Annotated in this window: 53 protein-coding genes (2 of these 53 cut by a window edge); 34 read left to right on the top strand and 19 right to left on the bottom strand. The window is 71.3% G+C overall.

All coding sequences use genetic code 11. From position 1 onward, the window contains the following. The 3 genes in view from EW117_RS12595 to EW117_RS12585 are tightly spaced (at most 14 nt apart) and all read right to left on the bottom strand, a layout consistent with a single transcriptional unit that may run on beyond the window. Window positions 1-172 carry the 5' portion of an acyl-CoA carboxylase epsilon subunit gene (locus EW117_RS12595; RefSeq protein WP_129787053.1) on the bottom strand. The gene continues 68 nt to the left of window position 1, outside the view, so the window shows 172 of its 240 coding nt (coding positions 1-172); the start codon lies at window positions 170-172; its stop codon lies off the left edge, out of view. After that, entirely contained in the window at window positions 169-693 is a 525-nt protein-coding gene (locus EW117_RS12590; RefSeq protein ID WP_129787052.1) for a hypothetical protein, read from the bottom strand. Before EW117_RS12590 ends, EW117_RS12595 begins: the two co-directional genes overlap by 4 nt. A gap of 14 nt (window positions 694-707) precedes the next feature. Beyond that, window positions 708-2,306: an acyl-CoA carboxylase subunit beta gene (locus EW117_RS12585; protein WP_129787051.1), complete on the bottom strand. Its 1,599-nt coding sequence runs from the start codon at window positions 2,304-2,306 to the stop codon at window positions 708-710. A 119-nt stretch (window positions 2,307-2,425) separates the two neighbouring features. Between EW117_RS12585 and EW117_RS12580 the strand changes: the two genes are divergently transcribed. From EW117_RS12580 to EW117_RS12570, 3 genes are all read left to right on the top strand, one after another. Next, window positions 2,426-3,268 carry a biotin--[acetyl-CoA-carboxylase] ligase gene (locus EW117_RS12580; protein WP_129787050.1) on the top strand — a complete coding sequence of 281 codons (843 nt, stop codon included), beginning with the start codon at window positions 2,426-2,428 and terminating at the stop codon, window positions 3,266-3,268. A gap of 145 nt (window positions 3,269-3,413) precedes the next feature. Next, complete coding sequence (locus EW117_RS12575; RefSeq protein ID WP_129787049.1) at window positions 3,414-3,710, top strand: hypothetical protein; 297 nt, start codon at window positions 3,414-3,416, stop codon at window positions 3,708-3,710. A 24-nt stretch (window positions 3,711-3,734) separates the two neighbouring features. Then, window positions 3,735-4,802, top strand: coding sequence for an adenylate/guanylate cyclase domain-containing protein (locus tag EW117_RS12570; RefSeq protein ID WP_129787048.1), 1,068 nt, complete (start codon window positions 3,735-3,737; stop codon window positions 4,800-4,802). A gap of 76 nt (window positions 4,803-4,878) precedes the next feature. On the opposite strand, the gene EW117_RS12565 is transcribed toward EW117_RS12570, so the two are convergent. The 3 genes from EW117_RS12565 to EW117_RS12555 form a co-directional block, all read right to left on the bottom strand. Then, window positions 4,879-5,658: a crotonase/enoyl-CoA hydratase family protein gene (locus tag EW117_RS12565; protein ID WP_129787047.1), complete on the bottom strand. Its 780-nt coding sequence runs from the start codon at window positions 5,656-5,658 to the stop codon at window positions 4,879-4,881. Window positions 5,659-5,706: 48 nt separating this feature from the next. Then, entirely contained in the window at window positions 5,707-7,359 is a 1,653-nt protein-coding gene (locus EW117_RS12560) for a lysyl oxidase family protein (RefSeq protein ID WP_129787046.1), read from the bottom strand. Between the two features lie 181 nt (window positions 7,360-7,540). Beyond that, on the bottom strand, window positions 7,541-8,377 hold the full coding sequence (locus tag EW117_RS12555; protein ID WP_129787045.1) for a helix-turn-helix domain-containing protein: 837 nt from the start codon (window positions 8,375-8,377) through the stop codon (window positions 7,541-7,543). A 100-nt stretch (window positions 8,378-8,477) separates the two neighbouring features. Between EW117_RS12555 and EW117_RS12550 the strand changes: the two genes are divergently transcribed. Then, window positions 8,478-9,218, top strand: coding sequence for an SDR family NAD(P)-dependent oxidoreductase (locus tag EW117_RS12550; RefSeq protein ID WP_129787044.1), 741 nt, complete (start codon window positions 8,478-8,480; stop codon window positions 9,216-9,218). Window positions 9,219-9,288: 70 nt separating this feature from the next. Next, complete coding sequence (locus EW117_RS12545) at window positions 9,289-9,972, top strand: HAD family hydrolase (protein WP_129787043.1); 684 nt, start codon at window positions 9,289-9,291, stop codon at window positions 9,970-9,972. Window positions 9,973-10,387: 415 nt separating this feature from the next. On the opposite strand, the gene EW117_RS12540 is transcribed toward EW117_RS12545, so the two are convergent. Then, a complete protein-coding gene (locus EW117_RS12540) occupies window positions 10,388-11,152 on the bottom strand; it encodes an SOS response-associated peptidase (RefSeq protein ID WP_129787042.1) in 765 nt (254 codons plus the stop codon). Between the two features lie 117 nt (window positions 11,153-11,269). Here EW117_RS12540 and EW117_RS12535 point away from each other — a divergent pair, with 117 nt between their 5' ends. The 4 genes from EW117_RS12535 to EW117_RS12520 all read left to right on the top strand — a co-directional run bounded on the left by EW117_RS12535 (window position 11,270) and on the right by EW117_RS12520 (window position 17,602). Beyond that, window positions 11,270-12,529: a multidrug effflux MFS transporter gene (locus EW117_RS12535; protein ID WP_129787041.1), complete on the top strand. Its 1,260-nt coding sequence runs from the start codon at window positions 11,270-11,272 to the stop codon at window positions 12,527-12,529. A 63-nt stretch (window positions 12,530-12,592) separates the two neighbouring features. Beyond that, a complete protein-coding gene (locus EW117_RS12530; RefSeq protein WP_129787040.1) occupies window positions 12,593-14,839 on the top strand; it encodes an esterase-like activity of phytase family protein in 2,247 nt (748 codons plus the stop codon). A 67-nt stretch (window positions 14,840-14,906) separates the two neighbouring features. Next, window positions 14,907-16,121 (top strand): LCP family protein, encoded by a 1,215-nt coding sequence (locus EW117_RS12525; RefSeq protein ID WP_129787039.1) that lies wholly within the window; start codon window positions 14,907-14,909, stop codon window positions 16,119-16,121. 179 nt (window positions 16,122-16,300) lie between these two features. Then, on the top strand, window positions 16,301-17,602 hold the full coding sequence (locus EW117_RS12520) for an LCP family protein (protein WP_129787038.1): 1,302 nt from the start codon (window positions 16,301-16,303) through the stop codon (window positions 17,600-17,602). A 60-nt stretch (window positions 17,603-17,662) separates the two neighbouring features. On the opposite strand, the gene EW117_RS12515 is transcribed toward EW117_RS12520, so the two are convergent. Both EW117_RS12515 and EW117_RS12510 read right to left on the bottom strand, forming a co-directional pair. Further along, on the bottom strand, window positions 17,663-18,265 hold the full coding sequence (locus tag EW117_RS12515) for a LysE/ArgO family amino acid transporter (RefSeq protein WP_165362667.1): 603 nt from the start codon (window positions 18,263-18,265) through the stop codon (window positions 17,663-17,665). A gap of 97 nt (window positions 18,266-18,362) precedes the next feature. Then, window positions 18,363-19,286: a LysR family transcriptional regulator ArgP gene (locus EW117_RS12510; RefSeq protein ID WP_129787037.1), complete on the bottom strand. Its 924-nt coding sequence runs from the start codon at window positions 19,284-19,286 to the stop codon at window positions 18,363-18,365. A gap of 89 nt (window positions 19,287-19,375) precedes the next feature. On the opposite strand from EW117_RS12510, the gene EW117_RS12505 reads away from it, so the two are divergent. Next, window positions 19,376-19,993, top strand: coding sequence for a LysE/ArgO family amino acid transporter (locus EW117_RS12505; protein WP_129787036.1), 618 nt, complete (start codon window positions 19,376-19,378; stop codon window positions 19,991-19,993). 50 nt (window positions 19,994-20,043) lie between these two features. On the opposite strand, the gene EW117_RS12500 is transcribed toward EW117_RS12505, so the two are convergent. Genes EW117_RS12500 through EW117_RS12485 form a run of 4 tightly spaced genes read right to left on the bottom strand, consistent with a single transcriptional unit; the run spans window position 20,044 to window position 27,587 of the window. Then, a complete protein-coding gene (locus EW117_RS12500; protein WP_129787035.1) occupies window positions 20,044-21,474 on the bottom strand; it encodes a polysaccharide deacetylase family protein in 1,431 nt (476 codons plus the stop codon). Between the two features lie 55 nt (window positions 21,475-21,529). Further along, complete coding sequence (locus tag EW117_RS12495; protein WP_129787034.1) at window positions 21,530-25,321, bottom strand: nSTAND1 domain-containing NTPase; 3,792 nt, start codon at window positions 25,319-25,321, stop codon at window positions 21,530-21,532. A 40-nt stretch (window positions 25,322-25,361) separates the two neighbouring features. Further along, window positions 25,362-26,279 carry a peptidoglycan recognition protein family protein gene (locus EW117_RS12490; protein ID WP_129787033.1) on the bottom strand — a complete coding sequence of 306 codons (918 nt, stop codon included), beginning with the start codon at window positions 26,277-26,279 and terminating at the stop codon, window positions 25,362-25,364. Between the two features lie 57 nt (window positions 26,280-26,336). Beyond that, window positions 26,337-27,587: an aminotransferase class I/II-fold pyridoxal phosphate-dependent enzyme gene (locus EW117_RS12485; RefSeq protein WP_129787032.1), complete on the bottom strand. Its 1,251-nt coding sequence runs from the start codon at window positions 27,585-27,587 to the stop codon at window positions 26,337-26,339. A gap of 179 nt (window positions 27,588-27,766) precedes the next feature. Here EW117_RS12485 and EW117_RS12480 point away from each other — a divergent pair, with 179 nt between their 5' ends. Beyond that, entirely contained in the window at window positions 27,767-28,045 is a 279-nt protein-coding gene (locus tag EW117_RS12480; RefSeq protein WP_207211848.1) for a hypothetical protein, read from the top strand. Between the two features lie 257 nt (window positions 28,046-28,302). Here the strand turns inward: EW117_RS12480 and EW117_RS12475 are convergent, their stop codons facing one another. From EW117_RS12475 to otnK, 3 genes are read right to left on the bottom strand one after another with little or no spacing between them, the layout of a single operon-like run. Further along, window positions 28,303-29,091 carry a DeoR/GlpR family DNA-binding transcription regulator gene (locus EW117_RS12475; protein ID WP_129787031.1) on the bottom strand — a complete coding sequence of 263 codons (789 nt, stop codon included), beginning with the start codon at window positions 29,089-29,091 and terminating at the stop codon, window positions 28,303-28,305. 16 nt (window positions 29,092-29,107) lie between these two features. Further along, the gene (locus tag EW117_RS12470) at window positions 29,108-29,815 is read right to left on the bottom strand and encodes a class II aldolase/adducin family protein (RefSeq protein ID WP_129787030.1); all 708 of its coding nucleotides are present in this window, start codon (window positions 29,813-29,815) and stop codon (window positions 29,108-29,110) included. Beyond that, window positions 29,812-31,041: a 3-oxo-tetronate kinase gene (gene otnK, locus EW117_RS12465; RefSeq protein ID WP_129787029.1), complete on the bottom strand. Its 1,230-nt coding sequence runs from the start codon at window positions 31,039-31,041 to the stop codon at window positions 29,812-29,814. The genes EW117_RS12470 and otnK overlap by 4 nt, the downstream gene beginning before the upstream one ends. Window positions 31,042-31,161: 120 nt before the next feature. Between otnK and EW117_RS12460 the strand changes: the two genes are divergently transcribed. The 6 genes from EW117_RS12460 (at window position 31,162) to EW117_RS12435 (ending at window position 38,189) form a co-directional block, all read left to right on the top strand. Next, entirely contained in the window at window positions 31,162-32,589 is a 1,428-nt protein-coding gene (locus tag EW117_RS12460; RefSeq protein WP_207211847.1) for a homoserine dehydrogenase, read from the top strand. Window positions 32,590-32,653: 64 nt separating this feature from the next. Beyond that, complete coding sequence (locus EW117_RS12455) at window positions 32,654-34,033, top strand: SLC13 family permease (RefSeq protein ID WP_129787028.1); 1,380 nt, start codon at window positions 32,654-32,656, stop codon at window positions 34,031-34,033. A 455-nt stretch (window positions 34,034-34,488) separates the two neighbouring features. Further along, a complete protein-coding gene (locus EW117_RS12450) occupies window positions 34,489-36,228 on the top strand; it encodes a dihydroxyacetone kinase family protein (protein ID WP_129787027.1) in 1,740 nt (579 codons plus the stop codon). 5 nt (window positions 36,229-36,233) lie between these two features. Further along, window positions 36,234-36,689, top strand: a complete 456-nt coding sequence (locus EW117_RS12445; protein WP_129787026.1) for a ribose-5-phosphate isomerase — start codon at window positions 36,234-36,236, stop codon at window positions 36,687-36,689. Window positions 36,690-36,693: 4 nt separating this feature from the next. Further along, window positions 36,694-37,473 (top strand): triose-phosphate isomerase family protein, encoded by a 780-nt coding sequence (locus EW117_RS12440; RefSeq protein ID WP_129787025.1) that lies wholly within the window; start codon window positions 36,694-36,696, stop codon window positions 37,471-37,473. A gap of 8 nt (window positions 37,474-37,481) precedes the next feature. After that, window positions 37,482-38,189: a GntR family transcriptional regulator gene (locus tag EW117_RS12435; RefSeq protein ID WP_129787024.1), complete on the top strand. Its 708-nt coding sequence runs from the start codon at window positions 37,482-37,484 to the stop codon at window positions 38,187-38,189. Between the two features lie 39 nt (window positions 38,190-38,228). Here EW117_RS12435 and EW117_RS12430 read toward each other — a convergent pair whose 3' ends face one another. Further along, window positions 38,229-39,149 (bottom strand): amidohydrolase family protein, encoded by a 921-nt coding sequence (locus tag EW117_RS12430; protein ID WP_129787023.1) that lies wholly within the window; start codon window positions 39,147-39,149, stop codon window positions 38,229-38,231. Beyond that, window positions 39,146-40,438, bottom strand: coding sequence for an MFS transporter (locus EW117_RS12425; protein ID WP_129787022.1), 1,293 nt, complete (start codon window positions 40,436-40,438; stop codon window positions 39,146-39,148). Before EW117_RS12425 ends, EW117_RS12430 begins: the two co-directional genes overlap by 4 nt. Window positions 40,439-40,624: 186 nt before the next feature. On the opposite strand from EW117_RS12425, the gene EW117_RS12420 reads away from it, so the two are divergent. From EW117_RS12420 to EW117_RS12370, 11 genes are all read left to right on the top strand, one after another. Next, window positions 40,625-41,623 (top strand): 4-hydroxythreonine-4-phosphate dehydrogenase PdxA, encoded by a 999-nt coding sequence (locus tag EW117_RS12420; protein ID WP_129787021.1) that lies wholly within the window; start codon window positions 40,625-40,627, stop codon window positions 41,621-41,623. 61 nt (window positions 41,624-41,684) lie between these two features. Beyond that, window positions 41,685-42,647, top strand: coding sequence for a tripartite tricarboxylate transporter substrate binding protein (locus EW117_RS12415; RefSeq protein ID WP_129787020.1), 963 nt, complete (start codon window positions 41,685-41,687; stop codon window positions 42,645-42,647). Between the two features lie 11 nt (window positions 42,648-42,658). Further along, complete coding sequence (locus tag EW117_RS12410) at window positions 42,659-43,195, top strand: tripartite tricarboxylate transporter TctB family protein (protein ID WP_129787019.1); 537 nt, start codon at window positions 42,659-42,661, stop codon at window positions 43,193-43,195. Then, complete coding sequence (locus EW117_RS12405) at window positions 43,195-44,727, top strand: tripartite tricarboxylate transporter permease (protein ID WP_129787018.1); 1,533 nt, start codon at window positions 43,195-43,197, stop codon at window positions 44,725-44,727. The genes EW117_RS12410 and EW117_RS12405 overlap by 1 nt, the downstream gene beginning before the upstream one ends. An 89-nt stretch (window positions 44,728-44,816) precedes the next feature. After that, window positions 44,817-45,827: a sugar phosphate isomerase/epimerase family protein gene (locus tag EW117_RS12400; protein WP_129787017.1), complete on the top strand. Its 1,011-nt coding sequence runs from the start codon at window positions 44,817-44,819 to the stop codon at window positions 45,825-45,827. 522 nt (window positions 45,828-46,349) lie between these two features. Continuing rightward, complete coding sequence (locus tag EW117_RS12395; RefSeq protein ID WP_242504254.1) at window positions 46,350-47,675, top strand: TadA family conjugal transfer-associated ATPase; 1,326 nt, start codon at window positions 46,350-46,352, stop codon at window positions 47,673-47,675. Further along, on the top strand, window positions 47,675-48,532 hold the full coding sequence (locus tag EW117_RS12390; protein WP_129787015.1) for a type II secretion system F family protein: 858 nt from the start codon (window positions 47,675-47,677) through the stop codon (window positions 48,530-48,532). The genes EW117_RS12395 and EW117_RS12390 overlap by 1 nt, the downstream gene beginning before the upstream one ends. Further along, window positions 48,529-49,446, top strand: a complete 918-nt coding sequence (locus EW117_RS12385) for a type II secretion system F family protein (protein WP_129787014.1) — start codon at window positions 48,529-48,531, stop codon at window positions 49,444-49,446. Before EW117_RS12390 ends, EW117_RS12385 begins: the two co-directional genes overlap by 4 nt. A 38-nt stretch (window positions 49,447-49,484) precedes the next feature. Beyond that, window positions 49,485-49,697 (top strand): hypothetical protein, encoded by a 213-nt coding sequence (locus tag EW117_RS12380; RefSeq protein ID WP_129787013.1) that lies wholly within the window; start codon window positions 49,485-49,487, stop codon window positions 49,695-49,697. Then, entirely contained in the window at window positions 49,694-50,074 is a 381-nt protein-coding gene (locus EW117_RS12375) for a TadE/TadG family type IV pilus assembly protein (protein WP_129787012.1), read from the top strand. Before EW117_RS12380 ends, EW117_RS12375 begins: the two co-directional genes overlap by 4 nt. Next, entirely contained in the window at window positions 50,071-50,520 is a 450-nt protein-coding gene (locus EW117_RS12370) for a pilus assembly protein (RefSeq protein ID WP_129787011.1), read from the top strand. Before EW117_RS12375 ends, EW117_RS12370 begins: the two co-directional genes overlap by 4 nt. Window positions 50,521-50,603: 83 nt before the next feature. On the opposite strand, the gene EW117_RS12365 is transcribed toward EW117_RS12370, so the two are convergent. Next, complete coding sequence (locus EW117_RS12365; protein WP_129787010.1) at window positions 50,604-51,917, bottom strand: glycoside hydrolase family 10 protein; 1,314 nt, start codon at window positions 51,915-51,917, stop codon at window positions 50,604-50,606. 217 nt (window positions 51,918-52,134) lie between these two features. On the opposite strand from EW117_RS12365, the gene EW117_RS12360 reads away from it, so the two are divergent. The 6 genes from EW117_RS12360 to EW117_RS12335 form a co-directional block, all read left to right on the top strand. Then, window positions 52,135-52,608, top strand: coding sequence for a hypothetical protein (locus tag EW117_RS12360; RefSeq protein ID WP_129787009.1), 474 nt, complete (start codon window positions 52,135-52,137; stop codon window positions 52,606-52,608). Between the two features lie 44 nt (window positions 52,609-52,652). Next, on the top strand, window positions 52,653-53,063 hold the full coding sequence (locus EW117_RS12355; protein ID WP_207211846.1) for an ankyrin repeat domain-containing protein: 411 nt from the start codon (window positions 52,653-52,655) through the stop codon (window positions 53,061-53,063). Window positions 53,064-53,119: 56 nt separating this feature from the next. Further along, the gene (gene prfB / locus EW117_RS12350) at window positions 53,120-54,229 is read left to right on the top strand and encodes a peptide chain release factor 2 (protein WP_129787008.1); all 1,110 of its coding nucleotides are present in this window, start codon (window positions 53,120-53,122) and stop codon (window positions 54,227-54,229) included. Between the two features lie 148 nt (window positions 54,230-54,377). Beyond that, window positions 54,378-55,154 (top strand): cell division ATP-binding protein FtsE, encoded by a 777-nt coding sequence (ftsE, locus tag EW117_RS12345; protein ID WP_129787007.1) that lies wholly within the window; start codon window positions 54,378-54,380, stop codon window positions 55,152-55,154. A gap of 2 nt (window positions 55,155-55,156) precedes the next feature. Next, window positions 55,157-56,068 carry a permease-like cell division protein FtsX gene (gene ftsX / locus EW117_RS12340; RefSeq protein ID WP_129787006.1) on the top strand — a complete coding sequence of 304 codons (912 nt, stop codon included), beginning with the start codon at window positions 55,157-55,159 and terminating at the stop codon, window positions 56,066-56,068. Further along, window positions 56,068-56,497 carry the start of a M23 family metallopeptidase gene (locus tag EW117_RS12335; protein WP_129787005.1) on the top strand. The gene runs 947 nt beyond the window's last position, so 430 of the gene's 1,377 nt are visible here — the first part of the coding sequence; it begins with the start codon at window positions 56,068-56,070; its stop codon lies beyond the right edge, outside the window. The genes ftsX and EW117_RS12335 overlap by 1 nt, the downstream gene beginning before the upstream one ends.

Below are 56,497 nucleotides of genomic sequence, written 5' to 3'. Positions count from 1 at the left end.
CCGTCGCGGCGCCGTTCCCGCGCAGCACCCGGGCGTGGTTGGTCCACTCGTCGAGCGGGGCGGCGTCGTCCGGCTCGGGGCCGGTCGCCGTGACCGCGGCGAGGCCCGCGACCAGGGCGGCCACCTCGACGTCGTCCGGCTCGCCGCGTACCACGCGCACCTGGGGGCTCATTCGTCGTCCTCCTCGTAGAAACCGAAACCGGGCGCCTCGCCGCGCGATGCCGCCCACTCCGCGATGTCGTAACCGCCCTCGGTGAGGTGCGTCGCCACCGACTCGCCGGCGGCGTCGAGCAGGTCGATCACGCCGTCCAGGGAAGCGTCGCCGCCACGTGCGGCGACGACGAAGCCCAGGTAGAACGACTCGCCGCCCTCCGGGAGGCCGGACTCGACGATCTCGTCGACCTCGGACTCGTCCGCCGGCTCCCACACGGACGAGGTGAGGTCGGGGTGCATGCCGAGCGAGCTGTGCAGCGCGTCGAACAGGGCGGCGTTCAGGTGCCCCACCTTCGACTCGAGGGCCAGCACGCGCGGGTCTTCGTCCGCCTCGGCCGCGCCGAACTCGGCGCGGACGCCCACGGCTGTCCCCACGTAGTCGTGCAGTGCAGCCGCCAGCGCGTCGACCGCACGGTGCATCGGCTCCGCATCGACGCGGCCCATCGGCGCCGGGCCGTGGGTGGCGTCCTCGTGACTCATGTAGTTCCTCCGGGTCAGAGCGGGATGTTGCCGTGCTTCTTCGGAGGAAGCGTAGATCGCTTGGTGCGCAGCGCGCGAAGCGCACGCACCACCTGGACCCGGGTCTCGGAGGGGCGGATGACCGCGTCGACGTACCCGCGCTCGGCGGCGTCCCACGGGTTGACTATGGCGTCCTCGTACTCGGCGGTCAGCCGGGCGCGCTCGGCCTCGACGTCGCCGCCCGCCTCCTGCACCGTGCGCAGGGCGCCGCGCTGCAGGATGTTCACGGCGCCGCTGGCACCCATGACGGCGATCTGGGCGGTCGGCCAGGCCAGGTTGACGTCGGCGCCGAGCTGCTTGGAGCCCATGACGATGTAGGCGCCGCCGTACGCCTTGCGCGTGATGACGGTGATGAGCGGCACCGTGGCCTCGGCGTAGGCGTAGATCAGCTTGGCGCCGCGGCGGATGATGCCCTGGTGCTCCTGCCCGACGCCGGGGAGGAAGCCCGGCACGTCCACGAACGTCAGCACCGGGATGTTGAAGGCGTCGCAGGTGCGCACGAACCGGGCGGCCTTCTCGGCGGCGTCGATGTCGAGCGTGCCCGCCATGGACTGCGGCTGGTTCGCGACGATGCCGACCGACTGGCCCTCCACGTGCCCGAACCCGATCAGCACGTTGGTCGCGAACATCGGCTGGACCTCGAGGAACGACTCCGGGTCCAGGACCGCCTCGATGGCCGCGCGCATGTCGTAGGGCTGGTTGTCGCTGTCGGGGATCAGCTCGTCGAGGGCCTCGTCCTCGGCCGTGACCTCCAGCGGCGTCTCGTCCTCGGGCGGGAACGCCGGGGCGTCCGACAGGTTGTTCTGCGGCAGGTAGCTCACCAGGTGGCGCACGTAGTCCAGCGCGTCGTCCTCGTCCTGGCCCATGTAGTGCGCCACGCCCGACTTCGAGTTGTGCGTGCGTGCGCCGCCCAGCGTCTCGAAGTCGACGTCCTCGCCCGTCACCGTGCGGATCACGTCCGGGCCGGTGATGAACATGTTCGACGTCTGGTCGGCCATCACGATGAAGTCCGTCAGCGCGGGGGAGTACACCGCGCCGCCCGCGCTCGGGCCGAGGATCAGGGAGATCTGCGGGATCACGCCCGACGCCGCCACGTTGCGCCGGAACATCTCCGCGAACTGCGTCAGCGCCGCGACCCCCTCCTGGATCCGGGCGCCGCCGCCGTCGCTGATGCCGATCAGGGGTACGCCCGTGCGCAGCGCCAGGTCCTGCACCTTGGTGATCTTCTGGCCGTGCACCTCGCCGAGGCTGCCGCCGAACACCGTGAAGTCCTGCGAGTAGACGCACACCTGGCGGCCGTCGATCGTGCCGTACCCGGTGACGACGCCGTCGCCGGCGATGCGCTTCTTCTCCAGGCCGAAGTTGCGGCTGCGGTGCATGGCCAGCGCGTCCAGCTCGGTGAAGCTGCCCTCGTCGAGGAGCGCGTCGATGCGTTCTCGCGCGGTCTTCTTGCCCCGCTTGTGCTGCTTCTCCTGGGCCGTCTCCTCCGGGTTGTCGATGGCGGCGGCCCGGCGGGCGTCCAGATCGTCGAGCTTGGCGCGCGTGCCGGCGAGGGTGGTGATGGCGTCGTTCACAGTTCGAGCGTAGTTGTCGGATGCCTCAGGCTCGATGCGTGAGCGTCCAGCGGGTCACGCCGCTGACTTGTGGGTTTCCTCCAAGGGCAGACCCAGCAGCCAGGGGAGAGGATGAGGTTGTGCACCGGTCCCTGTATCCCGACAAGCTCGCCGTTCCCGGGTTCGCCAGGGTAGAGGTGGTCGAGTCCTCGCCCTCCACGAACACCGACCTCGTGGCGGCGGTCCGCGCCGACCCGGCCGCCTGGCCGGCGCCGTCGGCTCTGGTCGCCGAGCACCAGACCGTGGGCCGGGGCCGGGCCGGGCGGTCCTGGGAGACGCCGCCGCGCGCCGGGCTCACCGTGTCCGTGCTGCTGCGGCCCCAGGTCCCCGCCGGGATGCTGGGCTGGCTCCCGCTGCTCGCCGGGCTCGCGGTGGTGCGCACCGTGTCCGAAGGCGGGATCACCGCCGCCGTGAAGTGGCCCAACGACGTGCTGCTGCCCGCCGTCGACACCGTCGCCGGCCTGGGGCTCTACCGCAAGGTCGCCGGGATCCTCGCCGAGGTGGTGCCCGCGCCGCCGGGCGCTGCCCCCGACAACGCACCGCCTGCCGTGGTGCTCGGGATCGGGCTCAACGTGTCGCAGTCCGCGGACGAGCTCCCCGTGCCGACGGCGACCTCGCTGGCGCTCGCGGGCCACCCCCGGCCCGACCGCACCGACGTGCTGGTGCGGTTGCTCGGCGAGGTGCACGCCGTCGTCCGGCGATGGGAGCAGGCCGGCGGCGACGCCGCGGCGGCCGGACTCCTGGACGAGTACACGGCCGTGTCCGCGACGCTGGGCACTCGCGTGCGGGCCGAGCTCGCCGGCGGGGCCGGCGTGCTGGAGGGTGAGGCCGTGGGCCTGGACGGGTCGGGGGCGCTCGTGGTGCGCCTGGAGTCGGGCGAGGAGCGCGCGGTGACCGCCGGCGACGTCTGGCACCTGCGCTGAGCGCGCGGGCCGACCGCTCCCGAACCGGCCGGGTGAACCACGGGGTGAAGTCGGCGGCACTGCCTGCCGCACGGTGGGTGGCCTGGGGTAATGTCCGCCACAGGCGACGGCAGGCAAGATCAGCGTGCGACGGTCGGGAGGTGCCATGGAGGCAGGTCGAGCCACGCTCGGTGTGGCGAAGGCAATCGTGTGTGCGGCGGCGATCGTCGCGGTCTATCTGATCAGTACCGTCCGGCTGGACCGGGGCTTCGTGCAGAGCGAAGGGACGCCGACGGCGGGCCTGATCGCTGCCGGGATCTCGTGGCTCATGGTCGTCTGGGTCCTGCTCTACCGCGACGACGGCGTGCGCGGCGTGCGGCTGGGCCTGTGGAACGTCGTCACCGTGGTCGGGATGCTGCTCGTGCTCACGGGGATCCCGCTGGTGCTGACGTTCTGGGGCTGAGGTGCCCACGCCTACAGTGGTGACGTGCTCCACAATTCCGAGACCCCCCACACGCACCACGACGCGCCGGGTGCCGACACCGCTGCTCGCCTCGACGAGACGCTGCTGGGCGGCTCCCGCAAGTACACGCTGTCGCAGGTCGTGGAGCTGACGGGGCTCGACAAGGGGTTCGTGACGCGCTATTGGCGCTGGATCGGTCTGCCCGTCACGCATCCGACGGAGACCTGGTTCACCGACGCCGACGTCGAGGCGCTCCAGGACGCGGCCGGCCTGTTCGACGAGGAGCGGATGGACGAGCGCGCCCAGATGACGTTCATCCGGTCCGTCGGGCACACGGCCGACCGGCTGGCGCTGTGGCAGGTCGAGGCGCTCGTGGAGCATCTCGCGCGGCGCTATGAGCTGGACGAGACCTCGGCCCGCCTGCTCGCCCTGGACCGGCTCCCGGAGATGACGGAGATGCTGCAGGGTCAGCTCGAGCACGCGTGGCGGCGTCAGCTCGCGGCGCTCACCGGGCGCATGGCCATCGAGTTCGCGGGTGCGCACTCGGACGACCGCAGCGACACCCACCAGCTGCCTTTGTTGCGGGCCGTCGGGTTCGCGGACATCGTCTCGTTCACGAAACGCACGGCGGGCCTGGGGTCGGAGGAGCTGGCGGAGTTCGTGCAGCGGTTCGAGGCCGGCGCGCGCGACATCATCGTCAACGCGGGCGGGCGCGTGGTGAAGACCATCGGCGACGCCGTCCTGTTCGTGACGGACGACATCTCCACCGGCGCCGAGGTGGCCCTCGGCCTCGCCGAGACCTCCGGCGTGGCGCTCGGTACCGCGGCTCCCGGCGAGCCCGAGATCCCGGTGCGCGTCGGGCTCGTCTGGGGCCGGGTGCTGTCCCGGTTCGGCGACATCTTCGGCCCGACGGTGAACCTGGCCTCGCGCCTCACGGAGCAGGCCGACCCGTCGACCGTCCTGGTCGACAAGGACACCGCCGCGCAGCTCGCCGCGACGTCGCACTACGCGCTCACGGCGCAGCCCGCGCGCGACGTCCCCGGCATCGGCCGGCTGGCCCCGGTCCGCCTCCAGCGCGCCTACCGCGGCTGACTCCTTTGTTGTGGGCGTGATCGTTGCGCCTAAAACGGGCGTCTCATCGCAACGATCACGCCCACAACAAAGGGGGTTATCGCTGGAGCGCCTTCAGCGCGCCCGGGAGCAGCTTCAGCTGCGCCCAGCGCTCGGCTGCGAACGTACGCCGGTCGCCCGACGACCAGCGCCGGTCGAACAGCCGCTTCGCCGCGGCCACGGCCTCCGGGCGTCGCTCGGAGATCCGGGCGGCCAGCGCGAACGCCTCGTCCAGGGGAGTGTCGGTGACCGTCCCCGCCAGGCCGAGCCCTCCGGCGTCGGCCCCTGTGAACTCCTCTGCGGTGAAGGTGAGGCGCTTCGCCGTCTCGATGCCGACGAGCTGGGTCAGCGCGCGGATCCCGGACATGTCGGGGACCAGGCCGCGCTCGACCTCCTTGACGGACCAGCGGGCGTCGGGCGCGGTGAGGCGCAGGTCCGCGGCGAGGGCGATCTGTACGCCCGCCCCGAGGACGTGCCCGTGCACCGCGGCGATCACCGGGACGGGCAGCCGCCGCCATGCCCAGCAGGCCTCCTGAAACAGGTTGGTGCCGCGCGGCGTCGGGACGAACGCCCGCGCGACGGCGGCGGGGTCGCGGGCCGCCGCGCCGAGGTCGAGCCCCGCGCAGAACGAGCGGCCGTTGCCCGAGATGACCACCGCGCGCAGCCCGGGCTCGCGCCGCAGGCGGCGCGCGGTCGCCCTGAGATCGCCGAGCATCGCGAGCGACAGCGCGTTGAGCTTGTCGGGACGGTCCAGGCGGACGTCGGCGATCCCGTCCGAGAGGCTGCAGGTGATGCGGCTCCCGGACGGGGCGGCCGACGGCGTCGTGCTGACGTTCATGGGGCGCAGCCTACGCAGCGCCGGCCCTCATGAACGGGGGTGGAGGGGTCAGCCCCGCCACCCCACCTCGGTCTCCGTGTCGATGCCCTCGTACGGCGGCACCGTCACCGTACGCTTGCCGGGCGTCCCGCCGAGGACCACGGTCCGGTAGCTCACGTTGTTGGAGTCCGTCCGCTCGTGCAGAGCACCATTCGGGTTCACCGTGATCTTGATCTGGTAGGTCCCGTTGGGGACGCCGGTCAGCTTGAACGCCTGGGTCTGGTACTGGCTGTAGGTGTCGCCCCAGCCGGTGGGCAGCACCTCGCGCAGCCACAGGGCGGACCGGTCGCCGCACGTGCTGTCGAGGCCGATCGCCTCCGGACGCCAGGTGGCGCCCGGCACCGAGAGGTCGACGGGGTCGGTCGGCGCCAGGCACCACGACTGCTTGCCGCTCGTCGTCACCAGGGAGCCGTCGGGCTTGACGAGCTCGTACTTCGCGAAGTCCAGGAAGTGCCAGTGGTCGTGCTCGGGAGCGTCGTGGTACTTCATGGTCCCGGTCTTGGTGCTACCGATCTCCTTGCCGTCCTTGTAGAAGAACTGGTAGGCGTCCATGACCTCGGTGGCGCCCCGGCGGTAGCCCTCGACGACCAGCGGACCCGGCCCGGCGTTCCACTCGTGGGCGTTGAAGGTGAGCCGGTCCGTACGACCCTCTCGCTCGGTCCCGATCTGCCACGCGGGCACGGACACCAGGTCAGGAAGGGTGTCCTCGTCCGGGGTCTTGGTCGAGGGTGTCGATCCCGGCTGGCCGAGCGCGGGGTGATCGGTGCCGTGCTCCTGGCCGGCGTCCTGAAGCGTGAAGAGGTTCGTGCGGTGCGTGGGCTCCGAGCTGTCACCCGAGCCGCCGTGCGCGCCGGTGGTGTGCGCCTGCCGGCGCTGCTCCTGGGGTGTGGGCTCGCCCTCCGCCAGGGTGCTGAAGCCCTCGTCGGGCTCGCCCAGCAGCAGCTCCCCGACCTCACCGCAGTCCACCATCTGGCACTCGTCGACGACCTTGACGCGCTGCGACACCGAGCGGCTGTCAGCGGGCATGCCGAGGAACCTCGCGACGCGATCGTTGACGGTCACGGTCATCCGGAGGTTCGTCTTCGTGGTCTTCAGCTCGAAGTACGTGTCGAGCTGGGTTGCCCAGCCCTGCTCGAGCCCGAACACCGTGGACTTCGTGAACCAGTTGCCGCCGCACCACGAGGGGTAGATCGGCTCGGTGTGGCCGGTGGGCTCGACCCGCTGGCGCTCGTAACCGCCCAGGCACAGGGTGCGGGACTTCTTGTACAGGACGTTGCCCTTGGCATCGACGATCTGGACCGTAAGCCCCTTCTTGAAGCCGTTCATCCCGTCGACGATCCTGGCGGGCGCCTTCGTGGTGGTCCGCTCGTCGCCGCGGATCACGGTCTTGGTGAGCGAGACCGGGTCGGAGACCTTCTCGCGTGTGGTCCGGAACTCATAGCCCTGGCCATAGGCGGCCATCCAGACGCCCGAGTCGAAGTACACGTGGCCGTCGTAGACGTAGGCCTCGACTTCCTTGGCCGCCGGGGCGAAGCGGAGGCCCGGCTCCGCGGCAGCCATGCGCGCAGTGGTCGTGTCGGTCGTTGATGGTGACGCGGACGCGATGTCGGTCGCGGCCCCCTCTCCGAGCAGACCGAGGGCCAGCACGGTGGCCACCCCCATCGTGAGTAGGCGCGGAGATGGACGGGGCAAGCGGCGTGCGGTCATGAACTGGATCCCCCAACTGGGTAGGGACAGGGAGTCTGTCGCTACCCAGGGACGTTCGGACCTGCGGTTTCGTTGCCTCAGATCGCGAAGTTCATCCGTTGTTTCTGAAATTCGTCGATCTGGCTCGCGCTCGTGGTCAGACGGCGCGCAGCGCACCCGGCCGGCGGCCGGCCAGCCGGTCGAGCGCGGCCGACGTCGCCTCGTCCGCCGGCAGGAGCACCACGAGGCGCTGGTCGTCGGCGTCGGGCAGCGCCAGGGTCTCGAGGTCCAGCCGGAGGTCGCCGGCCTCGGGATGCCGCATCCGCTCCGTCGCGGTGCGATAGCGGGTCTGGAACGGAGCGGCGAATCGGTCGCTGAACGCCGCGCCGGCCAGCACCGACATGGCGTCGGCAAGCTCGGTGACGTGCGGGTCACCCGGGGTCGACTCCATCCGGAGCGCCGCGACCTGCCGGTCGGCGACACGCTCCCAGTCCGGGTAGGCCTGCCGGGCGCGAGGCTCGGTCAGGACGAACCGCAGCAGGTTGGGGTGGTCGTCGTCGAACAGGCCGAACGGCTCCAGCATGCGACGGTACGTGCGCGTCGCGGCGAGCACGTCTCCCAGGCGGTTGAGCAGTACCGCCGGCGACGGCTCCAGCCTGTCGAGGAGCATCCGGACGGGCGGCCGTACCGAGTCGGCGGGCGGATCGCTGGTGCATGCGCCGCCGGTGCCCTTGGTGGCGCGCAGCAGGAGGAAGCGCTCGTCGGACGCCAGCCGGAGCGCGTCCGCCAGCGCCCCCAGGATCTCTGGCGAGGGGTGCTTGTCGCGGCCCTGCTCCAGGCGCGTCAGGTACTCGACGCTGACCTCGGCGAGGGTGGCGAGCTCGGAGCGGCGCAGGCCTGGCGTCCGGCGTCGGGCGCCGCGCGGCAGGCCGACGTCCTCCGGGGCGAGGGCCTCGCGGTGAGCGCGCAGAAGTTTGCCGAGCTCGCTGGTCATGGCTCCAGAGTAGGCGGGGGGGCGGCGCGGAGGGTGGCCCTCTCGGGGCCAGCCTCAGGGCGGCCTGGTTGCCCGACGGCGGCCCGCGCACCGTGGAGCCATGGACATCGGACTTCAGGAACGGACAGTCATCGTGACCGGCGCATCGGGCGGCGTCGGGCGACGGATCGCCACGGCCTTCGCGGCGGAGGGCGCGAATGTGGTGCTCACCTACCGCAATGCCCGCGACGAGGCGCGGAAGGTGGCCGACGAGATCGGCGACCGTGCGGTGGTCGCCCGGTACGACCAGGCGGATCCGGACGCCGCCGAGGCGCTCGTCGCGACGGCCCTCGAGGCCACGGGCCGGGTGGACGTGCTGGTCAACAATGCGGTGGCCTGGGGCGACATGGTGCCGTTCGACACCGTGCCCGACGAGCAGTGGACCGGGCTGATCCGCGGCAACGTCGAGGGCGCCATCCGGCTGACCCGCGCCGTGACGCCCCTGATGCGGGCGGCCGGCTGGGGCCGGCTCGTGCACGTCTCGTCGTCGCTCGTGACCGACGGCGCGCCCGGGGCCGAGTACTACGTCGCGGCCAAGGCGGCGCTGCACGGCTTCAGCCGTTCGGTCGCGTTCTCGCTCGGGCGGGACGGCGACGTGCTCTCCAACGTGGCGATGCTGGGGCTGACCAGGACCGCCACCAACACCCACATCGTCGAGCAGGTGGGGCAGATGTACGCCGACCGGTCGCCGCTCGGCCGGCTGCTGGACGCGGCCGAGGTGGCGACCGCGGTCGTCTGGCTCGGGTCTGCGGCCAACACCGCGGTCAACGGCCAGGTCGTGGGGCTGACGGGAGGGGCGTAGGTCGTCGACCGCGCACTGCCGGCGTGCCACCGTGGGTGGTGCGCCGGCCTGCGTGTGACACGATGCGAGCGTGCTGAAAGTCGTTCTCTTCGATCTCGACGACACACTCGTGGACCAGGAGGGCGCCTCTCGGGCGGCACTTCTCGACTGGTTGCCCGAGCTGGGTCTGGACCTCGACGACCCGGACGAGCTGGTCACCGCGTGGGCCACGATCGCGGAGGGGGCCTACGAGCGCTACCAGCGGCGCGAGCTCACCTTCGCGCAGCAGCGGACGGTCCGCGTGCGCGAGTTCCTGGGTGTCGACGCCACCGACGCCGAGGCCGAGGAGCTCTTCTCCGGCTACCTGACCCGCTACGAGCGGGCCTGGACCGCGTTCGACGACGCCGTGCCAGCCCTGCATCGCGTGCACGACGCCGGCCTCGTCGCCGCGGTGCTCACCAACGGCGACTCCGCCCACCAGGCGAACAAGCTGGAGCGGGTGGGCCTGGCCGAGCACCTCGACGTCGTCGTCGCGTCCGACGACCTGCCGGCGGGCAAACCCGACCCGCGCGCCTACAACGCGGCCTGCGAGGTCCTCGGCGTCGCGCCGGGTGACGTGCTCATGGTCGGCAACGACATCGAGAAGGACTACCAGGGCCCGCTCGACGCCGGGCTCGGCGCGGTGCTGCTGGACCGGCACGACCGGCACCCGGAGGTGGTGGACCGGATCCGGACGCTGGACGAGGTGCCGCCGGCGGCGAGATTCGCGTGGTAGGCAGGATTGCGAGTACCGCGAACACGTCGGAAGCCGCGGGCCACTAAGTCTGATGGTCAGCCTGCCGCTTTCGCGATCTCGTTGATCCAGTTGTTGACGGCCAGTGCGGGTGCGCTACCGCCTGCGGAGGCCATCTTCGGACTGGTCGGCCAAGCGTTGTCGCGTCAGCTGCGCGAGCTTCGAATACTGCGAGCGATGCGTCGAGGATCGCAGCGTTTGTCAGGGTGCCGTCGGACGTCACTAGGTCCTGCAGCAGCAGGAGGTCCACGATGTCGCGGGATCGGTCATTCACCCACGTCGGCGGATTGTGTGGGTCCGAGCATGCATGGAGTTTCTGCGCGATCTGGTAGTGACATCCGCTCGCTACGTTGCGTATACGCAACGACCAGGCATCAATGGTTGCTCCCTGTGCTTATCAGACCCTCACCGGTTCCGGGTCCCTAGGTTCCGGGTCCTCCTCGATCAGCGACGGCCCGTCGTTCTGCACCGTCCCCACGGCGTCACGCACCGGCAGCGTCGCCAGCGGCGGAGCATCCACCTGCAGCAGGTTTGACGCGTCGCGCACCGAAGGGTCCAGCCACGCGTTCCAGGCCTCCGGCGGCAGCACCAGCGGCATGCGGTCGTGGATCGCGGTCATCTGGTCCGACGCCGGACGGGTGACCACGGTGGTCGAGATCAGCCAGCGGTCGGGATCGCTCTCGCTCGCGGCCGGGTTGCGCCAGAACTCGTAGAGGCCCGCGAAGACGGCAGCCCCCGGTCCCGCCGGATGGATCCAGTACGCCTGCTTCGGGACCTTCTTGGAGCTGGTGGAACCGGCGTCCGGCCGCGACAGCTTGCGCCACTCGTAGTAGCCGTCGGCGAGCACGAGGCAGCGCCGCGCCGCGAACGGCTTGGCGAACGCCGGCTTGTCGAGCAGCGACTCGGAGCGCGCGTTGATCATGCGGGCGCCCACACTCGGGTCCTTGGCCCAGGACGGCACGAGGCCCCAGCGAGCCAGCCGCATCGACCGCGTCACCTCTTCCGAGCCCTTGGCGGCGCGCTCGACCACTATCCGCACCGGATCGGTCGGCGCCACGTTCCACGACGGCGGCAGCAGCCGCGCGTCCTCGGCGATCTCGGCGATCGCGAGCTCGTCGGCAAGGTCCTGGCTCTCCGAGAAGGAGGCGAAGCGTCCGCACATGGGACCAGCATGCCCCGAGCCACTGACACTCGCGGTCCGGTGAACGGTAGGCAGAAAGGGAGCGGGAGATCGAGATCACTCTGTTCAGAGTCGTATCGATTCGATAGCATCGGGGGCATGCCAACCGAAGCGCCGTCGGGCGTGTCATCAGTCACGCCCGTACGCCGCGCTCCGTCGTCTCGATCGGCCCTCAAGTGGGTGATCATGCTCGGTGCGCTGGCGTGCCTGCCCGCCCTCACCGTCGACATGTACCTGCCCGCCCTGCCGCAGGTCGCCTCCGATCTCGGGGCGTCCGACACGCTCGCCCAGCTCACCGTCTCGTGCATGCTCGTCGGCGGCGCGCTCGGCCAGCTCGTCATCGGCCCACTGACCGACCGCTTCGGCCGGCGTCTGCCGCTGATCATCGGCCTCGCCATGCACGTCCTCGTCTCCCTGGCGTGCGCGGTCGTGGACGACATGCACCTGCTCATCGGCCTGCGCCTGGTGCAGGGCTTCTTCAACTCGGCGGCGAGCGTCGCGGCGATGGCCACGGTGCGCGACCGGTTCGTGGGAGCCGAGGCCGCCCGCATCCTGTCGCGCCTCATGCTCGTGATCGGCGTGGCGCCGATGCTCGCGCCGTCGCTCGGATCGATAGTGCTCGAGGGGTTCACCTGGCGCTGGATCTTCGTGGTGCTCGCGGCGATCGGTGCGGCCCTTGCCGTCGTCGTGCTGTCCGTGATGCCGGAGACCAACCCGGTCGCCCGCCGCACGACAGGCGGGGCCACCAGCGTGCTGCGCGGGTACGGCACGCTGCTCCGCGACCGGCACTTCATGGCGCTGGCGCTCATCCCTGGCCTCGCGATGGGCGCGCTCCTGAGCTATGTGGTGGGCTCACCGTTCGTGTTCCAGCAGGGCTACGGCCTGACGCACGGGCAGTTCTCGCTGCTGTTCGCGATCAACGGCTTGGGCCTGGTGCTCTCCGCGCAGGTCAACGCGGCACTGGTGCGGCGGGTTGCTCCTATCCGCCTGCTGCGCACGGCGCTCGTGGCGCAGCTGGCGATGTCCGTGGTCCTGCTCGTGGTCGCGATCACCGAGTTCGGCGGTCTGATCGGCCTGCTGGTGGCGCTGTGGCTGGTGCTCGCGTTCCAGGGCCTCATCCCGGCCAACGCGTCGGCCCTGGCCCTGTCGCGGCACGGCGAGATCGCCGGGACGTCGGCCGCGATGATCGGCGCCGTGCAGTCGCTGCTGGCCGGCGTCGTGTCGCCGATCGTCGGTCTGCTCGGCAGCGACACCGTCGCCATGTCCTCGGTGATGCTCGGCGCGGGCCTGCTCGCGTTCGTCGTGCTGGCCACGGCCACGCCCGCGTACCGCAAGGGCGGCTGGCACACGCCGATCTGATGTTCACCCCGGCGTCGGCCGGGATTCACCAGGACGTCGGCTGAGCGCACTTGGCTCGCCCGCATGGGCACACCCATGCGTACCCGCGCCTCGCGCGTGGTGGCGGTCGCGGCAGCGGCATCGCTGCTGCTGCCGGCGGCCGTCGCGATCGCCGTTCCCCAGCACGGCCCCGGTTCAGGGCCCGAGCACCACGGCGGCACCCACCTCGCCGCCACCCTGGCCGGTCGCGCCACGCTGTCGGCCGACTACCTGGCCGAAGGCCCGCCGTCGGGCGCCGCGGCCTCTCCCGCCAACGGGCGGCAGGGTCCCTGGGACGGCCAAGTGATCCCCGGCTTCTCCGCGATGGTCGACAGCCACGACGGTACTTTCTGGGCCCAGCCGGACAACGGGTTCGGGGCCAAGGGCAATTCCGCCGACTTCCTGCTGCGCAACTACCTGGTGCGCCCCCAGTGGGACACCGGTCGCAAGGGTTCGGGCGAGATCGAGGTGCGCGATTTCGTCGAGTACAACGACCGCAAGGACGTGCTCGACTTCGACATCGTCAACGAGGACACCGACGACCGGCTGCTGACCGGCGCCGACTTCGACATCGAGTCCCTCGCGCGGGCCGCGGACGGCACGTTCTGGGTGGGCGAGGAGTTCGGCCCGTTCCTGCTGCACTTCGACGCCGACGGCACGCTGCTGGAAGCCCCGTACGAGTTCCCGGACGGCAAGTCGCCCGGCAACCCCTACCTCGAGCCCGGAGAGAAGCCGAACGTCGCCGGCAGCCGCGGCTTCGAGGCCATGGCCTCGAGCGGCCGCTACCTCTACCCGGTGGTCGAGGGCGCCCTGGCCGACGACGCCGACCCGCGCCGCCGCTGGATCTACCAGTTCGACACGCGCCGCGGCGAGTACACGGGCAAGCGCTGGGCGTACCAGACCGACCAGCAGGCCAACGTCGTCGGCGACGCGTTCGCGACCGGCCGCGACACCATGCTGCTCGTCGAGCGTGACGACTTCGAGGGCGACCAGTCGGTCACCAAGCGCGTCTACGAGATCGACCTGGGCCGCACGGGCCGCGACGGTTTCGTCCGCAAGGATCTCGTGGTCGACGCCCTGCACATCGCGAACCCGCGTGGCATCGACGCGGGCGAGGGCTACGGCCTCGGCGACACGTTCGCGCTGCCCGTGCAGTCGTTCGAGACCGTTCTGTTCGTGGACCGCGACACGCTGCTGATCGGCAACGACAACAACTACCCGGGCAACGACTCGCGCGTCACCGGCACGCCGGACGACACCGAGATGGCCCTGGTCGATCTCAGGCAGAAGCGCGTGACGGACGACGGCGTGACCGTCGTCGGGCACCGTGGGGCCTCCGGCTACCGGCCGGAGCACACGCTCGCCGCGTACGAGACCGCCATCAACCAGTGCGCGGACTACATCGAGCCGGACGTCGTCTCGACCAAGGACGGCGTCCTCGTCGCCCGCCACGAGAACGAGATCAGCGGCACGACCGACGTCGCCGCCCACCCGGAGTTCGCGGACCGCCGCACCACCAAGACCATCGACGGCACGTCGATCACCGGCTGGTTCACCGAGGACTTCACGCTCGCCGAGCTGCGCACCCTGCGCGCCAAGGAGCGCCTGCCGCAGGTCCGGCCGCAGAATACCCCGTTCGACGGCCTCTACCAGGTCCCGACCCTCGACGAGGTCCTCGACCTGGCGCGCAACAGCCGTACCTGCGAGGGCGCGCCCGTCGGCGTCTACCCGGAGACCAAGCACCCCAGCTACTTCGACTCGATCGGCCTGTCCCTGGAAGAGCCGCTCGTGCGCGAGCTGCGCCTGGGCGGCTTCGACCGCGCGGGCGCCCCGGTCATCATCCAGTCCTTCGAGGTCGGCAACCTGCAGGACCTCGACGGCATGACCGACGTCCGCCTCGGCCAGCTCATCAGCAGCAGCGGCGCGCCCTACGACTTCGTGGCCGACGGCGACCCGCGCACTTACGCGGACATGGTCACCCGGAGCGGGCTGCGTGAGGTCGCGTCCTACGCAGACGGAATCGGCGCCGAGAAGAACGTGCTGATCCCGCGCAACGCCGACGGCACGCTGGCCGCGCCCAGCACCGTGATCCGCGACGCGCACCGGGTCGGCCTCGACGTGCACACGTGGACGTTCCGGCGGGAGAACCAGTTCATGCCCACCGAGTTCCGGTCCTCGACCGACCCGAACGGGATCGGCGACCTCGTGGGTGAGATCCGCGTCTTCATGGAGGCGGGTCTGGACGGCTTCTTCACGGACAACCCGGACCTCGGCGTCGCCGCGCTCAGCTGATCCGCTCACCTGATCCGCTCAGCTACTTAACAGGCCCCGTGCCGGGGTACATGCATATGCTCCGTATGTGCCCCGGCACCTCCGTAACCAGCGCAGTCATCGCGTCGCGAGAGCCGTGACGCTCTTCGTCGTCGGCGCATTCGCTCTCGTGGCAGCAGGCGGGACCGCCGCCTACCTGGACCTGAAGCAGCAGATCGGCGTCTCCGACGTCTCCGGACTGGTCCAGGGGCCGACGCCGTCGGCGGACCCCGACGACCCGTTCACCGGGCGCAGCCTCAACATCCTCGTGCTGGGCACCGACCTCCGCGGCGGCGAGAACACCGAGATCGCGGGCGCGGGCGACGGTGGCATGCGCTCCGACACCACGATGCTCGTGCACGTCTCCGGCGACCGGAAGCGCATCGAGGTGGTCTCCATCCCGCGCGACTCGCTGGTCGACATCCCGTCCTGCAAGCTGCCGGACGGCAGCGAGTCCGGCGCCACCTACGACATGTTCAACAGCGCGTTCAGCATCGGCGGCGGCGCGGAGGAGGACCTCACGCACGCCGCGGCCTGCACCATCTCCACCATGCAGGCGCTCACGGGCGTCACGGTCACGAACCACATGGTCGTGAAGATGGACGGCGTGGTCGAGGTCGTCGACGCACTGGGCGGGGTGCGCATGTGCCTGCCCGAGCCGCTGGTCCAGGACCCGGACTACGGCCGCTTCGAGCTGCCCGCGGGCGAGCAGACCCTCGACGGGCTCCAGGCCATCGGGTACCTCAGAGCCCGGCACGGCACGGGCCTGGGCCTCGAACAGGGCAGCGACCTCACGCGGATCACGCGACAGCAGGCCTTCGTCGACGCGCTGGTGCGCCAGGTGCTGGACCAGAACGTCGTGACCAACTCGCCGCGGCTGTACCGCACCATCCAGGCGGTACTGCGCGCCATCTCCGCGGACCCCGGGCTGGCCGACCCGGCGGCGCTCGCTGGTCTCGCGTACAGCATCCGGAACATCGACCCGGCCGAGATCGTGTTCACCGAGCTGCCCGTGGTGGCCGCGCCCACCGACCCGAACAGAGTTGTCTGGACCGAGGGCGCCACCGAGATCTGGAAGCGCATAGCCGCCGACGAGCCGCCGCCCGGGCACGAGACGCCGTCGCCGTCGAGCGGTACGGGGGGCGGCGATCCTTCGGGCGAGCCCAGCAGCCCGGGAGCCGACGGAGGGGGCGGGACGACGCCGTCGAACACGCCGAGCCCGTCGCCGTCGCCCTCGCTGCTGCCCGGCGTATGCGCCGACTGAACGCGAAACGCGGCCTGGACACCGCCTGGGAACGGCGGGTCTTATTTACACGAATGTTGCACTGAGGCCCTACTCTCCGAGACGTGGCGAGTGATTTCTGGACGGCGGTCCGACCGGTCGGCGAGGTAATTCGAGGGGTTCCCCGACATGCGCGATCGGGCGAACGCCAGCCGCGTCACGTGCGTAGCTGGCGCAAGACCCTCGTGTTCCGCAGCGTCACGATGGGCGTGGTCGGGGTGATGGCGTTCGGCTCCGCGGCGGTGGCGACGGCCTACCACACCGCGATCTCGCAGATCGAGGTCCAGGATCTGGACGGCCTCGTGGCGGAGCAGGTCAAGCCGAAGGACCCGGCCGACCCGTTCAAGGACGAGCCGGTCAACCTGCTGCTCATGGGCACCGACATCCGCGACGGGAGCAACGCCGACATCGGCGGCACGGTCAGCGGCATGCGGTCGGACACCACGATGCTGGTGCACATCTCGGCGGACAGGGAGTGGATCGAGATCGTGTCGCTGCCCCGCGACACCTTCGTGGACATCCCGTCGTGCACGCTGCCGGACGGCAGCCAGACCCAGCCGTACCGCGACAAGTTCAACGCGTCGTTCGAGGTCGGCAGCGGCAGCACCTCGCTCAAGCATGCTGCCGCGTGCACGATCAACACGGTCAACGCGATCACTGGCGTCACGGTGACGAACCACGCGGTGGTGAAGATGAACGGCGTGATCGACGTGGTCGACGCGATCGGCGGCGTGAAGATGTGCCTGCCCGAGGCGATGCACGGCGACCCGGCCTCGGCCCGCATCGACCTGCCGGCCGGTGAGAACCGGCTCGACGGCAAGACGGCGATCCAGTTCCTCCGGGTGCGCAAGGGGACCGGCATGGGGCTCGAGCTCGGCAGTGACCTCACCCGGATCGAGCGTCAGCAGTCGTTCATCAACGCCACCCTGCGGCAGATTCTCTCCGCCGAGACGCTGGCCGACCCGACCAAGACGTTCCGCCTGATCAACGCGGCCCTCGGCTCCCTGAGCGCCGACCCGGACATCGCTGACCCGGGCAAGGTCGCGGGCCTCGCGTGGTCCCTCCGCGAGATCGAGAAGCGCAACATCATCATGACGCAGATCCCGGTGTACGACACGACCGAGGGAACCTCCAGCGGGCTGGGCTGGAGCCCGGAGGCCGCGGAGATCTTCGAGCGCATGGCCGCGGACCAGCCACCGGAGCAGGTCGTGCTGCCCGACGCCGAGCCGTCGGGCTCGCCCAGTGCGACAGGTGGCGCCGAGGACGGTTCGGCGGACACCGGCGAGGGCGACACCGGCGAGACCGGCGGGGACGCAGGGACGGGCGAGACCGGCACCAACCCCGAGGACACGGGCGACACGGGTACCGGTGACACGAGCACGGGCGAGGGCGGCGCGGAGGAGCCGGCGAAGCCGAAGCCCAGCCCGAGCCCGGAGGAGCTCCTCGACGGCGTGTGCGCCTGACGTGTCAGACGTACGGGTCACTCGGATGACCTTGTACGTCTGACAGGTGCGGTGGGGGGCTCAGCCCAGGATCAGGGAGGCCGCCACGAGCAGCATGGTCACCGCGACGATGCTGTCCAGGACGCGCCACGCGCCAGGCTTCTCGAGCAGCGGCGCGAGGTAGCGCGCCCCGTAACCGAGCGCGACGAACCACGCGGTGCTGGCCAGGCAGGCGCCGAGCCCGAACCACCAGCGGTCGTCGCCGTGGGTGGCGGCCAGCCCGCCCACGAGCACCACGGTGTCGAGGTAGACGTGCGGGTTCAGCCAGGTGAGGGCGAATGTGGTCGCGGCGGCGGCGCCCACGGTCCGGTTCGTGGCGCTGTGGCGGCCCATGACCACGCGCTGTCCCCGCACCGCGCGGTGCGCGGCCATGCCGCCGTACACGAGCACGACGACGGCGCCCGCCCAGCGCGCGATCTCGACGACGAGGGGCGCGCTCTGGATCAGGGTGCCCAGCCCGCCGACCCCGGCCGAGATGAGCACGAGGTCGCTGACAGCGCAGATGCCTGCCACGAGGCCCACGTGCTCCCGGCGCAGCCCTTGGCGGAGAACGAAGATGTTCTGCGCCCCGACAGCGACGATGAGCGAGAGGCCGAAGGCCATGCCGGCGAGGGCGGAAAGCATGTCTGAACCGTAGGAAGTCGGACAGCTGATGTCCGGTTCATGATTCGGAAGTGCGGTAGGACTGAAACAGGGTTAATGATGGGGGTACGTCCAGATTTCACGCGGGGAGCAGCTCGCGTGTTGCTTCTTTTCGCAGCGCGGCGGTAACCCTGTCGAGCACCGCGGAACGCAGCTTCCACTGCTGCAGGTGCAGCGGGATGTCGAGCACGGCGTCGGCCTCCAGGAGCGTGATGCCGCCCCCGGTGCCGTCCTCGAGCCCGCCGATCGTCGGGTGGTCCAGCAGCATGCCCCAGCCGAGGCCGAGGCGGATGGTCTCCTCGTACTCGACGGTGCTCGGCACGTGGTGCCGCGGCGGCCTGGCGTCCGGCGCGTGCTCGCGCAGATACATGTCCTGCAGGTCGTCGGTCCGGTCGAAGATGACGACGGGTGCCTGGGCGAGCGCCTCCGGCGTCGGGCCGTGGGGGAACCAGTGCCGCGCGAAGGCGCGCGTGCAGGCGGGCCGGTAGCGCATGATGCCGAGCGGGGTGCTGCGGCAGCCCTGCACCTGGGCGGTCTGCGAGGTGACCGCCGCCATCACGACGCCCTCGCGCAGGAGGTCGGCGGTGCGGCTGTCGTCGGCGCGGTGCAGGTCGAAGGTGACGCCCTCGACCTGGGCCAGGGCGGGCATCACCCAGGTGGCCAGGGAGTCCGCGCTGACCGCCAGGGGCACGGTGACGAAGCTTTCGGACGCGCCGCCGCTCCCTGTGCCCTGGTCGCCCTGATCGTCCGCGCCCAGCTCCGCGGCGACCTCGGCGCCGAGCAGCTCGGTCTGTCGGGCGAGCCGCAGGAGCGCCTGGCCCGACGCCGTGGCCACGACCGGGCGCGCCCGCCGCACGAGCACGCTGCCCGCCGCATTCTCCAGCGCGCGGATCCTCTGGCTGACGGCGGACGGTGTCACGTGCAGCGTGCGGGCCGCGGCGTCGAACGAACCCTCCGCGACCACGGCGGCCAGTGCTTCGAGCTGGCGGGAGTCCCATCGCATACTCCCAGTGTGCCCCAACTTCAGTTCTGCTTATGCAGCCTCAGAAACATGAACTGGTCTTCACGGGGTTGGCTGCCTAGCGTGGCACCATGCTCGCCCTGCTCGCCGGACTCGGATTCGGCCTCTCGCTCATCGTCGCCATCGGAGCCCAGAACGCGTTCGTGCTGCGTCAGGGGCTGCGGCGCGAGCACGTGGGCGTCGTGGCGGCGATCTGCGCGGCGTCCGACGCGGTGCTCTACGCGGCCGGGGGCGCCGGGTTCGGCCCGCTCGTCGAGCGGTGGCCCGACGCCGTCGTGGTGATGCGCTGGCTGGGCGCCGCAGTCGTGCTCGGCTACGGGGCCATGGCCGCCGTGCGGGCGGTCAAGGGCGACACGACGCTCGCCGCCGCCGAGGACGGCGCCCTGGGCGACAGCCCGGGCCGGCGCCTCAAGCCGGTGGTCCTCACCACGCTGGCGCTGACCTGGCTGAACCCGCACGTGTACCTCGACACGGTGATGCTGCAGGGTTCGGTCGCCGCCAGCTACGGCGACGACCGGTGGTGGTTCACCGCGGGTGCGATGGTGTCCAGCGTCGCCTGGTTCACCGGCCTCGCGTACGGGGCGCGGCTGCTCGCCCCCGTGCTCAAGCGTCCCGGCGCGTGGCGCGTGCTCGACGGCGTCATCGCGCTGATCATGCTGGCCGTCGCGGTCTCGCTGGTCGCGGCCTAGGCCGGCCAGAATTCCGCTGCCGGACGACGCCGCCGTCCGGCAGCGGTGCGTCAGAGGGTGGCGCGCAGGTGGCTGACCGTCACGAAGTGGAAGCCCTGCGCGGTGAGGGTGCGCAGGATCTCCGGGACCGCGGCCACCGAGGTCGGGTGGATGTCGTGCAGCAGGACGACGTCGTTGGCTCCGGCCTGGGCGATCACGGTCTGCGCCACCCGCTCGGTGTCGCGGTACTTCCAGTCCTCCGGGTCCACGTCCCACAGGACGGGCGAGAGGGTGGTCGCCGACTTCACGGCGTCGTCGATCGCGCCGTACGGGGGTCGGAACAGCGTCGGCTCGTCGCCCGTCGCCGCCTTGATCGCCGCGCTGGTGCGGTCCAGCTGGGAGGTGACCTCGGCGGTGCTCAGCTGGGTGAGGTCGGGGTGGTTCCAGGAGTGGTTGCCGACCTCGTGCCCGGCTTCGACCTCCGCTCGCAGGACGTCGGGGTGGGCGGCGGCGTTCTGGCCGACGACGAAGAAGGTGGCGCGGGCGTCGTACTCGGCGAGGTACTCGAGCAGCGTCGCGGTCTCCGGCACCGCCGGGCCGTCGTCGAAGGTCATGGCTATGCACTTCACCTTCGAGCAGTCCGTGGTGTCGGCACCGGGCGCGCTCGCCTCGGGCGCGGGCTCGGGCTCCTCGGCGGTGGGGGCCCCGAGGTCGAGCGTGCCGCCCGGCGACACCGCCTGCTCCTGGACCCGCCTGCCGAAGCCGGACAGCCAGGGCGCGACCTCCGCCGGCGGCAGGATCACCTGGTACCGGCCGCCTGCGGGGACACCGACCGTGCTGCGGTCGAAGTCGATCCGCAGTGCGCCGTCGCGGGTGACCGACATGTCGTCAAGAAGGTCTTGCTGCGCCTGGGGCCCGGAGAGGGCGGCGCCCAGGATGGCGGTGTCGACGCCCTCGCGACCCTCGAGCCGCTCCCGCACCACGGAGAGGAAGTCCGGGCGGGACGCCTCCGCGATCAAGCCGAGCGCGTCGTGCGGCTGAGCGTCCTCGCCGCCGTACCAGTACGTCTTCGTCTCCGTCCCGTCGCCGGCCGCGCCCGGGTCCTGGGTCGTCAGCCGGACGCCGACGACGTCGCCCGACGCGACCAGGAAGTCGAAGCCGATGTTGAAGTCGAGCTCGTTGCCCGAACCGCAGCCGTCGTCGACGTAGGCCCGGAGGCGGCGTTCGACGTCGCTCTTCATCGCGGCGGTCATCGGCTCGGCACCGGGTACGGCCGGATAGCTGGTTGCCCAGGGGCAGGAGGGGCCGTTGCCGCTGTCGTTGACGATGTCCAGCCCTTCGATCTTCGTCGGGTCGACGGTTCGCTCGACGCCGCTCGCGGCGGAGGGGCCGGCCCCGGTGTCCACGGAGGCCGTCGAGACCTCCGAGTCCGGGGTGCAGGCCGTTGTCAGAGACAGGACGCCGAGCAGGAGGAGCGAGGGGACGAGTGTGTTCTTGCGCATGGGCCCCATCGTCACGGGCATCTCAGTTGATCAGCGACCCCCGCCGTCACCCTGATCAATCACGTTTCTGAGCGCAGACCTGGCGGTACGGCGCGTCCGGGACGTACGTCCGCCACTGGTCCCTCGTCAGACCGGTGCCGGTGCGGTCGCAGATGTCGAGGACGGCCCGGTCGGGGTCGATGGAGTAGGTCTGGAGCGGGGCGTGCGGGCTCGCGGCGTACACGGTGCCGCCGTCCCGGCTGAAGGCGAGCGACCGGATCTCCTCGCCGGCGGTCGGCAGCTCCGCGGCGAGGAGCTGCTGGGAGGCGGTGTCCCAGAGCTGGAGGGTGCCGGCGGTGCCGCCCAGGGCGAGTGTGCGGCCGTCGGCCGAGAAGGCGATCGCGGAGACGGCCTCCCGGACACCGACCTCCCCGGTTCCGGAGAGGCCGGCCAGGAAGCCCGCCCGCTGCTCGACGTCGCCGTCCCACAGGTGCACCCGGCCCGCTGAGTCGCCGACAGCGAGAACCGTCCCGTCGGGGCTGAACGCCAGGGCGGTGACCTCCCGGCCCTGGGCGAGAGCACGTCCGGCGACCGTGCCGGACGGGAGCGTCGTGGCCTGGTCCGCGGAGTCGGCGAGCAGCCGCCCGTCGGGCCGGACGGCCGAGAGAGCGCCGACCGCGACCGGCAGGGTGCCCGTCCGTCGCGGGCCCGCCTCGCCGTCCTCCGTACCGGTGTCCCAGACGTCGACCACGGCGGCGTCGTCCAGGCGCGAGACCAGCAGCGTCCGGCCCTGCGGGCCGAGAGTGATCGCGGACAGCGGATGCTCGTCGGCCAGCGGGATGTCGAACGACGTCCGCACCTCGTGCCGCCGGACGTCCCACACGGTGAACCGCTGCCGTACGGAACCCCTGGACGTCGTGGTGTCGGCCACGACGAGTGCCCGGCCGTCCGGGCTGAAGACGAGCAGCGGGGTGTCGCCGTCCGCCCCCTGCAGCGGGCCGAGGTCCGCTGTGGCGAGCACCTCGCCGGTGCCGGGGGAGCGCAGCTCGAAGCGGTAGCCCCCACCCTTGCGGGAGTGGGCCGCGATGGCGAGGGCGGTGCCGTCGGGGCTGAGGGCTGCCGTGTCGGTGGGCGTGGCCTGCCAGGGCGCGAGGCGCGCGCCGAGGCCGTACGAGCGGACGGTGGACCCGGCGAGGAAGCGCAGCACCGGACGCTCGCCGGGGGACCAGGCGAGGTTGCCGGCCACTTCACCGTCGAGCGCTCGCTGGAAGACCAGGACGCCGGAGTCCCGCAGGCGCCAGACCGTGAGGGCGGTGTCGTCCGCCAGCGCCAGGAACGCACCGTCCGGCGAGAACTCGGTGCGGGGGAGAAGGCCGTCCCCGCTGCCCATGACCTCGGCGAGGAGGCGTCCGCTCGTCAGGTCCCAGACCCGGGTCTCCGCGGCGGACGCCATGGCCAGCCGCGTGCCGTCGCGGCTGAACCGGATCGAGCCGGAGGCGATGCCGCAGACCTCCTCCGTCCCCCAGGCGCCGGTCCGGCGCTCGCCGCTGACGCTGTCCCACACCTGGAGCGTGCCGCCGATCGGACACATCGCGACCAGCCGGCCGTCCGCACCGAGCCCGGCCTGGGACACGTCGCCCGCGACGTCGCGCTCGAAGAGGACCTTGCCGTCCTCGGTCCGGCGCCGCTGGACGAACCCCTCACCGTGCCCGTCCGGCAGCGAGCTGACGAGATAGCTGCGCCCGTCGGCAGCGAAGTCCGCCAGGGCGATGTCCTCGGTCATGCGCGCGGCGACGGGCCTCCGCGTCGCCACGTCCCACAGCTCCGCGCCGTCCGGCCCGGAGACGTACAGGGTGCGAGCGTCCGGGCTGACACCGTCGAGGGTCGTGCCCGCGGGCAGCTGGAACCCGTCGGTCTGCTCACCGCGGACCACGTCCCAGACGCGTACCCGGCGGTCCGCCGAGCTGAACAGGGTCTGGCCGTCCGCGGCGAGGAACCGCCGCGTGCCCGTCCCGGTCTGGCGGTCGGTGAACGCGTCCACCTCCGGCTGGGCCAGGGAGCCGAGCAGCGCGGAACGGGACTCGGTGAGGGGCGCGATCTGCCAGGCGGCGACCCCCAGCAGCGCCGCCGCACGAGGATCGGCCGCGCGCAGGCCGCCCGCAACGGCCGCTATCCGACGGGCCGTCGTCCTGGTGTGCTCCTCCTCGCTCGCCCGGTTCTCCTGCCAGGCGAGGAGACCTGCGCCGAGCGCGAGCACGAGGAAGGCGGAGAGCGCTGCCGCGAGGGTGCGGAACCGTCTCGTCGTGCGGATGGCCTCGCCCTGTTCCGCGTCCCGGGCGGCCAGGGCGGCGGTGAGGAAGGCGCGCTCGGGGCGGGTCAGGTCGTCCTCCCGCTGCGCCCCGCCCCCGGTGCCGCCGAACAGCTCCGCCGCGCGTTCGAGCCGCGTCCCCCGGTACAGCGCTCCCGGGTCGCGGTCCAGCTCCTCCCAGGCGCGGGCGGCCTCGCCGAGGCGGCGCTGTTCGCGCAGGCGCTCGCGGTCCTGGTCGATCCAGTCCCGTAGTCGGGGCCAGCCGGTGATCAGCGCCTCGTGGGCCAGCTCGACAACGCCCTCGCCGAGGGTGATCAGCCGAGCGGTGGCGAGTCGCTCGATGACGACGTCGACATCGTGGCCAGGTGCGTCCGACCCTGCGGAGCCCATCTCAGTACCCGCGTCCAGCTCGGCCCGTTCCGCCGGGCGGCGGGTGTCGGCGGTGCCGTCGCCGGGGGCGATCAGGCGGAGCAGGACCCTGCGGGCGGTGCGGGCCTGGGCCGGGGACAGGTCTGCGTACAGCTTCTCGGCGGTTGCGGCGATGGCACCCTCGACGCCACCGGTCTCCTCGTACGCGGCGAGGGTCAGGGTGCGGCCGCGCCGGTGGCGCCAGGTCTCCAGCAGGGTGTGGGACAGCATGGGCAATGCGCCGGGCCGGTCGGTGGTCTCGTCGATGATGCGGGCGGTGAGCGCCCGTTCCACGTTGAGGCCGACGGCGGTCGCCGGACCGGTGATCACCTCGCGCAGCTCGGCCGGGCTCATCGGCCCGACCAGGAGGTTCGCCCGGCGCACGGCGTCCGCGAGGTCGCGGCGGGTGGCGCAGTGGCCGTAGAAGTCCCCGCGGACCGCGATGACCACCCGCAGCCGGCTGGCGGGCTCGCGGGCGGTGAGCAGCGCGTCCAGGAAGCTGTTCCGCTCCGCGCGGTCCCGGCACAGGGTGAACAGCTCCTCGAACTGGTCGACGATCACCCAGGTGTCCTGCTCGCCGTCCTGCGGGACGAGCGCATCGGCGTGGGTGTGCGCCGGCCGTTCGCCCGGCGTGAGGATGCGGATCAGCCCCGGCCGGTCGATGGCCGGGATCTTGCTCAGCGCGGGGATCAGCCCGGCCCGCAGCAGCGAGGACTTGCCGCTGCCGGACGGGCCGAACACCGCGGCGAACCGGTGCTCCCGCACCAGCTCCAGCAGCTCACCGACCAGTTCGTCGCGGCCGAAGAACAGCTCCCGGTCACCCGGTTCGAAGCGGGCCAGCCCGCGGTACGGCGGCGCGGTGTCCTCGTCCCGGGCGGCGGCCTCACGGACGTCGCGGTCGGCGTCCCGCCACCGCCGTTCCCACTCCGCGGGGTCAGCGTCCAGCGCTGAGGCGTACGCCAGCACCACGGCCAGGGACGGCAGGACCTCCCCGGCTGCCGCCTGGGACAGCGCGCTCGGAGAGTAGTCCGTGCGTCGGGCCATCTCCCGGTACGTGGGCGTGCCCGCCTGCTCGCGGAGGGCGCGCAGGTCGTGCGCGAGCCGCTGGACGGGACCGGCACCGGGGTCCACCGGCTTCTCGCGACGTCCCACCCCGAGAGCCTACTTCGTGGTCAGGCCGGCGGGACGCGGCCTAGTCGTCGTCGAGCGTGGAGAGCTTCTCATCGAGCCTCGCCATGACCACCTCGGGGTCGACCCCGACGCTCTGTGACAGGGTCTCGATCGTGGCGAGCATGGCCCGTTCCCGCGCGGCCGACGTGGCCTCGTGCCTGCGCTGGGCTTCGCGCCGGGCGGCCTCGTCGGCCTCCAGCCGGTCCACCTTCGTGATGAGCTGCTCCGTACGGGTCGCGGTCTCGCCGGAGTTCGCCAGCAGGGTCCGCTGCTGCTCGTCGGTCAGTGCCATGAGGAATTCCTCCGTGTCGGTCCGGATGTCGTCGATGCGGGCGTACAGGTTCCGGCCGGGGCACGCGGTCTGGGAGACGTCGCGGTGCCCGTACAGCGGTGCGGCCTGGGTCCACCAGCGCTGCTTGCCCTCGCGGTAGATCGCGGCGGCTGTCGAGATCTGCGCGGCGGTGGGCTGGTTCGTCTCGTAGTTGCCGGCGAAGCAGATCGAGCGGGACGTGCTGTTGCGCCCGCCGGTGTGCGTGCCGCGGCGGTTCCAGCTCACGCCCTGGTAGGCCCGCCCGGACGGGAAGATGACCACGTTGTAGGAGATGCCGGTGCCGAACCGGGACTGGCCGACGCTCTCCAGTGCTCGCATCTGCTCGGCCTCGGCGGCGATGCTCGCGTCCGCGGAGAGCTGGGCCGTGACGCTGTGGTGCACGAACACTTCGACCGCGAGGCCGGTCAGGGTCAGGTCGCCGTCCGGGTAGCGGGCGCCCCACGAGGCGCGCGAGGCGATGCTCAGCGCGGCCTGGGGCGTCACGACCGGCTCCGGACCGCCCGCCGTCGGCTCGGGCACGGCCTGCGGCTCGCCCGCGAGCTCGACGTCCGCCCCGAGCACCTCCAGCACGATCCCCTCGTCGCCCTTGATCTCGTATACCTCAGCCACGGCGCCCCCAAGGTCCAGATATGTCCTACATGTCTACCATTGGGCGGCGGTGCGTTACTACGGTGTGGCGGTGCGAAGACCTCTTGCCAGCCGTTCGACCGCGCGGGTGATGACGTCGGGCGACTTCACGAAGGTGAACCGCACATGTGAGGCCAGCGCTTTCGCCGTCGGGGAACCGCCGCGGCAGAACGCGGCCGCCGGGATCGCCACGACGCCGGCCAGCTCGGGCAGCCGGCGGCACAGCTCGACGCCGTCCCGCAGCCCGAGCCGGGCGAGCGGTCCCGAGGCGTCGGCCATCACGAAGTACGTGCCGGCCGGGCGGGTGACCGTGAAGCCCGCGGCCTCCAGCCCGGAGCAGAGCAGGTCCCGGCGGTCGGCGAGGGATGCGGCCAGGGCGCGCGGGGTGTCGTCGTCGGCCAGGGCCTGCGCGATGGCGGGCTGGAACGGGGAGCCCGACGTGTACGTGAGGAACTGCTTGACCGTGCGCACCGCCGTGACCAGGTCGGACGGCCCGTGCACCCAGCCGACCTTCCAGCCGGTGAGCGAGAACGTCTTGCCGGACGACGAGATGGTGAGCGTCCGTTCGGCCATGCCCGGCAGCGTCGCCACCGGGATGTGCTCGGCGCCGAACGTGAGGTGCTCGTAGACCTCGTCGGTCACGACGATCGCGTCCCGCTCCCGCGCGACGGTGGCGATCGCCGTAAGCTCGTCCCGCGTCAGCACCGTCCCGGTCGGGTTGTGCGGCGAATTCAGGACGATCATCCGCAGGCGCGGCGACGCGGCCGCGCGGAGCGCGTCGACGTCGAGCCGGAAACCATCGGGTCCGGGGAGCAGGGGAGCGGTGACGTGCGTCGCCCCCGACATGCCGATCGCGGCGGCGTGCGAGTCGTAGAACGGCTCCAGCGTGAGCACCTCGTCGCCCGGACGGGTCAGCGCCAGGATGGAGGCGGTCAGCGCCTCCGTGGCGCCCGTGGTCACCAGCACCTCGGTCGCGGGGTCGACGTCCAGACCGTAGTGGCGCTTCTGGTGCTCGGCGATCGCGCCCCGCAGCTCGGGCACGCCGTCCCCGGGCGCGTACTGGTTGCGGCCCTCCTGGATCGCCGCGATCGCGGCCTGCTTGACGTACTCGGGCCCGTCGACGTCGGGGAAACCCTGGCCGAGGTTGATGGCGCCGGTCCGGACGGCCAGGGCGGACATCTCGGCGAAGATCGTGACGGCGACGCTGCCGTCGTCGGCCAGCAGGCCGGCGGCGCTCGCGGTGTCCTGCCAGCGGTCGCGGCCGCGACCCGGTGAATGGAGGGTGCTCATGGGGACGACGATATCCATCGCCGGTACACCCCGAGTTCACTTCCGGCATCGCGGACAACCCGCTTTACCTGCGCCTTTGTGGACAAGCCTGTGGATGTTGGGGAAAACTCCCGCGCCTGGGGAAAGTTATCCACAGGGTGGCCTGCGAAGGTGAACATTTGGCTCTACCGTTATCGGCCATGGGCGAAGAGGGGGCGCGCATCCTCGAGCGCGAGGTGCGCGAGCTGGTGCGGCGCAGGGGGCTGGACCCGATCGGGGACCGGGCGGGGTTGTCGAGCCTCGTCACCGACGCGGTGGGCGACTACGCGACCCGGGCGAGCGTGGGCGTGGTGCCGCCGCTCGCGGACCCGGAGGCCGCGGCCCAGGCCGTGACCGACGCCGTCGGCGGGTTCGGCCCGCTGCAGGCCTACCTCGACGACCCGGAGGTCGAAGAGGTCTGGCTCAACTCCCCGTCATGAGCTGCAAACCTTCTCTTCGACGAGTCGGCTATATCCGCAGGATGATGCGTACCAAGTTGCCACAGAGCTGCCCGGCGACGTCAAGCAAGCGGAGATCCGCGCCTGGATCGAGGGAAGGGCCATGCTCCATCACGCGTCACGAAGCCTGGCGGCAGCTGCTTCTGTACTGGCATGCGCTGGCGACAACCCAGCGGACTGACCCACGACACCCCAACCCAGCAACCTCGACGCCCTACCCGCGCGAACTCTAAGTGGGGTCAGGGGAGTGGGGCGCGCACGATTTCGACGCCCAGGGCCTCGATCCGCTCGGCGTCCGACTCGTCCAGGGCGGGGTCGCAGATGACCGTGTCGAGCTCGTCCAGGGAGAGCACGCGGTACTTGGCGAAGCGGCCGAACTTGCCGCTGTCGGCGAGCAGCACCGTCGTCGTCGCCGACGCCATCGCCGCGCGCTTCGCCTCGATCTTCGCCTCGACCGGCGTCGTGACGCCGTGGCGCGCGTCCCACGAGCTCGACGACAGGAACGCGATGTCGAGGGACAGTTCCGCGAGGGTCAAGGCCGCGAGCCGGCCGATGGTCGACTGGTTGTCCGGGTCGACCCGCCCGCCCACGCTGATCAGGTCGACGCTCGGGTGGTCGAGGAACGCGAGCACCGTGCTCAGGTCGTTCGATACCACCGTGAGCGCGGTGCGCTGCTCGAGGAACGGGCGCATGGCCTGCACGGTCGTTCCTGCGTCGAGGTAGATGGTCATCGAGTCGGTGACCATCTCGGCCGCGGCCCGCGCGATCGCCGTCTTCTCCGGCAGGCCCGTCACCGCCTTCTCGGCCCGCCGGGGCTCGTTCAGCAGCCGGGTCACCAGGGTCGCGCCGCCCTGCGTCGCCCGGACGTGGCCCTGCTCGGCGAGCACGGCGACATCCCGCCGTGCAGTCATCTGGCTGATGCCGAGCAGCTCGGTGATCTGCCGGTAGCTGAGCACCTGCTCCGTGCGCAGGTGCCGCATGATCTGCTGCCTGCGCTGTTCCGGGATCAGGGCCGTCGTCTTCGCCATCGTTGCCTCCTGCGCGTCAGTTTAGGGTCGCCGGGGTCCACGGGCTGCGCCATCGATCCGCCAGGTCACGGATCTGTTCGGGCGCCAGCTCGCGCCGCGCCGAGCCCGTGGTAAGCAGCGCGATCCGGCACGCCTCCTCCAGCTCGGTGGCGCGGTCCACGGCCTCGTCCAGGCTGGCGCCGGCGACGACGGCGCCGTGGTTCGCGAGCAGCGCCGCCCGCAGCGGCCACGGTGCGGCCAGCAGGTCGTCACCGAGCGCGGGGTCGCCGGGATGGCGGTAGGGGAGCAGCGGCGTCTGCCCGACCCGCATCACGAAGTACGGCGTCAGCGGCGGGATCGCGTTGTGTGCGGCCCACGGTGCCAGGCACGCCAGCGCCACGGCGTGCGGCGAGTGCAGGTGCACGACGGCGCGGTGTCCGGCGTCGCGCTGGTAGAAGGCCACGTGCAGCGCCGTCTCCTTGGACGCGCGAGCCCCGCCCAGGTGCGTGCCGTCGAGCCCGACGCGTGCGAGGTCGGCCCCCGTCAGGTGCCTGAGGGACGAGCCGGTGCCGCTGATCAGGATGTGGTCGCCGTCGAGCACGCTGACGTTCCCGCTGCTGCCGGGGCTGAGCCCGGCTCGGACGAGCTGCCGGCCGGCGGCGACGAGCGCGTCGACGGCACCGGGCGTGGCGCCGTCGGTTGCGTTGTCCGTTGCGCCGGCCGGAGTGCGGTCCGGGGCGGTCACCGCAGCACCTCCCACGCCGACGTGAACAGGTCCGCGCCGCCGAAGTTGCCGCTCTTGAGCGCCAGGGCCACCGTCCGGTTCTCGACGCTGCCCGTCGCCCAGCAGACGCCGGGAGCGAGCTCCGGCCCGATGCGCAGGGCGTCGACGCCCAGGGCCCGCACGACCGAACCGCTGCTCTCGCCGCCCGCGACGATCAGCGCCGCCACGGTCCCGCGCTCCGCCAGCAGTCGGGCGATGCCGGCGAGCAACCGCTCGACGACGGGCGCCGCCTCGACGCCGTCCACCCGGGACCGGACGTCATCGCGCTCGCGGGCTGCGCACACGACCGGATACGACGACGGGTCCTGCTGCTCGACCCACCCGGCGAGCTCTGCGATGGTGCCTTGCTCGTCGGCAATGGCCCCGGCGAGGTCGATCAGCCGCACGGGCTGGGTCCGCGCGGCGTGCGCGACCTGCCCGAGCGTCGTCGTCGACACGCTGCCGCACAGCACCGCGCCGCGGCCGGTACCAGGAGGTGACCACAGGTCGTCAGGCAGCCCGGGTCCGGCGATGCCGAGCGCGAGGCCCGAGCCGCCGGAGACGAGGATGTCGTCCGCCGCGGCCTCGCCGATGACGGCGAGGTCGTCGTCGGCGATCGCGTCGACCACCGTGTAGCGCGCGGCTGACGCGTCGAGCGAGCCCCGGACGGCGTCCGCGCCGTCGCGCACCGTGGACAGGGTGACCTCGCCGACGTCGTGCGCGGTCTGCGGGCGCAGCAGCTCCGCGACGCGGGAGCGGGTCATGGGCGTGAGTGGATGGTGCCGCATCGAGGAGTTCTCCAGCAGGTCGCTGCCCACGAACAAATGGCCGTTGTAGACCGTGCGCCCGTTGGCGGGCAGGGACGGAACGACGACGACGCGCGTCGCACCGACGGCGTCCGACACCGCGTCGAGGACCGGGCCGATGTTGCCGTCGTCGGTCGAGTCGAAGGTCGAGCAGTACTTCACGTAGAAGCGGGTGGTGCCCCACGCCCGCAGGCGGGCCACCGCGTCGAGCGACGCGTCGACCGCGTCGGCGCGGGATGCCGTGCGGGTCTTGAGTGCGACGACCACGGCGTCGACCTCGCGGAGCTGGTCGGGGGTGAGCGTGCCGTTCTCGATGACCACACAGACGCGATGACCGGACCTGCGCAGCATCGTGGCGAGGTCGGTGGCGCCGGTGAAGTCGTCGGCGATGGATCCGAGCATGATCGGATCCTCTCACAGCATGTGACGATCTGATGCAATGTTGGGCGATAGTGGAATCTGTGGCACAGTGGCCGACAGCCCGCTCGATCGCCGAGCGGGTGCACGACGATCGGAACAACGGTGATCCTTCATCACGCCACTCGGACGCGAGACCCCCTCCGCGTCGCCCTGACGGGTGCCAACGGCGGCTACGGGCGCACGTTCCTCGCACAGCTCGCGCTGACGCCCGAGATCCGCCCGGTGGTCCTGGTCGACCCCGACATCGCGGGAGTGCGTGCCATGCTCGACGAGCTCGGCGTCCCGGCTGAGCGTGTCGCCGAGTCCACGGACCAGGCGGCCACGGCGCGCCTGGTCGAGCAAGGGCGCATCGCCCTGGTTTCCTCCGCGGACGCCCTGGACTGGGAATGTGTCGACGTTCTCGTCGAGGCCTGCGGCCGGGTGGCGGCGGGCTTCGACTACGCCTCGGCCGCGCTCGACCACCACACGCACGTGGTCATGGTGAGCAAGGAGGTCGATACCGTCGTCGGCCTCGAGCTCGGGGCGCGCGCCGCCGCGAACGGCCTCAGCTACCTCCCGGGCGACGGCGACCAGCCGGCCAACCTGCTGCGCCTGGTCGACTGGGTGAGTGCGGTCGGGCTCGACATCGTGGCGATCGGCAAGTCCGGCGAGTGCGACCTCGAGCTCGATCTCGCCACCGGCAGTGTGACCCAGGCCGGCGTCACGGTCGACGCGCCGGCGCTCGCAGGCCTGCTGGAGCTGGGCGACGACGTAGTCGGCACGCTCGCCCGTCGCGCCGACGCCGTGCGGGGCCTCAAGCGCGCCGCGGCCGCCGACTCCTGCGAGATGGCCGTCGTCGCCACCCGCACGGGCGCGACCGCCGACGTCGAGTCCATGCACTACCCCGTGGCCCGCATCGCGGAGCTCGCCGACATCTACGCCGCGCGCGAGCACGGCGGCATCCTGGCGCGCGACGGCGTCGTCGACGTCTTCTCCGCCCTACGCCTGCCCGGCGAGGCGAGCTTCGCGGGCGGCGTGTTCGCCGTCGTACGCACCGGCGACCCCATCACCTGGGAGCTGCTGCGCGGCAAAGGCCACGTGGTCAGCCGCGACGGCCGGTACGCCTGCGTCTACTGGCCGTACCACTACATGGGCGTCGAGACACCGCTCACCGTGCACGCCGCCGCCGACCGCGCGCCGGCGCTGCCGCCGCGCTGGACCACCCTGCTCGCCGCCCGGGCAACCGAAAGGCTCGACGCCGGGACGGAGCTGCGCGTCCAGGGCCACCACCACGAGATCGACGGTGTGGCGCCCGTGCTCATCGACCCGGTGGACCCGGCCGAGGCGGCCCCGTACTACCTGCTCGACGGAGCACGCCTCGCGCGGCCCGTCGCCCGGGGCGCCCTGATCGGCCTGGACGACGTCGAGGGCGTCGACCGGCCGGCGCTCGCCGCCTACCTGGCCGGCATCACGCACACCCGCACGTCTACCTCGACGACCAGCACGACGACCAGCACGACGACCACCTCGACGAACGGAGCCGATCGATGACGATCCTCGCCCCCACCTCGCACACCGCCAGAAACACGGCACCGTCCCGAGAGGAGCGTTCGGCATGACCGCCGAGATCATCGCCCTGGTCGGGCTCGCAGCGGTCTTCGGGATCTCGGCGCTGCGCCACGTCCACATGGGCGCGCTCGCCCTGGTCGCCGCGTTCATCGTCGGCATCGGCGTCGTGGGCGAGAGCCTGGACGACGTTCTCGGCGGGTTCCCCGTCGACGCGCTGGTCATCCTGCTGGGCATCACCTACCTGTTCGGCATCGCGCGCGAGACCGGCACCATCGACTGGCTCGTGGACCGTTCGATCGGGCTGATCGGCGACCGTGTGGCGCTGCTGCCATGGGGCCTCTGGCTCGTGGCGACCGGCGTCGCGTGCCTCGGGACGTCGCACGCGGCGTTCGCCGTCGTGCCGATCGCCATGAGCCTGGCGGCCACCCACCGGATCAGCTCGACGATGATGGCCATCGCCATGAGCTCGGCGATCGTCGGTGGTGCGCTGGCGCCCACCAGCATCGTCGGCATCACCGTGCAGACCGTGGCCTCGTCCGCGGACATCCGCTACGACGCCGGCCTGATGTTCGGCCTGTCGGTCGGCATCAACGCGCTCGTCGTGCTCGTTGCCTTCTTCATGTTCGGCGGCCGCGAGCTCATCCAGCGGTCGCGTCAGGCGTCGGGCTCGACGGCCGACGATGGCTCGGGCGGAGCGGCGGCCAACAGCGGCTCGGCCGGCTCCAGCCCGCTCGCGGGTTGGAGCGTCGGCGGCGACACCGCGACGGCGACGCTGACGCGCACCGAGACGACTGCCGAGAGCCCGCGGCTCACGGCCATGCAGGTGCTCGTCATGGCGTCGATCCTGGTTCTGATCGGCGGGTTCTTCCTGCTCACGCGGCTCGAGGTGGACGTCAACCTCGGTGTGGTGGCCCTGACCATCGCGGTGATCCTCGCGCTCGTCGACCCGGGTGTCGGACGCCGCGCGATCAACAAGGTCGACTGGAGCACGATCCTGCTGCTCGGCGGCATCATCACCTATGTCGAGGTGCTGACCCGGCTCGGCGCCATCGACCAGCTCGGCGAGGCCGCGCGGTCGGTGAGCGACCCGCTCGTCGCCGCTTTCGTCATCTGTGTGGTGGCGGGCCTGGTGTCGGCGTTCGCCTCGACGATCGGCATCATCGGGGCGCTCATCCCACTGGCGGTCCCGCTGCTGGTACCAGGAGGTGGCCTGGAGATGACTGGGTTCATCTACGCGCTGGCGATCTCGGCGTCGCTCGTCGACTGCGCGCCGTTCGGTACCACCGGCGCGACCATCGTTGCCTCCACGGTGGACGTGGACCGCCAGCGCGTGTACCGAAACCTCACGGTCTGGGGCCTGTCCATGGTGATCATCACCCCCGTGGTGACCCTCTTGACCATGGTTGTCCCCTTCCTCTGGACCTAACGCCCACAACCAAGTGAGTCAGGGGAGCACATCGAGTCGACGTAGCCGCCGTCGACCCGGACGGCGGCGCCTGGCGCCCGGGGACGTGGATGGTGTCATCGGACGCAAGAAGCGCTTCATGCCGTCGGGGAAGCCGAAAGTGGCCGGCGAGGTCGAGGTCAGGATCGCGGCGCTGGCGTGCTCGGCGCCGCCGGAGGGGTATTACCCGGCCATTTAGCAGCGACGTCTACTAGCTCCACCGATGTGATGACGCGGGACATCGTTGATAGATGTCTCGCGTCATTGCTCATCTCCTAGAGCCCGGCCATCGGCCGGGCTCACGCTCGCTGTTGCACCAGTGACCGCGGGTTGGGTCGATGGTGTCGGTGGCCACGGTCTGGCGGTCCGTTCCGCGCGAACCATAGATACTATAGGATCTAGAATACTGACATCTTGCGGACGAGTGGGAGAGCGCGATGACGCGACTGTTCAATGACCCGGCGATGTTCGCCGATGAGATGATCGAGGGGTTCGCTGCGGCAGCGGAACGGTGGGTGCAGCGGGTACCGGGCGGTGTCGTGCGGTCCACCTCGTCGGGTGAGCGGACTGTCGCCGTCGTCATCGGGGGAGGCAGCGGGCACTACCCGGCGTTCGGTGGCCTCGTCGGGCCCGGCGTGGCGCACGGCGCAGCCATGGGCAATGTCTTCGCCTCGCCGTCGGCGCAGCAGATCTATTCCGTGGCAAAGGCGGTCGACCAAGGGCGCGGCGTCCTGCTCAGCTACGGGAACTATGCGGGGGACGTCCTCAATTTTACCCAGGCCCAGAACCGTCTCGGCGCCGAGGGGCACGGCGTCCGAAGCGTCGTGGTGACCGATGACATCTGGAGTGCGACGCGGGACCGGATCGAGCAGCGGCGCGGGATCGCTGGCGACCTCGCGGTCTTCAAGACGGCGGGCGCCGCAGCCGAGGCCGGCTACGACCTTGACGGCGTGGAACGTGTCGCGCGACTCACCAACGCTAGGACCCGCTCGTTCGGCGTCGCGTTCTCCGGCTGCACGCTGCCCGGCGCCGACAAGCCGCTGTTCGAGGTGCCGGCGGGCCAGATGGCCGTGGGCCTCGGCATCCACGGGGAGCCCGGCATCGACGATGTCGAGGTGCCCACCGCGGCAGGGCTCGCCGAGCTGTTCGTCGAGAAGCTCCTCGACGAGCTGCCCGACGGCGTGACTGCCGACGGCGCCCGCGTCGCGCCGATCCTCAACGGGCTCGGCACCGTGAAGTACGAGGAGCTCTTCGTCGTCTACCGCACCGTGCACCGGTTGCTGGAGGAGCGCGGCGCCGTCGTCGTCGAGCCGGAGGTGGGAGAGCTCTGCACCAGCTTCGACATGGCGGGCTGCTCGCTCACGCTGCTCTGGCTCGACGAGGAGCTCGAACGGTTGTGGGGCGCGCCGGCCGACACCCCTGCCTTCCGCAAGGGCGCCGTCGCACCGCAGCAGCGGGTCGAGGTGCGGTTGGCGGACGCCGATGTCCATGCGCCGGTCGGTCCCGCGAGCGACTCGTCACGCGCTGTCGGCCGCGACATCGCCGACGCCTTCGGCACGGTCGCCGCGGTGCTCGACGACGCGGCTGAGGAGCTCGGCAGGATCGACTCCGTCGCCGGCGACGGAGACCACGGCATCGGCATGCAGCGCGGTGTGCACGCCGCCAGGGATGCGGCACGGCGGGCAGCCGACGCCGGAGCGGGAGCACGCACAGTGCTGGACCGCGCCGCCGACGCGTGGAGCGACAGAGCGGGGGGTACCTCGGGCGCCCTCTGGGCGGAGATCCTGCGCAGCGTCGGCGCTGCGCTCGGCGACGAGGCCGACGTCGACGCCCGCGCCGTCGCGACCGGCGTGACCGCGGCCAAGGACTCCGTCATGGCGTTCGGCAAGGCGAAGGTCGGTGACAAGACGATGGTCGACGCGATGGTGCCGTTCGCCGACGCGCTCGCGGCGGGTGTCGCGGCAGGCGAACCGCTCGCCGCTGCCTGGGGTCGCGCAGCGACCGTCGCCGAGGAAGCGGCGGCGGCCACGGCATCGCTCGTCGCCACGCTCGGCCGGGCGCGCTCGCACGGCGAGAGATCGATAGGGACCCCCGACGCCGGCGCGGTCTCGTTCGCGCTCGTCTGCACAACAGTCCACAGCATCCACACGGAGCGCGTTCTCACGGAGAAGGGGTAACGATCATGGCACTTCGCCTCATCGTCGGCAGCGACGACGCCGGCTACCGGTACAAGGAGCTCATCAGGGCCGACCTCGAGCAGCATGAGCTGGTCGGCAGTCTCGTCGATGTCGGCGTGGGCGCCGACGGGCACACCTCGTACCCGAAGGTGGCCATCGAGGCGGCTGAACGCATCGCCCGCGGCGAGGCCGACCGGGCGATCCTGTTCTGCGGCACCGGGCTCGGCGTCGCGATCTCGGCGAACAAGGTGAAGGGCATCCGAGCGGTCACCGCGCACGACTCGTTCTCGGTCGAGCGCTCGATCCTCTCCAACAACGCGCAGATCCTGTGCATGGGCCAGCGGGTCATCGGCAGCGAGCTCGCCCGCAGGCTCGCGAAGGAGTGGCTCACCTACACGTTCGACGAGAACAGCCCGTCGAACGACAAGGTGCGGGACCTCTGCTCCTACGAGGGCGCCTGAGCGCATGGCCCGCTTCCTCGTCGGCGCCAGCCTCAAGCTCTACTTCGGCCGGGATCGGACAGCCGCGTGGTCGCGGGCCGTCGTCGACCTGTGCTCGGCGCACCCCGCGGTGACGTCCGGTCTCGTCGAGCCCTTCGTCGTCCCGAGCTTCCTGTCGATCCCCGAGGTCGCAGAGATCGCCGCGAACGGCCCGGTATGTGTCGGAGCGCAGGACGTGTTCTGGGACGAAGGCCCCTACACGGGCGAGGTCTCCGCGCAGCAGCTCGCGGAGTTCGGCGTACGGCTCGTCGAGATCGGGCACGCCGAGCGGCGGAAGCACTTCGGCGAATCCGACGCGACGGTCGCGCGGAAGGTGCGCGCAGTGCTTGCGGCCGGGCTCGTTCCCCTCGTCTGCATCGGCGAGGAAGCCCGTGGCACGCCCCAGGAGGCGGCGGTCGCGTGCGTGCGGCAGCTCGAAGCGGCCGTCGGCCCGGCGCTAGCGGCCGGTGGTAGCGGCCGGATCGTCGTCGCCTATGAGCCGGTGTGGGCGATCGGTGCCGCTGAGCCGGCAGCCGACGAGCACATCATGGTGGTGTGCACCGCGCTGCGCGAGGCCTTGTGCCGTCCAGGCGCGGCCCCGGGCTCCGCGGTGATCTACGGCGGCAGCGCCGGCCCCGGTCTGCTGCCGCGTATCGGCGGCGCGGCGGAGGGGCTCTTTCTGGGGCGCTTCGCGCACGATCCCGAGGCGTTCCGCCGTATCCTCGACGAAGTATCCGACATCGTCCAGGATCGGTCTCAGAACTAGGAGCCATGGTGTCCCTGCCGCTTGATCGCATCGTCGATCTCGATCGCCTCTCGCTGCGTGACCGGGTCTACGACCGCATTCTCGGGATGCTGCTCACCGGTGAGGTCGAGGCGGGCGCGAGGCTGTCGATCGACACGATGGCCAAGCATCTCGCCGTCTCGCCGACGCCGGTACGCGAGGCGATGGTGCAGCTCGAACGCACCGGCCTCGTCATGCGCGAGGCGCTCAAGGGCTACCGCGTCGCACCGCCGCTCGACGCCGAACAGCTCGCGGAGCTGTTCGAGGCCCGGCTGATGCTCGAGACGACCGCGGTGCGGAACGCCACGCGCGTCGCGGCCGCCGTCGTGCCGGAGCTCAAGGCCGCGCAGGCGCGCCACCGGGTGGCGAGCCAGGCGGTCGTCGATGTGCACCAGGGTGATGCGCGGGTGCCGCTCGAGGTCACACAGGCATACTTTGCCGCGGACAGCGACTTCCACCAGGTTGTGTTGGCGCACTCGGGGAACCGGTACGTGCGCGACATGTACGAGAGCCTCGGTGCGCTCACGCACCGCATGCGGCAGTCCGCGCTCCGCGGTCCCGACGACGTCCAGGAGGCGGTCGCCGAGCACGAGGCGGTGGTCGCCGCGTTCGAGACGGGCGACGTCGAGGCGTGCGTCGAGTCCATGCGGAAGCACATCGAGAACGTCCGCGCCAGGTCGCTGCACGGCGACCGCTGACCGTGGGCCGGGCTCGACCGCGGAACGTGCGTCGGCGACTCAGCCGAGTATCCCCGGGTCGAGCCGGTAGCGCCGCACGGCGTTCTCCGCGAATGCGAGGCGCTGCTCGTCGGGCGACCATGCGGCGGCGATCTCGGCGAAGCCGCCCATGATCTCCGCGTAGGAACCCCTCAGGGCGTCGACGGGAAAGTTGCTCGCGAACATGACCCGCTCGACGCCGAAGGCCTCGACGGTGCGTTCGACGATCTCGCGGTTCGACTCGACGGTCCACCGGTGCCCGGGGACCCCGATGCCCGAGATCTTGATCCAGACCTGCTCGCAGCGCGCGATCCGTGAGAGCGCCGCCGCCCAGCCCGCGATGCCCGCCCTGCTGCGGTCGGAGGGCAGGCCGGCGTGGTTGATGGTGACCGGGGTCGACGGGAACTCCCGCACCAGGTCGATCGCCTCGTCGAGGTGCCACCAGGCGGTCTGCAGCTCGAAGTCGAGGCCCAGCGGGGCCAGGTGCGCGTAACCGCGCCGCCAGGCCGGGTCCATGAGCAGCGACGGCCGCGCCGCGGCGTCCCGCGGTGAGTCGGCCTGCCCCGGCTTGTTCCGGATGCCGCGGACGATGTCGTGCTCGGCCATCGCCTCCAGTACCTCGGCGACGCCGGGATCGCGGAGGGCGGCGTGGCCGATCGCCGCGTTCGGCAGGCCGAACCGCTCCTGGACACCCTGGATGTGCTCGATCTCGCCGAGGGGGTCGTGGGGGTCCCACTCGGTCTCCATCGTCACGGTGCCGACGACGTCGAAACCCTGCGCGTCGGCGAGCAGGTCGGGCGGCAGGTAGTCACGTTTGATCGACGCGTAGTCGCCGTACCGGAACGGGATCGCCGCGCCGGGCAGGAGCCAGGGGTTGCGGCCGAGCGACGGCTCCCAGAAGTGGTGGTGCGCGTCGATGACGGGACCGGTCCAGCGGTTCATGCGAGCCGCCTGGCGAGCGGGCGCTCGAAGTCGATGACGAGCGAGCCGACGAGGTACACGACGGCGCAGACGCCGAGGAACACGAAGGAGCCACCGAACCCGCCGGTCGCCCCGATGGCGAAGCCCATGACGACCGGCGCGACGCCGCCGCCGACGGACGACGAGATGTTCATGACACCGCTCACCGTGCCGACCTGCTGCTTCGGGGCCAGCAGCGCGGGGATCGCCCAGTAGAGGCCGCCGAAGTTGATGAAGAACACGGCGACGGACAGCAGCGCGAGCGCGACGAAGCCGTCGGTGACCGGCGGGATCGAGAAGACGGCGAGGGCCGTGCCGACGCCCGAGATGCCGAACAGCGTGCGCATCACGACGTTGTGCCGGGGCGTGGCGGCCCGCCAGCGGTCGGAGACGTAACCCGCGACGAGCTGGCCGACGACACCCATGCCGTAGACGAGGAACGTGCCCCAGCCGAGCGCGGCGAGATCGAACCCGAGGGCGTCCGACAGGTAGCTCGGTGTCCAGGAGATGATGCCCCACCAGATCGTCGCCCAGCCGAGGCGGCCGAGCATCATGCCCCAGAACGAGCGCGAGCGGGCGTAGTCGAGCACGCGGGGGAGCGGGGCGGCCGGGCCGTCGTCGTCGGCCCCTGGCGATTCCTGGCGGATGTGCGCGAGCTCGGCGTCGTTGACGCCGGGGTGCGTGCCGGGGTCGTCGCGCAGGTACGTCCAGTAGAGCGCCGCGACGACGAGTGTGACGGCTCCCGTGATGACGAATGCCCAGCGCCAGCCTCCGGTGGCGGCGATGAGCGCGGTCACGAGCAGGCCGCCGACGGCGGAGCCGAACGGGCCGGCGGCGTCGATGAACGTGGCGCCGCGTGCTCGTTCGCGCCGCGGCAGCCAGCCCGCGTTGAGCTTGGCGCCGGCCGGGAAGACGGGCGCCTCGCTCGCCCCGAGGCCGAGCCTGGTGAGCGTGAGCGATGCCGCCCCACCGGTGAGCCCACCGAGGAGCTGGAACCCGCCCCACACGACACCGGCCGCGCCCACCACGGCGCGCGGGCCGAAACGGTCGAGCAGCCAGCCGCCCGGGATCTGGAAGAGCAGGTAGGTCCAGAAGAACGAACCGAGGATGACGCCCTGCGCCTGCGGTGTCAGCTCGAACTCATCGGAGATCATCGGCATGGCTATCGACAGCGTCGCCCGGTCGATGAAGTTGAGCAGCACGAGCACCCAGAGGATGCCGAAGATCTGCCATCGAACCCGGGTCGGGCGGGTACTCGTCGTCGTGCTCATCGTCAGACTCCTATGTCGTCAGGGCGTGGCGCCGAGGTCGCGCGGCGATGCGCGCTTGCCATTCCGTAGATCCTATAGGATGCTGGCAAGCGCCCGGACAGGGTACGGGCGGAAGCGCGTTCCCACGCCCTGTCCCACCCTCCACGACGACGTGGCCCGAAAGGGCTGAGAAGCGAGAGATCCACGATGGCCGCACCGCTGCCCAGAATCGCACTGACCCTCGGCGACCCCGCCGGAGTCGGGCCGGAGCTCGTCGCGCGACAGCTGGCCAGCCCGGGAATCAACGACCGAGCCGAGCTCTACCTCGTGAGCGACGAGCAGGAGCTGCGCGACGCCCAGGTCGCCGCCGGTGTCGAGCTCGCGTGGACCACCGAGCCCGGTAAGGGCCTGCCTGTCCTCGTCGACAACGGCGCCGCCCGTCCCGTCAAGACGTTCGCCCCGAAGCAGGCGACGCGCGAGGGCGGCCTGTGGGCGATGGCGAACCTGCGCAGGGCGCTGGAGCTGTCGAAGGAGGGTGTCATCGACGCCATCGTCTTCGCCCCCCTGAACAAGTCGTCGCTCCATCTCGCGGGCATGCGGGAGAACGACGAGATGAGCTGGTTCGAGACCGTGCTGGACGACGGAACGACCGCGACCGAGCTCAACATCCTTCCCGAGCTCGTCACGGGGCGCGTGACCTCCCACTGCGCACTCGCGGAGGTGTCGCCGCTCATCACCACCGACCTCATCGTCGAGCGCGCCGAGCTGCTGGAACGTGTCCTGGTGGCGCGGGGCATCGCGGCCCCGCGGATCGGCGTGTGCGCGCTGAACCCGCATGCGGGGGAGAACGGCGCGTTCGGCCGCGAGGAGATCGAGCGCATTCGCCCAGCTGTCGCGCGGCTCCAGGAGGCCGGGCACGACGTCACGGGCCCGTTCCCAAGCGACACGATCTTCCTGCGGGCGCGGGCCGGCGAGCTCGACGGAGTCCTCACGATGTACCACGACCAGGGCCAGATCGCGGTCAAGCTCCTCGGCTTCGACCGCGGCGTGACGATGGCCGGCGGCCTCTCGGTGCCGGTCTGCACGCCGGCCCACGGCACCGCGTTCGACCTCGTCGGCACCCGCACCGTCAACGCCGGCGCGTACGAACACGCCTTCGCGACGGCCGTCGGCGTCGGGGCGCAGGCCCGCGCGGCTGCACAGTAGCGCCCGCCCGCACGCGACCCTCCTACGAGAACCACCACCCACCGCACAAAGGAAAACGACGATGAAGTCACTCCCGATCACGGCGCTCGGCCTCGGCCTGGCCGCCACCCTGGCTCTCACGGCCTGCTCGTCGACCGGAGCCTCCGCCGGCGGCGCATTCCGGCCGTCGAACACAACGATGACCGTGCCGTTCTCCGCCGGTGGCGGCTCCGACATCTCCGGCCGCACGGTCGCGGCTGGGCTCGAAGCCGCCACCGGCGTCAACGTCACCACCGAGAACCGCGAGGGCGGCGCGGGCGCCGTCGGCTACTCCTACTTCCTCGGGCAGGCGGGCACTGACTCCCACCTGCTCGCCACCGAGACCTCGCTGCTCACTCTGCCGATCGCGCAGGACGTCGAGTTCGACCACACCTCGTTCACGCCGATCGCGAAGTTCGGCGACGACTACACGCTCCTGGTGGTTCGTGCGGACTCGCCGTACCGGACCTGCGCCGACGTCGTCGATGCTGCGGGAACCGACCGAGTGGTCGCCGCGGTCTCCGGCGCAGTGAGCCTCGACGAGGTCGTCTTCTCCATGGTGGAGAAGGACCAGGACGTCGAGTTCGACCGCGTGCCGTTCGAGAGCGGCGGCGAGGTGCTCGCCGGGCTGCTCGCCGGCCAGGTCGACATCGCCTCCCTCAACCCGAGCGAGGCCATCGGTCAGATCGAGTCGGGCGACTTCCGCGCGCTGTGCGCGTTCGCAGAGGAGCGCTACGAGTACGAGGAGCTCGCCGACATACCGACGGCCGCCGAACAGGGCATCGACGTCGCCTTCGCGCAGTTCCGCGGCATCATTGCGCCCGGCGGTATCTCCGACGAGGCGGCCGACTACTGGATCGACGTTGCCGGGACATTCGCCGAGTCGGACGAGTACACGACGTACATCGAGGACAACTACCTCCAGCCGAACGTCTCCTACGGCGATGAGTTCGCCGAGTACCTCGAGACGGCGTCGTCGGACCTCGAGACGGTCTTCGACAAGTGAGGCCCGCCGACATGACGTTCTCCCGCGACACCGCGCGGATCGCGTTCAGCGCGGTGCTCGCGGTCGTCGGGGCGGCAGCCGTCGTCGGCGGGCTCGGCTACGGGCTCACGAACGACGACGGGACAGTTCACACCGGCTTCCTCCCAGCCGTGGCGGGCGGCGCCGTCCTCGCCCTCGCCCTCGTCGATGTCGCGCAGTCGGTGCGGTCGGCGCGCCGTGCGATGCCGCCGGGAGAGCCGACGTCGGCCGGGGCGGGCGACGCCGGTTCGGGCGCCGAGGACGTCGACGTGCTCGGACGGACGGCGAGCCGGCGCAACCGGATGCTGATAGTGGTTCTCGGCATCGTCCTCGGGGCGGTCCTCCTCGTGCCGCTCATCGGTTTCCTGCTCTCCATGGGCGCGCTCATGCTCGCCATCACCCTCGGTGTCGAGCGGATGCGGGTGCGCTCCTCGATCCTCGTCGTCGTGATCGCGATCGCTGTGGTCTGGCTGGTCTTCGGCCAACTGCTCGGCGTGCCACTGCCGACCGGACTGTTGGGACTGATCTGATGCTCGACAACCTCGTCCTCGGGTTCCAGACCGCCCTGACCGTCGAGAACCTGCTCTGGTGCTTCCTCGGCGTGCTGCTCGGCACCGTCATCGGCCTGCTTCCCGGCCTCGGCTCGACGACCGGCGTAGCGGTGCTGCTACCACTCACCTTCACTCTCGAGCCGGTCACCGCGCTCATCATGCTCGCGGGCATCTACTACGGCGCTCAGTACGGCGGGACCATCACGTCGGTCCTGCTCTCGACCCCCGGCGAGGCGGCGAGCGTCGTCACGACGCTCGACGGCTACCAGATGGCGAAGCAGGGCCGGGCCGGCGCGGCGCTGGCGATCGCCGCGATCGGCTCGTTCATCGCGGCGATCATCTCCCTCGCGCTGCTCATGGCCCTCGCCCCGCCGCTCGCGACCCTCGCCCTGCGGTTCGGCCCGGTCGAGAACCTGGCGATGATGATCCTCGGGCTCGTCATCGTGGTCTCCTTCCAGGGCGGCGCGTTCGTCCGGGGCGCGCTCATGGCGATCGTCGGCCTGCTCCTGTCCACCGTCGGTGTCGCGACCGGGTCCGGCGAGGCGAGGTTCACCTTCGGCAGCGTCGACCTGCTCTCCGGCATCCCGTTCGTCGAGGTCATGATCGGGCTCTTCGCGCTCGGTGAGGTGTTCCACCAGCTCCGCACCGGCGCCGAGAAGCCCATCAGGGCTCGGTTCCGGGACATGATGATCTCGCGCAAGGAGATCGCGCAGAGCATGCCGGCGATCTTCCGCGGCTCTGGCATCGGGTTCCTGCTAGGCATGCTCCCCGGCGCCGGCTCCACGCTCGCGTCATTCATGTCCTACGGGATCGAGCGGCGCGTCAGCCGGAACCGGGCGGGCTTCGGCAGCGGCGCCATCGAGGGGGTCGCCAGCCCCGAGTCGGCGAACAACGCCGCGGCGAACGCGAACTTCGTGCCCACTCTCGCGCTCGGCATCCCTGGCGGCGCGACGACGGCGGTCCTCCTCGGCGCGTTCACGATCTATGGCCTGCAGCCGGGGCCGCTGCTGTTCGAGCAGCAGCCCGAGCTCGTCTGGGGCCTGCTCGCGTCGTTCTTCATCGGGAACGTGCTGCTGCTCGTGCTCAACCTGCCGCTCGCCCCGGTGTTCGCCCAGATGCTGCGCCTCCCGTACGGCTACCTCTACCCGCTCATCATCCTGACGTCGTGCGTCGGCGCGTACTCGGTGAGCAACAACATGTTCAGCGTATGGGTGGTCCTCGTCTTCGGCGTCATCGGCTTCGTGATGAAGGAGCTCAACCTGCCGATGGCCCCGCTCGTGCTGGGGCTCGTGCTCGGGCCGCTCTTCGAGAAGGCGCTGGTGCAGACGAGTGCCGTCGGGAACGGAGACCTCGGCATCGTCTTCACTCACCCCATCGCCGTCGGCATCCTCGCCTTCGCTCTGGCGCTCGTCACGGTGCCGAGGCTGGTCGGCGCGGTGCGCGGTCACGTCGCGCGCAGCCGAGCGGATCGCAGGGCCGGGACGCGCGAGAAGTCCTCGATCGACACGTGACGACCCACGAGGCAGACCCGAACCGCCGAGCCGCCCGCGGCGGCCAACCCATCCGCGGCACGGCCGTGACGAACCCGACGGAGCCCACCATGCCCCAGACCCGGTCCGAGACCCGCCGAGAACCCGCGAGCAGCGGGTGGCAGATCGCCACCTGCCTGCACGGCTTCCCCACTGTCGGCGTCGACGGTGTCGCCTTCCACGACGCCGGCCCGGAGGTCTGGGACGACACGTTCGCCCAGATCGCCGACGTGGGCTTCGCCCTGGCCGAGCTGGCAGACAGTCACGTGCGGCCGGCGGACTTCGCACCCTCGCGCCGCGACGAACTCCTCGCGATCGCGGCGTCGCACGGTGTGCGGATGCCGAGCGTCCACGTACAGCGCAGGAGCATCATCTGGCCGGGCCGCGAGGCGGAGAACCTCGCCTACGCGCACCGCACCATCGAAGCCGCGGCGGAGTGGGGCATGGAGGTTTTCTCGACGGGCCTGCACCGGCCGTTCACCGACGCGCAGCGTGCTGCCCTGTGGTTCTGGACTGCGCCCGGGCACAAGGACCCGAACGACGCCGACGTGTGGCGAGCCGCGGTCTCCGGGTTCCGCGAGCTGGGAAAGCACGCGGCGGACGTCGGGCTGCAGGTCTCGCTCGAGATGTACGAGGACACCTACCTCGGCACCGCCGTCAGCGCGGTGCGGCTCGTCGAGGAGATCGGCCTGGACAACGTCGGCCTGAACCCCGACGTCGGCAACCTCGTACGGCTGCACCGGCCTATCGAGGACTGGCGCGAGACGTACACGAAGGTGCTGCCCTACGCCAACTACTGGCACCTGAAGAACTATGCGCGGGACGAGGCGGCCGACGGCTCGTGGGCGACCACCACGCCGACCAGCCTCGAGTTCGGCCTCATCAACTATCGGCAGGTGGTGCGCGACGCGGTCGCGCTCGGCTATCGAGGTATCTTTCTGATGGAGCAGTACGGCGGCGACTCGCTCGGTGTGTGCGCGACCAACCAGAGATATCTGCGCACGCTGCTCCCAGAGGAGCCTCCAACGTCACTCGGGGCCAGTCATGGCCCCGCCCCTCGTCGAGGGGCTTCGCGGGCGTGACAGGCGGGAGTTTCGTGATGCTGTGACGCGATGAACGGTCACCGGAGCCGACGAAGCGACCAGGAGCCTTGGTCCGTCATCTGGAGAGTGTGCCGACTGAGTCCAGGAACGACGGCAAGGTCGTCCAACTGACGGTCGAGGATCCGCGAGTGGGCCCTTCGCATCACCCGCTGGCAGAACCGCTACACCAACTGGCGGGGCAGATGCTGGGTCGCGCAGATCGCGGGGCTGCCTGACTTGCTTGCGCGCTGGTGTCTCGGGGCGAGCAAGGAGTTATCCACAGGCATTCCTGCCGTGGCGCGCGGATCCGGAGGGATGCTCCTACAGTCGGGGTCGGCGGCGATCCGCAGGGGGGGCGCCGGTGGGGAATCGCCAGCAAGAGCTCAGGGGGTGGCTGTGTCCGCTGCGGTGGAATGGACGGGAATGGGCCAAGCTGCTTCGGGTGGTGCCGGCGACAGGGGTGCGGCCGTCCGGGAACGGGACGCGGCACGAGTCGACGGGATTGGTCGGCTGGAGGGTGAGGTGCGTGAGCTCGTCCGGCGTCGTGGCGTCGACCCGGTAGCCGAACCGGAACGGTTCGCCGAGCTCGTGGAGCAGGCTGCCGCGGACTATGCGGATCGCGCCGCGCGAGGAGTTCTCTCCGAGCTGCCCGACATGGCCCGAGCCGTCCGGCAGGTTCATGACGCCGTCGGCGGATTCGGACCTTTGCAGCCTTACCTGGACGATCCAGAGATCGAGGAGATTTGGGTCAATTCGCCGACCCACGTCTACGTCGCGCGGCGCGGCGTGCCCGAGCTGACGAGCACCGTCCTGACCGCTGAGCAGGTGCGCGACCTGGTGGAACGCATGCTCAAGACGTCCGGGCGCCGGCTCGACCTGTCGAGTCCTTTCGTGGACGCCCGCTTGCCGGGGGGCGAGCGCCTTCATGTCGTCATCCCTGACATAACGCGCGTGCACTTCGCGGTGAACATCCGCAAGCACGTCGTGCGAGCCCATTCCCTCGCGGACATGGTGCGGCTCGGGTCGCTGACCGCCCAGGCCGCCGCGTTCCTCGACGCCGCGGTACGTGCCGGGCTGAACGTGCTCGTGTCGGGCCAGACACAGGCAGGCAAGACGACGATGCTGAACGCGTTGGCGGGGTCGATCCCGGGCTCCGAGCGCGTCATCTCGGCCGAGGAGGTCTGGGAGCTGCGCCTGCCGGTCCGCGACCACGTCGCGCTGCAGACCCGCCCGGCGAGCCTCGAGGGCACGGGGGAGGTCCCCCTGCGGCGCCTGGTCAAGGAGGCGTTACGGATGCGCCCCGACCGGATAGTGATCGGCGAGGTCCGGGAGGCGGAGGCGTTCGACCTGCTCATCGCCCTGAACAGCGGCATCCCCGGGATGTGCACGCTGCACGCCAACACGGCGCGCGAGGCGGTCGCGAAGATGACGACCCTCCCGCTGCTCGCCGGTGAGAACGTGTCCGACCGGTTCGTCGTGCCCACCGTGGCCTCCGCGGTGGACCTCGTGGTGCACCTCGGCCTGAACCGGACGGCGGACGGCGTGGTCCGGCGGCAGGTACGCGAGATCGTCGCCGTGACCGGCCGTGTCGAGGAGGGCCGCATCGAGACGGCGGGGATCTTCGAGCGGGACGCCGACGGCGACCTGCGCCGCGGCGACGGGATGCCGCCCGGCGAGGACCGGTTCGAGCGCGCCGGGTCCGACGTCCGGGCGCTGCTCGCCGACCCGCGTGTGCTGCCGGTGGACGCGCGTCCGGGATCGCGCCCGGGCGGCGAGCCGTGGGCTGCGGCGGGTTCGTCGCTCGCAGGCGGGCCGTCGGCGAGCGCCGGCCCGTGGGCGGTGCGCTGATGGGCGTGGTGGTCGGCCTCCTCCTGGGCGTGGGCGCGTTCTGCGTCTGGTGGTCGTTCTGGACCCCGACGCCGCAGCCGACGGGCCGGGTGACCTGGCAGATGCGTACCCGCGACCTCCTGACGCAGGCCGGCGCGCCCTCGGTCACGCCGGCGATGCTCGTCGGCGCCTGCGCCGGGCTCGGCGTCGTGACCCTGCTGCTGGGGCTCGCCCTGACCCGCTCGCCCGCCATCGCCGCCTGCTTCGCGGTGCTCGCGGCCCCCGGACCCGTACTGCTGGTCCGTGCGCGGGCCCGCCACCGCCGTCGGGCGCTCCGCGAGGTGTGGCCCGAGGTGGTGGACCACCTCGCCTCCGGTGTCCGGGCCGGGTTGTCGCTGCCCGAGGCGGTCGCCCAGCTCGCGCAGCGCGGCCCCGTCGAGCTGCGCGAGCCGTTCGGCCGCTTCGCCCACGACTACCGGGCCGGCGGCCGGTTCGGGGACGCCCTCGACGCCCTCAAGGAGCGGCTCGCCGACCCGGTCGCCGACCGCATCATCGAGGCCCTGCGCCTCACCCGCGAGGTCGGCGGCCAGGACCTGGGCCGGCTCCTGCGCACGCTCAGCGGGTTCTTGCGGGAGGACGCGGCCACCCGCGGCGAGCTGGAGGCGCGCCAGAGCTGGACGATCAACGGCGCGCGCGTCGCGGTCGCCGGGCCGTGGGTGGTCCTCGCGCTGCTCGCCACCCGGCCCGAGACCGCCGACGCCTACGACTCACCCGCCGGCGTCACCGTCCTGGTCGTCGGCGGTCTCTGCGCTCTGGTCGCCTACCGGACGATGCTGCGGATCGGGCGCCTGCCCGCCGAACGCAGGGTGCTGCGGTGACGGGCTGGGCGGCGGGAGCCCTCGTCGGGCTCGGCGTCGCGCTGGGCCTCCTGATCGTGCTGGCCCGACTGCGGGCACGCGCCGTCACCCTCGACGAGCGGCTCGCTCCGTACCTGCGCGCTCGTGACGCCACCTCGACGCTCCTGCGTGAGGCCAGCCCTGCCTCGGCGGCGGTCCGTCTGCTCGGCCTGTACGACGTCGGCACGCGCCTCGAGCGGTTCGGCTCGCCCCGCGCGGAGATCCGACGCCGGCTCGACCGTGCCTGTTCCGCCGAGACCGTCGACCACTTCCGGGCGCGGCAGATCGTGTGGACCGTGGCCGGGCTCGCCGCAGGCCTCGGGCTGGCGCTCCTGCTCGCGGCGACGCGTGGGGCGGCGGTCGTACCCCTGTTGGCGCTCGTCGTCGTCGCCGGCGCCTGCGGGTACGTGGCCTGCGACCAGGCCCTCACGCTGCGCGTCCGGCGGCGCGAGGAACGGCTGCTCGCCGAGCTGCCCACGATCGCGGAGCTGCTGGCGCTCGCCGTCGCGGCGGGGGAGAGCCCGCCCGCGGCCCTCGAACGCGTGGCCACCACGGCGCGCGGCGAGCTCGCCACCGAGATCCGGCGCATGGTCGCCGAGGTACGGGCCGGCGCGCCCGTCACCACGGCCCTCACGGCGCTCGCGGACCGGTCCGGCCTGCCGCCGCTGTCGAGGTTCGGCGAGGGCATCGTCGTCGCTCTGGAACGCGGCACTCCCCTCGCGGACGTGCTGCGCGCCCAGGCCCATGACGTCCGCGAGGCGGGCCGCCGCGCCCTCCTGGAGGCGGGTGGCCGCAAGGAGATCCTGATGATGGTCCCGGTCGTGTTCCTCGTGCTTCCGGTCACCGTCGTCTTCGCCGTGTTCCCGTCCCTCGCCACCCTGCGGATCGGGCTCTGACGTGACTCGACCGATGACCCCCTCCGAGAGGAAATGACATGCGCGACGATCGCCAGCTCGGCCATGAGCCCGACCCGGCACACGACCACGAACTCCATCATGAACTCGACCCGGAACGGGGTGACGTGCCCGGTTGGGTTCTGGTGACACTGATGACGGCCGGGTTAGTGGTCGCGCTCTGGGCCGTCGCCGGACCCCTGCTGGAGGACGCGTTCCGGCAGGCGATCAGCAGCGTCACGGGCCAGGGGTGAGTCCCGGCCGGCCGGAGCACGGCTCCGCGGCGGTCGAGTTCCTCCTGGTGTCGGTGCTGGTCCTCGCACTCTTCCTCGGCGTGGTCCAGGTGGCGCTCGCCGTGCACGTCCGGTCCCTCGCGACCGACGCGGCGGCGGAGGGCGCCCGCGTGGCGGCCCGCGTCGACCGCGGCCCGGCGGACGGCGTCGCCCGCACGCGGGTGCTCCTGGCCGAGGCCTTGACCAGTGACTACGCCCGCGACGTCACGGCCGCCCGCACCACGCTCGACGGCGCCGCCGTGACGGAGGTGACGGTGCGCGCCCCGCTGCCCGTCGTCGGGCTGCTCGGGCCCGGCGGGACCCTGACCGTTCGCGGGCGCGCCCTGGAGGAGCAGTGAGCAGAGCGAGTCGGGGCTCGCACGAGGACGGCTCCGCGATGGTCGAGTTCCTCGGCGTCGCGCTGATCCTGCTGATCCCGCTCGTCTACCTCGTGGTGAGCCTGGGGCGCGTGCAGGCCGGGGCGTTCGCCGCCGAGGGCGCGGCCCGGGAGGCGGTTCGTGCGATGGTCACCGCGGAGTCGTCGTCGGCGGGGTCCGCGCGTGCCGAGGCCGCCGTCCGGATTGCTGTCATCGACCAGGGTTTCGCGCGCGACGCCGGAGCGCTCACCCTGGAGTGCTCGGCCTCCCCGTGCCTGACGCCGGGCGCCACCGTCGGCGCCGTCGTACGGGTCGACGTGCCCCTGCCCCTGCTGCCCGACGCCGTGCGCGGCTGGGTGCCGCTGTCCGTCCCGGTCGAGGCGGCCCGTGCCGGGACGGTCGACCGGTACACGCGGGCGCGGCCGTGAGGCACGCCCGGAGCGGTACCACGGCGGCGGCCGAGAAGGGCTCGGACCGTCGCCGTGGCACCTGATCGTGGCAGGTCAGCCCGTCAGGGGACTGTGCAGGTCGCCGTGGGGACGTTGGTGTTCCCGTTCTTGTAGACCGTGATGCCGAAGTTGTTTCCGGCGCCGTTCGGTGTCGCCGTCAGTGTTCCCGAACTCCCGGAGATGTTGGCGTTCCAGGAGTTTTGCAGGGTCTGCCCGCCCTGCAGCTGGATCGAGACCCGCCACGTCGAGCTCCCGGAGACGGCGAGCGAGACGTTGAACCGGTCGCCCCACTCGGTCGACTTCGTGACGCTGACCGTGCAGCCGCCGGGCTGCGGGTTGGGGGCGCCGGCGTTCAGCGCGTCGAGCGTGGCGGTGTAGGCGGGCTTCTTGTTGCCGTTGCCGTCGAACAGGAGCGGGGTGCCGCTGGCGCGCCACGAGTCGGTGTCGCGGACACCCCAGACTGAGATTCCCGTGCAGCGGGACACGGCCATGCACGCCTGGACGACCCGGCGGTAGTTGTCGGCCTGCGCGGTACCGGAGCCCTCGATGTCGAGCTCGGTGATCTGGACGTCGACGCCCAGCGCCGCGAAGCTCGACAGCGTGGTCTGGTAGTTGCCTGGCACGGGGCTCTGCGGGTTGAAGTGCGACTGCAGGCCGACGCAGTCGATCGGCACGCCGCGGGCCTTGAAGTCGCGGACCAGGTTATACACGGCCTGCGTCTTCGCGTGCGTCCAGTCGTCGGTGTTGTAGTCGTTGTAGCAGAGCTTGGCGTTCGGGTCGGCGGCCCGGGCGGCGCGGAACGCCGCCTCGATCCAGTCGTTACCGGTGCGCTGCAGGTTCGAGTCGCGGCGAGCGCCGGAGGAGCCGTCCTGGAACGCCTCGTTCACCACGTCCCACGAGTGGATCTGGCCGCGGTAGTGGGTCGCGACCTGGGTGACGTGATTGAGCATCGCGGACCGCAGGGCGGAGCCGCTCATGTTCTGCATCCAGCCCGGCTGCTGCGAGTGCCAGGCAAGTGTGTGGCCACGGACCTGCTTGCCGTTGCTGCGTGCCCAGTTCACTATGCGGTCGCCGTTGGTGTAGTTGAACTGGTTCTGGTTCGGCTCGGTCGCGTCGATCTTCATCTCGTTCTCGGCGGTGATCATGTTGAACTCGCGGTTCGCGATGGTCGTGTAGGCCGAGTCGGAGAGCTTCTGTCCCGCGATCGCGGTGCCGAAGTACCGGCCCGACTCCGCGGCCGCGGCCTGCAGCGTGCTGCCGGCGGCCTGTGCGGAGGTGGCTGCTATGCCGGTCGTGAGAACCACGGCGGTGAGCGCGGCGAGCGAGATGGCTCGCAACTTGCGCCTGGGGTGCGGAGGGTTGAGCGTTCGGGTCATCGTTGATCCCTTCCTGCTGGACGTGCCGTCGTTGGCCCGTCGGACGTGGAAAAGGATTTCGATACGGCGGGCCGGGTGTCAAGCGATATCGATAAACGTTTTCGAACCGAGCGTAGATCTAAACGATTAGGTAGGTCCGGAACGGTGACCGGGCACGTCAGGCTGGGTTTCACGCCCTCGGCGCGCCGGGTCTGCCCGGCCCGGACACAATGAGCGGATGAGCCCTGCCGACCCCATCGGCCGCGACCCCGGCCCGATGGATCCGGAGGACGGCCGGATCATGCTGCTGACGTCCGCCTTCGTCGCGTTCGCGCTGATGCTGATCGCGGTCGTCGCCTCGGCGAGCGCGGTCCACCTGGACCGCAAGGCGCTCTACGACGTCGCGGACCTCGCGGCGGCGGACGCCGCGAGCGCGATGTCCCCGGGCTCCTTCTACGCGGGTGCGGGGGCTCCCGCCGACGGCGCCCCGCTCACGCTTTCCGACGCCGACGTGCGCGCCGCCGTCGAGCAGTACCTCGCCGAGCACCCGCCCGCGCTGCCCGTGGCGGTGACCGCGGCGTCGTCGCCGGACGGACACTCGGCCCGGGTGACACTCGCGGGCAAGTCCCGGCCGCCGCTGCTGCGCTGGTTCACGGACGCGTTCGGCGGCGGGATCGCGGTGTCGGCGTCGTCCACCGCGCGAGCCTGGTGAGCCCTGCTGGTGAGCCTGTCAGTGAGCCAGGTTAAGTTGTGGCCATGAGCGACCCGGACGTGAACCAGCAGGGCCCGGACGACCCGGAGGGCGGCACGCGTCTGGAGCCGCAGCAGATCTTCGACCTCGCCCGGCAGGGTGCCGACGTCCTGCTGGACCTCGTCGACGCGGGCCTGCCGGTGGACCTCGCGGACGAGGCGCACAACACCCTGGTGATGCTTGCGGCGTACCACGGGCACGCCGAGCTGACAGCGGGTCTCGCCGAGCGCGGCGCGGACGTGAACCGGCTGAACAGCAAGAACCAGGCGCCGCTCGCGGGCGCCGTCTTCAAGGACGAGACCGACGTGATCCGGGTGCTGATCGAGCACGGGGCCGACATCGACGCCGGGACGCCGAGCGCCCGGGCGACGGCTCAGATGTTCGGCCGCGAGCTGCCGGAACCAGAGGCCGGCTGAGGGCCGCCGGAATTTCCGGCGTCGGGCACGCGCTCGCGCGGGTAACCTTGAACATCGTGGCAACCAACGACTTCCCCGCAGAGATCAAGGCGCTCCGCGCCACCCTCGAGTCCATCGAGGCCGTGAGCGACCCCACCGCCCTGCAGGCGAAGATCGCCGAGCTGTCCGAGCAGGCCTCGGCTCCCAACCTGTGGGACGACCCGGAGGAAGGCCAGCGGGTCTCCTCCGCGCTGTCGGCGGCGCAGGCCGAGCTCGACCGGGTCGAGAAGCTCGGCGCCCGCATCGACGACGTCGAGACGCTCGTCGAGCTCGGCCACGAGATGGACGACGCCGAGTCGCTCACCGAGGCGGAGACCGAGGTCGCCAAGATCCGCAAGGACCTCGCGGCCCTCGAGGTGCGCACGCTGCTGAACGGTGAGTACGACTCCCGCGAGGCGGTCGTGACGATCCGCGCGGGCGCGGGCGGCGTGGACGCCGCCGACTTCGCCGAGATGCTGATGCGCATGTACCTGCGCTGGGCCGAGCGCCACGGCTATCCCACCAAGGTGGGCGACACCTCGTACGCGGAGGAGGCCGGCCTCAAGTCGGCGACGTTCGAGGTCAACGTGCCGTATGCCTTCGGCAACCTGTCCGTCGAGGCCGGCACGCACCGGCTCGTGCGCATCTCGCCGTTCGACAACCAGGGCCGCCGGCAGACGTCGTTCGCCGCGGTCGAGGTTATCCCGCTCATCGAGCAGACAGACCACATCGAGATCCCGGAGTCGGAGCTCAAGATCGACGTCTACCGCTCCTCCGGCCCCGGCGGGCAGTCCGTGAACACCACCGACTCCGCGGTGCGCATGACGCACATCCCGACCGGCGTGGTGGTCGCCATGCAGAACGAGAAGTCGCAGATCCAGAACCGTGCGGCGGCCTACCGCGTGCTGCAGTCGCGGCTGCTCCTGCTGCGCAAGGCGGAGGAGGCGGCCAAGAAGAAGGAGATGGCCGGCGACATCAAGGCCAGCTGGGGCGACCAGATGCGGTCCTACGTGCTGCAGCCGTACCAGATGGTCAAGGACCTGCGCACGGAGCACGAGTCGGGCAACCCGCAGGCCGTGTTCGACGGCGCGATCGACGACTTCATCGAGGCCGGCATCCGCTGGCGCCGGGGCGGCGCACAGAGCTGACCGCCGCACGGAGCGCCGTCGCCCCGGGGCGAATTGGTGCTTGGTGTCCAGTTTGACCGTTATCGCGTCCCGGCTTTGCCCGACCGGGTGAGTGTCCTCGGCGTGTCTGCCCGACACGCCACCTGTTCACCCACCTAGTCTCGGGCTCGTGATCAGGTTCGAGAACGTGTCGAAGGTCTACGCGCGCGGCGCACGGCCTGCCCTCGACCAGGTCTCCGTGGACGTCGAGCGTGGCGAGTTCGTGTTCCTCGTGGGGGCCTCGGGCTCGGGAAAATCGACGTTTCTGTCGCTGGTGCTGCGCGAGCAGCGGCCCACGCGTGGCCGCGTCTACGTGGCCGGCCGGGACGTCGCGAACCTCTCGGGGTGGCGCGTGCCCACGCTGCGCCGTCAGCTCGGCGTGGTGTTCCAGGACTTCCGGCTGCTGCAGAACAAGACCGTCCACGAGAACGTGGCGTTCGCCCTGCAGGTGATCGGCAAGCCCCGCCACGTCATCCGGGACACCGTGCCCGAGGTGCTGGACATGGTGGGCCTGGCGGGCAAGGGCAAGCGGATGCCGACCGAGCTGTCGGGCGGTGAGCAGCAGCGCGCCGCCATCGCGCGCGCCATCGTGAACCGGCCGCAGATCCTCCTGGCCGACGAGCCCACGGGAAACCTCGACCCCACCACGTCGCTCGGCATCATGCGCCTGCTGGACCGCATCAACCGCACCGGCACGACGGTCGTCATGGCCACGCACGACGACGAGATAGTCAACGAGATGCGGCGCCGCGTGGTCGAGCTGTCCGACGGCGTCGTCGTCCGCGACGAGGCACGCGGCGGCTACGGCGAACGCGAGGCGATCCTGCCCGACGTCGGCGCGTCGCCCGTGCTCGACGCCCCGGGCAGCGGGACCCGCGCTCCGGTCCAGACCGTGCGGGGGGTCTGAGCGTGCGCTTCCAGTTCGTGCTGGGCGAGGTCTTCTCCGGCCTCCGCCGGAACACCACCATGGTCGTCGCCGTCGTTCTCGTGACCTTCGTGTCGCTGACGTTCGTGGGCGCCGCCGCGCTGCTGCAGGCCCAGATCGGCAAGCTCAAGGACGACTGGTACGACCTCGTCGAGGTGTCGGTGTTCCTCTGCCCGGAGGGCTCCGTGTCGCCGACCTGCGCGGGTGGCGAGGCCACCGACGACCAGATCGACGCCGTGCGCCAGATCATCGAGACCGAGCTGTCCGACGAGGTCAGCAAGGTCTACTTCGAGTCGAAGGAGCAGGCGTTCGAGGCGTTCAGCGAACGCTACCCGGACGGCTACCAGGGCACCCAGCTCACCGCCGACGACATGCAGGCCTCGCTCCGCCTCAAGCTGTCCGACGCCGAGCAGTTCGCCGTCGTCAGCGACGTGCTGTCCGGGCGCGACGGCGTGGAGATCGTCGAGGACCAGCGGGCAGTCTTCGAGCCGCTGTTCCGCACGCTCAACGTCGCCACCCTGCTCGCGGCAGGGCTGGCCGGCGTCATGCTGCTGGCCGCGGTGCTGTTGATCACGACCACCATCCGGCTGAGCGCCGTCTCGCGGCGCAAGGAGACCGAGATCATGCGCCTGGTGGGCGCGTCCAACCTGTTCATCCAGCTGCCCTTCCTGCTGGAGGGCGCGCTGGCGGCGGTGCTGGGCTCGCTGCTCGCCGGCGGCGGGCTGTGGCTCGCCGTGCGGTTCATGGTGAGCGACTGGCTCGAACGGTCAGTCGACTGGGTGGCCTACGTGTCGGAGGTCGACGTGCTGCGCGTCGCGCCGCTGCTCGTGATCATGGCCGTCGCCCTTGCCGCTGTCTCGTCCTTCTTCACCCTGAACCGGTACACGAGGATCTGATGGCTACTTCCCGAGACCGAAACCGCCGCGGCCCGCTCGCCGCGCTGCTCGCGATCGTCCTGCTGCTGGGCGGCGCGACCGCCGTCTACGCTGACGACCTCGACGACCGTCGGGCAGCGGCCGAGCGCGAGCAGGCGGCCAAGGAGAAGGAGCGCGAGAGCCTCGAGGCCGAGCTGGAGCACACCGATACCCAGCTCGCGGACGCCGTGCTCGAGCTGAACCAGGTAGAGGGCCGCCTGCCGGTGGCGGAGGCCGAGCTCGCCGTCGCCGAGGCGGAGCTGGAGCGGGCCGAGCGCGAGGCGGCGATCCTCGCCCAGCGGCTGGCTGACGCCCAGCTCGAGGAGGCCAAGGTCAGTCAGCAGCTCCAGGACGGTTCCGGCAAGGTCGACGGCGCCCGCGACGACATCGCGCAGATGGCCCGGGAGGAGT

Source organism: Promicromonospora panici (assembly GCF_900608595.1).
GTDB lineage: Bacteria > Actinomycetota > Actinomycetes > Actinomycetales > Cellulomonadaceae > Promicromonospora > Promicromonospora panici.
The sequence above is the reverse complement of the archived record's forward strand: the minus strand, read 5'-3'. Positions and strand labels throughout refer to the sequence as shown.

Bases quoted from the DNA above. Each gene is read 5' to 3' on its own strand.
- EW117_RS12530 (WP_129787040.1), top strand. From the start codon at position 12,593: ATGGGCACACCCATGCGTACCCGCGCCTCGCGCGTGGTGGCGGTCGCG.
- EW117_RS12425 (WP_129787022.1), bottom strand. From the start codon at position 40,438: ATGAGCACGACGACGAGTACCCGCCCGACCCGGGTTCGATGGCAGATC.
- EW117_RS12450 (WP_129787027.1), top strand. From the start codon at position 34,489: ATGACGCGACTGTTCAATGACCCGGCGATGTTCGCCGATGAGATGATC.
- EW117_RS12410 (WP_129787019.1), top strand. From the start codon at position 42,659: ATGACGTTCTCCCGCGACACCGCGCGGATCGCGTTCAGCGCGGTGCTC.
- EW117_RS12430 (WP_129787023.1), bottom strand. From the start codon at position 39,149: ATGAACCGCTGGACCGGTCCCGTCATCGACGCGCACCACCACTTCTGG.
- EW117_RS12380 (WP_129787013.1), top strand. From the start codon at position 49,485: ATGCGCGACGATCGCCAGCTCGGCCATGAGCCCGACCCGGCACACGAC.
- EW117_RS12535 (WP_129787041.1), top strand. From the start codon at position 11,270: ATGCCAACCGAAGCGCCGTCGGGCGTGTCATCAGTCACGCCCGTACGC.
- EW117_RS12480 (WP_207211848.1), top strand. From the start codon at position 27,767: ATGGGCGAAGAGGGGGCGCGCATCCTCGAGCGCGAGGTGCGCGAGCTG.
- EW117_RS12475 (WP_129787031.1), bottom strand. From the start codon at position 29,091: ATGGCGAAGACGACGGCCCTGATCCCGGAACAGCGCAGGCAGCAGATC.
- EW117_RS12505 (WP_129787036.1), top strand. From the start codon at position 19,376: ATGCTCGCCCTGCTCGCCGGACTCGGATTCGGCCTCTCGCTCATCGTC.
- EW117_RS12400 (WP_129787017.1), top strand. From the start codon at position 44,817: ATGCCCCAGACCCGGTCCGAGACCCGCCGAGAACCCGCGAGCAGCGGG.
- EW117_RS12485 (WP_129787032.1), bottom strand. From the start codon at position 27,587: ATGAGCACCCTCCATTCACCGGGTCGCGGCCGCGACCGCTGGCAGGAC.
- otnK (WP_129787029.1), bottom strand. From the start codon at position 31,041: ATGCTCGGATCCATCGCCGACGACTTCACCGGCGCCACCGACCTCGCC.
- EW117_RS12360 (WP_129787009.1), top strand. From the start codon at position 52,135: ATGAGCCCTGCCGACCCCATCGGCCGCGACCCCGGCCCGATGGATCCG.
- EW117_RS12560 (WP_129787046.1), bottom strand. From the start codon at position 7,359: ATGGGGGTGGCCACCGTGCTGGCCCTCGGTCTGCTCGGAGAGGGGGCC.
- EW117_RS12440 (WP_129787025.1), top strand. From the start codon at position 36,694: ATGGCCCGCTTCCTCGTCGGCGCCAGCCTCAAGCTCTACTTCGGCCGG.
- EW117_RS12575 (WP_129787049.1), top strand. From the start codon at position 3,414: ATGGAGGCAGGTCGAGCCACGCTCGGTGTGGCGAAGGCAATCGTGTGT.
- EW117_RS12445 (WP_129787026.1), top strand. From the start codon at position 36,234: ATGGCACTTCGCCTCATCGTCGGCAGCGACGACGCCGGCTACCGGTAC.
- EW117_RS12355 (WP_207211846.1), top strand. From the start codon at position 52,653: ATGAGCGACCCGGACGTGAACCAGCAGGGCCCGGACGACCCGGAGGGC.
- EW117_RS12590 (WP_129787052.1), bottom strand. From the start codon at position 693: ATGAGTCACGAGGACGCCACCCACGGCCCGGCGCCGATGGGCCGCGTC.
- EW117_RS12510 (WP_129787037.1), bottom strand. From the start codon at position 19,286: ATGCGATGGGACTCCCGCCAGCTCGAAGCACTGGCCGCCGTGGTCGCG.
- EW117_RS12420 (WP_129787021.1), top strand. From the start codon at position 40,625: ATGGCCGCACCGCTGCCCAGAATCGCACTGACCCTCGGCGACCCCGCC.
- EW117_RS12550 (WP_129787044.1), top strand. From the start codon at position 8,478: ATGGACATCGGACTTCAGGAACGGACAGTCATCGTGACCGGCGCATCG.
- EW117_RS12455 (WP_129787028.1), top strand. From the start codon at position 32,654: ATGACCGCCGAGATCATCGCCCTGGTCGGGCTCGCAGCGGTCTTCGGG.
- EW117_RS12415 (WP_129787020.1), top strand. From the start codon at position 41,685: ATGAAGTCACTCCCGATCACGGCGCTCGGCCTCGGCCTGGCCGCCACC.
- EW117_RS12365 (WP_129787010.1), bottom strand. From the start codon at position 51,917: ATGACCCGAACGCTCAACCCTCCGCACCCCAGGCGCAAGTTGCGAGCC.
- EW117_RS12390 (WP_129787015.1), top strand. From the start codon at position 47,675: ATGGGCGTGGTGGTCGGCCTCCTCCTGGGCGTGGGCGCGTTCTGCGTC.
- EW117_RS12565 (WP_129787047.1), bottom strand. From the start codon at position 5,658: ATGAACGTCAGCACGACGCCGTCGGCCGCCCCGTCCGGGAGCCGCATC.
- EW117_RS12540 (WP_129787042.1), bottom strand. From the start codon at position 11,152: ATGTGCGGACGCTTCGCCTCCTTCTCGGAGAGCCAGGACCTTGCCGAC.
- EW117_RS12500 (WP_129787035.1), bottom strand. From the start codon at position 21,474: ATGCGCAAGAACACACTCGTCCCCTCGCTCCTCCTGCTCGGCGTCCTG.
- EW117_RS12405 (WP_129787018.1), top strand. From the start codon at position 43,195: ATGCTCGACAACCTCGTCCTCGGGTTCCAGACCGCCCTGACCGTCGAG.
- EW117_RS12555 (WP_129787045.1), bottom strand. From the start codon at position 8,377: ATGACCAGCGAGCTCGGCAAACTTCTGCGCGCTCACCGCGAGGCCCTC.
- EW117_RS12515 (WP_165362667.1), bottom strand. From the start codon at position 18,265: ATGCTTTCCGCCCTCGCCGGCATGGCCTTCGGCCTCTCGCTCATCGTC.